The 57,671-nt window shown below is 40.2% G+C and carries 52 protein-coding genes and 1 tRNA gene (1 of these 53 running past the window's edge); 9 read left to right on the forward strand and 44 right to left on the reverse strand.

Features of this window, described 5'->3' with window-relative positions; translation table 11 throughout:
• Positions 1–111: 111 nt before the first annotated feature.
• The 10 genes from ffh to Q7P33_RS11630 form a co-directional block, all read right to left on the reverse strand.
• Entirely contained in the window at positions 112–1,449 is a 1,338-nt protein-coding gene (gene ffh / locus Q7P33_RS11585) for a signal recognition particle protein (protein ID WP_303870495.1), read from the reverse strand.
• Positions 1,450–1,458: 9 nt separating this feature from the next.
• Entirely contained in the window at positions 1,459–1,815 is a 357-nt protein-coding gene (ylxM, locus tag Q7P33_RS11590; protein WP_303870497.1) for a YlxM family DNA-binding protein, read from the reverse strand.
• 190 nt (positions 1,816–2,005) lie between these two features.
• Complete coding sequence (gene ftsY, locus Q7P33_RS11595; protein WP_303870499.1) at positions 2,006–2,908, reverse strand: signal recognition particle-docking protein FtsY; 903 nt, start codon at positions 2,906–2,908, stop codon at positions 2,006–2,008.
• A 91-nt stretch (positions 2,909–2,999) separates the two neighbouring features.
• Complete coding sequence (gene smc, locus Q7P33_RS11600; RefSeq protein WP_303870500.1) at positions 3,000–6,572, reverse strand: chromosome segregation protein SMC; 3,573 nt, start codon at positions 6,570–6,572, stop codon at positions 3,000–3,002.
• Between the two features lie 14 nt (positions 6,573–6,586).
• Positions 6,587–7,249, reverse strand: a complete 663-nt coding sequence (gene rnc / locus Q7P33_RS11605; RefSeq protein WP_303870502.1) for a ribonuclease III — start codon at positions 7,247–7,249, stop codon at positions 6,587–6,589.
• 142 nt (positions 7,250–7,391) lie between these two features.
• On the reverse strand, positions 7,392–7,616 hold the full coding sequence (gene acpP / locus Q7P33_RS11610; RefSeq protein ID WP_303870504.1) for an acyl carrier protein: 225 nt from the start codon (positions 7,614–7,616) through the stop codon (positions 7,392–7,394).
• A 3-nt stretch (positions 7,617–7,619) separates the two neighbouring features.
• A complete protein-coding gene (plsX, locus tag Q7P33_RS11615) occupies positions 7,620–8,615 on the reverse strand; it encodes a phosphate acyltransferase PlsX (RefSeq protein WP_303870506.1) in 996 nt (331 codons plus the stop codon).
• Positions 8,616–8,739: 124 nt separating this feature from the next.
• Complete coding sequence (gene rpmF / locus Q7P33_RS11620; protein ID WP_084504954.1) at positions 8,740–8,919, reverse strand: 50S ribosomal protein L32; 180 nt, start codon at positions 8,917–8,919, stop codon at positions 8,740–8,742.
• A gap of 33 nt (positions 8,920–8,952) precedes the next feature.
• The gene (locus Q7P33_RS11625; RefSeq protein ID WP_303870511.1) at positions 8,953–9,411 is read right to left on the reverse strand and encodes a DUF177 domain-containing protein; all 459 of its coding nucleotides are present in this window, start codon (positions 9,409–9,411) and stop codon (positions 8,953–8,955) included.
• A gap of 70 nt (positions 9,412–9,481) precedes the next feature.
• Positions 9,482–10,672 carry an acetate/propionate family kinase gene (locus Q7P33_RS11630; protein WP_303870512.1) on the reverse strand — a complete coding sequence of 397 codons (1,191 nt, stop codon included), beginning with the start codon at positions 10,670–10,672 and terminating at the stop codon, positions 9,482–9,484.
• A gap of 148 nt (positions 10,673–10,820) precedes the next feature.
• Here Q7P33_RS11630 and Q7P33_RS11635 point away from each other — a divergent pair, with 148 nt between their 5' ends.
• The 3 genes from Q7P33_RS11635 (at position 10,821) to Q7P33_RS11645 (ending at position 16,489) form a co-directional block, all read left to right on the forward strand.
• The gene (locus tag Q7P33_RS11635) at positions 10,821–12,092 is read left to right on the forward strand and encodes a nucleotidyltransferase (protein ID WP_303870514.1); all 1,272 of its coding nucleotides are present in this window, start codon (positions 10,821–10,823) and stop codon (positions 12,090–12,092) included.
• Positions 12,093–12,160: 68 nt separating this feature from the next.
• The gene (locus Q7P33_RS11640; RefSeq protein WP_303870515.1) at positions 12,161–13,717 is read left to right on the forward strand and encodes a carboxylesterase/lipase family protein; all 1,557 of its coding nucleotides are present in this window, start codon (positions 12,161–12,163) and stop codon (positions 13,715–13,717) included.
• A 201-nt stretch (positions 13,718–13,918) separates the two neighbouring features.
• Positions 13,919–16,489, forward strand: a complete 2,571-nt coding sequence (locus Q7P33_RS11645) for a chemotaxis protein CheW (RefSeq protein WP_303870517.1) — start codon at positions 13,919–13,921, stop codon at positions 16,487–16,489.
• A gap of 99 nt (positions 16,490–16,588) precedes the next feature.
• On the opposite strand, the gene Q7P33_RS11650 is transcribed toward Q7P33_RS11645, so the two are convergent.
• Complete coding sequence (locus Q7P33_RS11650; protein WP_303870518.1) at positions 16,589–16,924, reverse strand: Rieske 2Fe-2S domain-containing protein; 336 nt, start codon at positions 16,922–16,924, stop codon at positions 16,589–16,591.
• Between the two features lie 172 nt (positions 16,925–17,096).
• Between Q7P33_RS11650 and Q7P33_RS11655 the strand changes: the two genes are divergently transcribed.
• Positions 17,097–17,369: a DUF5661 family protein gene (locus Q7P33_RS11655; protein ID WP_026394762.1), complete on the forward strand. Its 273-nt coding sequence runs from the start codon at positions 17,097–17,099 to the stop codon at positions 17,367–17,369.
• Positions 17,370–17,637: 268 nt separating this feature from the next.
• On the opposite strand, the gene Q7P33_RS11660 is transcribed toward Q7P33_RS11655, so the two are convergent.
• The 6 genes from Q7P33_RS11660 to polA form a co-directional block, all read right to left on the reverse strand.
• Positions 17,638–18,288: an adenylate kinase gene (locus Q7P33_RS11660; protein WP_303870520.1), complete on the reverse strand. Its 651-nt coding sequence runs from the start codon at positions 18,286–18,288 to the stop codon at positions 17,638–17,640.
• A gap of 26 nt (positions 18,289–18,314) precedes the next feature.
• Positions 18,315–19,349: an HD-GYP domain-containing protein gene (locus Q7P33_RS11665; RefSeq protein WP_303870521.1), complete on the reverse strand. Its 1,035-nt coding sequence runs from the start codon at positions 19,347–19,349 to the stop codon at positions 18,315–18,317.
• Positions 19,350–19,633: 284 nt separating this feature from the next.
• Positions 19,634–20,461, reverse strand: coding sequence for a DUF1002 domain-containing protein (locus Q7P33_RS11670; protein ID WP_303870523.1), 828 nt, complete (start codon positions 20,459–20,461; stop codon positions 19,634–19,636).
• Between the two features lie 169 nt (positions 20,462–20,630).
• Positions 20,631–20,717 (reverse strand) — tRNA-Leu (locus Q7P33_RS11675).
• A 109-nt stretch (positions 20,718–20,826) separates the two neighbouring features.
• On the reverse strand, positions 20,827–21,432 hold the full coding sequence (gene coaE / locus Q7P33_RS11680) for a dephospho-CoA kinase (RefSeq protein WP_303870524.1): 606 nt from the start codon (positions 21,430–21,432) through the stop codon (positions 20,827–20,829).
• Between the two features lie 11 nt (positions 21,433–21,443).
• Entirely contained in the window at positions 21,444–24,086 is a 2,643-nt protein-coding gene (polA, locus tag Q7P33_RS11685; protein WP_303870526.1) for a DNA polymerase I, read from the reverse strand.
• Between the two features lie 208 nt (positions 24,087–24,294).
• Here polA and Q7P33_RS11690 point away from each other — a divergent pair, with 208 nt between their 5' ends.
• The 3 genes from Q7P33_RS11690 to Q7P33_RS11700 are packed head-to-tail and all read left to right on the forward strand — an operon-like array spanning position 24,295 to position 25,582.
• Positions 24,295–24,492, forward strand: a complete 198-nt coding sequence (locus tag Q7P33_RS11690) for a helix-turn-helix transcriptional regulator (RefSeq protein WP_369693303.1) — start codon at positions 24,295–24,297, stop codon at positions 24,490–24,492.
• 3 nt (positions 24,493–24,495) lie between these two features.
• Positions 24,496–25,239, forward strand: a complete 744-nt coding sequence (locus tag Q7P33_RS11695; RefSeq protein ID WP_303870530.1) for a DUF3169 family protein — start codon at positions 24,496–24,498, stop codon at positions 25,237–25,239.
• A gap of 40 nt (positions 25,240–25,279) precedes the next feature.
• Entirely contained in the window at positions 25,280–25,582 is a 303-nt protein-coding gene (locus Q7P33_RS11700; RefSeq protein ID WP_303870531.1) for a hypothetical protein, read from the forward strand.
• 165 nt (positions 25,583–25,747) lie between these two features.
• On the opposite strand, the gene Q7P33_RS11705 is transcribed toward Q7P33_RS11700, so the two are convergent.
• The 13 genes from Q7P33_RS11705 to Q7P33_RS11765 form a co-directional block, all read right to left on the reverse strand.
• On the reverse strand, positions 25,748–29,263 hold the full coding sequence (locus Q7P33_RS11705; RefSeq protein WP_303870532.1) for a molybdopterin-dependent oxidoreductase: 3,516 nt from the start codon (positions 29,261–29,263) through the stop codon (positions 25,748–25,750).
• 14 nt (positions 29,264–29,277) lie between these two features.
• Complete coding sequence (locus Q7P33_RS11710; RefSeq protein ID WP_303870534.1) at positions 29,278–31,029, reverse strand: NADH-quinone oxidoreductase subunit NuoF; 1,752 nt, start codon at positions 31,027–31,029, stop codon at positions 29,278–29,280.
• Complete coding sequence (nuoE, locus tag Q7P33_RS11715; RefSeq protein WP_303870536.1) at positions 31,026–31,583, reverse strand: NADH-quinone oxidoreductase subunit NuoE; 558 nt, start codon at positions 31,581–31,583, stop codon at positions 31,026–31,028. The genes Q7P33_RS11710 and nuoE overlap by 4 nt, the downstream gene beginning before the upstream one ends.
• Positions 31,584–31,794: 211 nt before the next feature.
• Positions 31,795–32,292: an acetolactate synthase small subunit gene (gene ilvN / locus Q7P33_RS11720; protein ID WP_070371223.1), complete on the reverse strand. Its 498-nt coding sequence runs from the start codon at positions 32,290–32,292 to the stop codon at positions 31,795–31,797.
• A gap of 11 nt (positions 32,293–32,303) precedes the next feature.
• Entirely contained in the window at positions 32,304–33,950 is a 1,647-nt protein-coding gene (gene ilvB / locus Q7P33_RS11725) for a biosynthetic-type acetolactate synthase large subunit (RefSeq protein WP_369693298.1), read from the reverse strand.
• 103 nt (positions 33,951–34,053) lie between these two features.
• Entirely contained in the window at positions 34,054–35,229 is a 1,176-nt protein-coding gene (locus Q7P33_RS11730) for a DUF362 domain-containing protein (RefSeq protein ID WP_303870538.1), read from the reverse strand.
• Entirely contained in the window at positions 35,219–36,058 is an 840-nt protein-coding gene (locus Q7P33_RS11735) for a S1 RNA-binding domain-containing protein (RefSeq protein ID WP_303870539.1), read from the reverse strand. The genes Q7P33_RS11730 and Q7P33_RS11735 overlap by 11 nt, the downstream gene beginning before the upstream one ends.
• 73 nt (positions 36,059–36,131) lie before the next feature.
• Entirely contained in the window at positions 36,132–36,578 is a 447-nt protein-coding gene (locus Q7P33_RS11740) for a hypothetical protein (protein ID WP_303870541.1), read from the reverse strand.
• The gene (coaD, locus tag Q7P33_RS11745; RefSeq protein WP_303870542.1) at positions 36,575–37,072 is read right to left on the reverse strand and encodes a pantetheine-phosphate adenylyltransferase; all 498 of its coding nucleotides are present in this window, start codon (positions 37,070–37,072) and stop codon (positions 36,575–36,577) included. Before coaD ends, Q7P33_RS11740 begins: the two co-directional genes overlap by 4 nt.
• A complete protein-coding gene (gene rsmD / locus Q7P33_RS11750; RefSeq protein ID WP_303870543.1) occupies positions 37,035–37,631 on the reverse strand; it encodes a 16S rRNA (guanine(966)-N(2))-methyltransferase RsmD in 597 nt (198 codons plus the stop codon). Before rsmD ends, coaD begins: the two co-directional genes overlap by 38 nt.
• A gap of 8 nt (positions 37,632–37,639) precedes the next feature.
• The gene (gene recG, locus Q7P33_RS11755; RefSeq protein WP_303870544.1) at positions 37,640–39,679 is read right to left on the reverse strand and encodes an ATP-dependent DNA helicase RecG; all 2,040 of its coding nucleotides are present in this window, start codon (positions 39,677–39,679) and stop codon (positions 37,640–37,642) included.
• Between the two features lie 42 nt (positions 39,680–39,721).
• Positions 39,722–41,335 (reverse strand): DAK2 domain-containing protein, encoded by a 1,614-nt coding sequence (locus Q7P33_RS11760; RefSeq protein WP_303870546.1) that lies wholly within the window; start codon positions 41,333–41,335, stop codon positions 39,722–39,724.
• A gap of 12 nt (positions 41,336–41,347) precedes the next feature.
• Complete coding sequence (locus tag Q7P33_RS11765) at positions 41,348–41,692, reverse strand: Asp23/Gls24 family envelope stress response protein (RefSeq protein ID WP_070371215.1); 345 nt, start codon at positions 41,690–41,692, stop codon at positions 41,348–41,350.
• A gap of 138 nt (positions 41,693–41,830) precedes the next feature.
• Here Q7P33_RS11765 and rpmB point away from each other — a divergent pair, with 138 nt between their 5' ends.
• A complete protein-coding gene (rpmB, locus tag Q7P33_RS11770) occupies positions 41,831–42,019 on the forward strand; it encodes a 50S ribosomal protein L28 (protein ID WP_084505041.1) in 189 nt (62 codons plus the stop codon).
• Positions 42,020–42,163: 144 nt separating this feature from the next.
• Here rpmB and Q7P33_RS11775 read toward each other — a convergent pair whose 3' ends face one another.
• The 13 genes from Q7P33_RS11775 to Q7P33_RS11835 all read right to left on the reverse strand — a co-directional run bounded on the left by Q7P33_RS11775 (position 42,164) and on the right by Q7P33_RS11835 (position 55,490).
• On the reverse strand, positions 42,164–42,799 hold the full coding sequence (locus tag Q7P33_RS11775) for a thiamine diphosphokinase (protein ID WP_303870550.1): 636 nt from the start codon (positions 42,797–42,799) through the stop codon (positions 42,164–42,166).
• Positions 42,796–43,686 carry a ribosome small subunit-dependent GTPase A gene (gene rsgA, locus Q7P33_RS11780; RefSeq protein ID WP_303870551.1) on the reverse strand — a complete coding sequence of 297 codons (891 nt, stop codon included), beginning with the start codon at positions 43,684–43,686 and terminating at the stop codon, positions 42,796–42,798. Before rsgA ends, Q7P33_RS11775 begins: the two co-directional genes overlap by 4 nt.
• 184 nt (positions 43,687–43,870) lie before the next feature.
• On the reverse strand, positions 43,871–45,784 hold the full coding sequence (gene pknB / locus Q7P33_RS11785) for a Stk1 family PASTA domain-containing Ser/Thr kinase (RefSeq protein WP_303870553.1): 1,914 nt from the start codon (positions 45,782–45,784) through the stop codon (positions 43,871–43,873).
• The gene (locus tag Q7P33_RS11790; RefSeq protein ID WP_303870554.1) at positions 45,774–46,520 is read right to left on the reverse strand and encodes a Stp1/IreP family PP2C-type Ser/Thr phosphatase; all 747 of its coding nucleotides are present in this window, start codon (positions 46,518–46,520) and stop codon (positions 45,774–45,776) included. The genes pknB and Q7P33_RS11790 overlap by 11 nt, the downstream gene beginning before the upstream one ends.
• Positions 46,517–47,548, reverse strand: a complete 1,032-nt coding sequence (gene rlmN / locus Q7P33_RS11795) for a 23S rRNA (adenine(2503)-C(2))-methyltransferase RlmN (protein WP_303870555.1) — start codon at positions 47,546–47,548, stop codon at positions 46,517–46,519. Before rlmN ends, Q7P33_RS11790 begins: the two co-directional genes overlap by 4 nt.
• Before the next feature lie 168 nt (positions 47,549–47,716).
• A complete protein-coding gene (rsmB, locus tag Q7P33_RS11800) occupies positions 47,717–49,057 on the reverse strand; it encodes a 16S rRNA (cytosine(967)-C(5))-methyltransferase RsmB (protein WP_303870557.1) in 1,341 nt (446 codons plus the stop codon).
• Entirely contained in the window at positions 49,054–49,755 is a 702-nt protein-coding gene (locus Q7P33_RS11805; protein WP_303870558.1) for a zinc metallopeptidase, read from the reverse strand. The genes rsmB and Q7P33_RS11805 overlap by 4 nt, the downstream gene beginning before the upstream one ends.
• A 57-nt stretch (positions 49,756–49,812) precedes the next feature.
• The gene (gene fmt / locus Q7P33_RS11810) at positions 49,813–50,754 is read right to left on the reverse strand and encodes a methionyl-tRNA formyltransferase (protein WP_303870559.1); all 942 of its coding nucleotides are present in this window, start codon (positions 50,752–50,754) and stop codon (positions 49,813–49,815) included.
• Positions 50,751–51,191, reverse strand: a complete 441-nt coding sequence (gene def / locus Q7P33_RS11815) for a peptide deformylase (RefSeq protein ID WP_303870561.1) — start codon at positions 51,189–51,191, stop codon at positions 50,751–50,753. Before def ends, fmt begins: the two co-directional genes overlap by 4 nt.
• Before the next feature lie 34 nt (positions 51,192–51,225).
• Complete coding sequence (gene priA, locus Q7P33_RS11820) at positions 51,226–53,616, reverse strand: primosomal protein N' (protein WP_303870563.1); 2,391 nt, start codon at positions 53,614–53,616, stop codon at positions 51,226–51,228.
• A 10-nt stretch (positions 53,617–53,626) separates the two neighbouring features.
• Positions 53,627–53,920 (reverse strand): DNA-directed RNA polymerase subunit omega, encoded by a 294-nt coding sequence (gene rpoZ, locus Q7P33_RS11825; protein ID WP_303870564.1) that lies wholly within the window; start codon positions 53,918–53,920, stop codon positions 53,627–53,629.
• 2 nt (positions 53,921–53,922) lie between these two features.
• Entirely contained in the window at positions 53,923–54,594 is a 672-nt protein-coding gene (gene gmk, locus Q7P33_RS11830) for a guanylate kinase (protein ID WP_303870565.1), read from the reverse strand.
• 17 nt (positions 54,595–54,611) lie between these two features.
• Entirely contained in the window at positions 54,612–55,490 is an 879-nt protein-coding gene (locus tag Q7P33_RS11835) for a YicC/YloC family endoribonuclease (protein ID WP_303870567.1), read from the reverse strand.
• Between the two features lie 337 nt (positions 55,491–55,827).
• Between Q7P33_RS11835 and Q7P33_RS11840 the strand changes: the two genes are divergently transcribed.
• The gene (locus Q7P33_RS11840) at positions 55,828–57,597 is read left to right on the forward strand and encodes an NFACT family protein (RefSeq protein WP_303870569.1); all 1,770 of its coding nucleotides are present in this window, start codon (positions 55,828–55,830) and stop codon (positions 57,595–57,597) included.
• On the opposite strand, the gene Q7P33_RS11845 is transcribed toward Q7P33_RS11840, so the two are convergent.
• Positions 57,594–57,671, reverse strand: the final stretch of a protein-coding gene (locus tag Q7P33_RS11845) for an RluA family pseudouridine synthase (protein ID WP_303870570.1). 846 nt of this gene lie beyond the right edge of the window; 78 of the gene's 924 nt are visible here — the last part of the coding sequence; its start codon lies beyond the right edge, outside the window — the gene reads right to left on this strand; the stop codon is at positions 57,594–57,596. The genes Q7P33_RS11840 and Q7P33_RS11845 overlap by 4 nt on opposite strands.

Raw genomic sequence — 57,671 nt, forward strand, 5'->3', positions numbered from 1 at the left:
TGAGGTATTTTTTATTGTCAATCTCTTGACCTATTTAAATTATACAGGAAGCTTTCATAACTTCTTTATCTAATGACATAAAGTCCTTGATAACACTAATCATATTCCAGTCTACATGAACGGTAGCTTCATCCGTCCTTTTTTGGCAATGTTTGGATTCGACATTTGTTTCATCATCTTTTTAGATTGTTCAAATCCTTTCAATAACCGGTTGACATCCGCAACCATGGTACCGCTCCCCAACGCAATTCGTCTTCGACGGCTGGCATTGATAATCCCCGGTTTATGGCGCTCTTCCTTAGTCATCGACAAGATGATGGCCTCGGTCTTCTTTGTATCAGCGCCAGATAAATCCACATTCTTCAATGCTTTTTTATTGGCCCCTGGCATCATTTCCAATAAGCTACTGATTGAGCCCATGCTTTCAATCTGCTTGATCTGATCGAGAAAGTCATTAAGATCAAAGTCCTGGTTTCTGAACTTTTCTTCCAGTTCTTTGGCCTTTTCTTCATCAATCATACTTTGGGCCTTATCAATAAAGGATAATACATCTCCCATTCCCAAAATTCGAGATGCCATCCGATCTGGATAAAAGAGTTCAATATCAGTCAGTTTTTCGCCAGTTCCGATATATTTGATAGCTTTTCCGATGGTGTAGGTAATCGACAGTGCGGCACCACCCCGGGTATCGCCGTCGAGTTTTGTCAAAATTACTCCTGAAATATCCAGTAGGCGGTTAAACTCATTGGCAACATTAACCGATTCCTGCCCAGTCATCCCATCGACTGTTAATAAAATCTCGGTAGGATTAATGGCTTCTTTGATGTTGACCAATTCATCCATTAGCGCTTCATCAATTTGCAAGCGTCCAGCGGTATCCATGATCACCAGATCATAATGACCTTCGATTGATTTTTGCAGTCCCCGTTTGGCGATCCCCACAGGATCTTTTACATCATGTTCGGAATAAACATCAATCTTTAATTCATCCCCGAGAATTTCCAGCTGTTTAATTGCTGCCGGACGATAGACATCACAGGCAACCAGCAGGGGCTTGAATTTTTTTTCTTTGCGCAACAGGTTGGCCAATTTGGCTGCAGTGGTTGTTTTACCAGCCCCTTGCAAACCGACCATCATGTACACGTTCTGGCGGCCCTGAACAAAGTCCATCCGCTCAATTTCGCCACCTAAAAGGGCTGTCATTTCGTCTTTGACAATTTTAATGAACTGTTGCCCAGGCGTCAAGCTACTTAGTACCTCTTGGCCGATTGCCCGTTCACCGATATTTTTGGTAAATTGTTTAACGACTTTGAAATTGACATCAGCTTCCAATAGGGCCATTTTAATTTCCCGATTAACTTCCTGGATGTCTTTTTCACTGAGTTTACCTTTACGCTTTAGTTGAGAAAATATATTTTGAAATTTTTCATTTAATCCTTCAAAGATCATCTGTCACCTCTAGTTTTCTTCACTGACATTTTTCAGTTTTTCAACCACCAGCATCAATTCGGATTTAAGCTGTTCATCTTTTTCCCGATCAACACAATCCAACAGTTCATTCTCAATTTCTTCCAAAAGAACTTGAGATTTCAAAAACTTGGCGATGAGTCCCAGTTTTTCTTCATAGGCTTCCATCATGGCTTTCGAGCGTTTAATCACATCAAAAATACCCTGTCGAGTAACCGCCATTACCTCGGCAATTTCCGCCAGACTATAGTCGTCATCGTAGTAATACTCTAAAATCTGCTTCTGCTTAGCAGTCAGCAGCTCACCATAAAAATCAAATAAATACTGTTCCCCTACTTTTTTTTCCATAAGCACCTTCAGTATCGTCGTAAAGGAAATTTACTTGACGACTTACCTATTGTAAGTCCTGGCGAAGAAAATGTCAAGCTTTTATTCCCGATTTTCAGGACATTTCTTCAATAATTTCAAGAAATTTTATTCTTAAAAATTTTAACGGCATCGCAACCTGTGGCGCCCGATTTCCCTATTAGTTAAAGCCTCATTCAAACAACAGATCAACAAATTTCTTTGGATCAAAATCAATGAGATCCTCCGATTTTTCCCCGATGCCAACGTATTCGATGGGGATCTGCATTTCATCAATAATCGAAATGGCAATACCGCCTTTAGCTGTACCATCCAGCTTCGTCAGGACGATACCCTTGATTTCCACACATTCATGAAAGACGTGGGCTTGATTAATGGCATTTTGACCCGTTGTGGCATCGAGAACCATTAAATTGTGGATCGAAAAGCCCTCCCCTTCCCGGTTAATCACCCGGCTGATCTTTTCGAGTTCTTTCATCAGATTGACCTTGTTATGGAGTCGTCCGGCGGTGTCGCAAATCAGAATATCAGCCTTTCGGGCCTTAGCTGCCCCAATGGCATCAAAAATTACCGAGCTGGGATCCGCGCCGGTAGCACTTTTGATAATATCCACACCAACCCGTTTAGCCCATTCGTCGAGTTGTTCCACCGCCGCAGCTCGAAAGGTATCTGCGGCAGCGATAACAACTTTTTTTCCTTCTTTTTTATAACGCTCGGAAAGCTTGGCAATGGTGGTTGTTTTGCCAACCCCATTGACCCCGACAATCAGCATAATCGTAGGAAGTTGGGGTTTTTCGGTCTCGACCTGAACCATCTCAACGAGGATTTCTTTTAAAAAACCGACTACTTCTTCCTTGCTTTTGGATCGGGTTTCTTTAATCTTTGCCCGTAGCGCTTCGGTGATTTTCACCGAAGTTTGCGCCCCTAAATCCGAAAGAATCAGGGTTTCCTCCAGTTCATCAAAGAAATCATCATCGAAACTTCCCATATACATGACATTTTCAATTTTCTCTTTAAAATTGTCAGCAGTTTTGATCAGTTTATTGCGCATCCGTTCATATAAACTTAATTCCATAATTGCCTCCTTCATTTTACTTCTTACTTCATCAATTCGAGTCAAAGCGAGTGTACCAGGCAAACACTTTAACATTATCCATAATATTATTTTAAGCGTAATCCGTCAATCGAACTGATACCAGTTGGGAAACCCCATCCTTGGACATCGATACCCCGTACAAATTGTCGCAGACTTCCAGCGTGGTACGGCGATGGGTAATTGTGATGAACTGATTATGTTCCGCTACTTTTTTCAGATACGAAATGTACCGGTAAATATTGTGATCATCCAGGGCGGCATCAACCTCATCAATTACACAAAATGGCGAGGGGTTTATTTCCAGAAAGGAAAAAAGCAGGGCAATGGCGACCATCGATTTTTCACCGCCAGAAAGCAACGAAATATGGCGTAGCCGTTTCCCCGGCGGTTGTGCTACCAGTTCAATTCCCCCTTCTAACACTCCGGATGGATCAGTAAACTCCAGATAAGCCCGTCCGCCTTCAAACAGAATGCTGAAGATCCGGGTGAAGTTTTCCTGAAGCTTGATAAAGTTAACCTTAAACTGCTCTGTCATGGCATCATATAGAGTACTGATAATATCAAGCAGTTCACTTTTCCCGGCTTTAAGATCATCCATCTGCACTTTCATAAAGTCATGACGAGCGAGGATTTCTTGATATTCTTCAATTGCGTTAAGATTCACATTACCCAGCGCATTAATTTTTTCTCGTAAATCACGTTGTCGATCTTCTGATAAATCAAGCTCATCCAGTTTGTTGTCTTTTGCGAGTTGGCAGTAAGCATCTTCGGCCATTAAATAATTGACTTCATAGCTCTTATAGATAGTATCTTCCCAATGGTTCATCTGCAATTGCAGACTGTTTACCTGGCTAGAAACAGTATTCTTGCTATCATTCTCAACAATCAACTGGTGATTGTCATTCTTAATTTCTTCCTGCAATGTTTCCAGCCGCTGAGCGTTTGCTTTCTGTCGTTCTGTCGCTTGTTTGTTTTTGTTACGATGGGCCTCAATCAGTTTCGATAGTCGCTGATAATCGGCTTCCAGATTCTGCTGAAGTTGAATCAAAGCTTTAGAATCGTTATGATAACATACTATTTCTTTTTCTAAGGCCGATTTTCTGGCAGTTTGGTGCGTCAATTGTTCCTGCATCAAGCTGATTTGTTGATCAAACCCGGCAATTTCACCTTTAATCTGAGTGATGATCATTTGACATTCAGAAATTTCTAACCGTAAATCATCCAACCGCTGCCGAATCTCCTGCGTTCGATCATCGGAATCCTGATCCTTCGTCGCTTCTTTCGCCTGATTATAGGCCACCTCTATTTTCATCAGCTCTTGATTGGATTGCTCGAGCGTCTGACATAGCTCTATATTCTTTTGCTTATGCACTTCAATTGAGCGGGTATTTTCAAGTTGCTTTTTAATTAAATCTTCTATCAGCTTATTTTTTTCCCATAAGCCCTGTTTGCAACGATTCTGTTCATTTTCAAGCTCTTTTAATTGCTTACTCAGCTGGGAGATTGACTCATTCGACAATAACTCCTGGTCTTTTGCAAGATCGAGGGCTTTTTTGTACGCTGCCATTTCATTTTCCAGATTTTGGATTTCAATTTTTTTTGACAACGGGGATTGTCGGTTATCTTTACTTTGACCGCCGACAATAGCACCGCCCGGATAAAATATTTCACCCTCCAACGTCACCACTGTAAACCTCGACGCCAATTTATTCTGGATGTCTCGCCCCGAGGCAAAATCACTGGCTACGATAATCCGTCCTAAAAGACTTTCGATCGCCGCCCAATAAGCAGCATCAGTTTCAACCAACTCACTGGCAATTCCTTCCACCCCGGGCATATTCTTAAGCGCTGTCCGAGTTCGCTCATCAATTGCATTGTATTTTAAATTATCCAGTGGTAAAAAGGTTGCCCGTCCTAAACGCTCTCTTTTCAGGAGATTGATGCAATCACTGGCAACCTTAACTGTGGCTACAACAATATTCTGGCTTTTTGCCCCCAATGCAATATCAATCGCCTGGAGATACCTGGGTTTTGTGGTAATCAGTTCGCCAACCGGTCCATACACCTCATGGATCACCGGGCCCAGCAGTTTTTCCGACGTCATCAGTTTTCGAATTGTTGGAAAATAATCCTGATAATTTTTTTGAATATTCTTTAAATACTCTACTTTAGAAGCATTGACCTTAAAATTATTGGAAATGTGGTGGGCGTGATGTTGAATTCTTTGCTGTTCTTCCAACCCTCGATTATACTGAGACTGCAACAGATTATAGAGATCGTTCTGTTGTTGCTTTTTTCCCCGGAGTTCGTTCTGTTCTTTTTTATGGTGTTCCAAATCTAAAGTGATTTGATTCTGGCTGTCCCTGGCTTCATCCAAGTGCTTTTTTATAAAAGATGACTCTGTTGTAGCTTCCTGGATCGCTGTTTTTATTTCAAACCGTTTTATTTCCAAGGTTTCACAACGAGATTGATGATTTTGAATCGCATCTTGATTTGCTTTGATTCGCTCTTTTTCCTGCTGTTCTTCAATCTGCAGACAATGAAGCGTATTATCCATTTCACGCCAGGCCATTTGATGGTTTCTGAGATTTTCGAGCACTATTTTTTTTTCACGTTCAAGACCATTAATCCGAGCTTCGGTTTCATCAATCTGAAAAGACAAATTCTCCTGCTCTTTAGCAAGCCGTTCCTGACTTATTTCATTGGCTTCCAGCTGACTTTTACAGCGGATTTCTTCCCTCTGAACCTGATCAAAATCGGATCTGAGGACACTAAGATTTTTCTTTTCATCATCCGCTAAAAGATCCAATTCGCGGTTTTCAATGGTCAATTTTTGATAGAGCTCATCTTTCTTTTGAATAGCCGCTTCAATTTGCTCGCATCTTTTTATTTGTGTTTTTAGATTCGCTTTTAAATCTTCAAGTTCTGTGACCGCACTGCTCATTTTTCGATAAAAGATTATCAGATCAACAGTCTTTAATTCCTCATGTAATACTAACCAATTTTGGGCCTTCCGGGACTGGTTTTTTAATGGACCCACCTGTTTTTCGATTTCGGTCATAATATCGCGAAGTCGATCCAAATGGCCCTGGGTTTGTTCCAATTTTTTTTCGGCCTCGTTTTTTTTTGTTTTATATGACACAATACCCACAGCTTCTTCAAAAATATTCCGAAGTTCCGTAGGGCTGCTGGCTAATATATTTTCGATACTGCCCTGACTGATTAACGAATAACCGTTTTTTCCTAAACCAGTATCCATAAAGAGACTGTGTATTTCTTTAAGTTTACAGCTCTTTTTATTGATGGCATAATCACTTTCACCTGATCTGAATAGTTTTCTGGAAATCGCAATTTCCTGGGGATAGTTTTCCAGTGCACCATCTTTATTGTCTAAAATCAAAACAACCTCGGCATAACCAGAGGCTGGTTTTTTTTCTGTTCCAGAGAAGATTACATCTTCCATTTTCTTTCCCCGCAGGGATTTTATGCTTTGCTCACCCAAAACCCATTTGATGGCGTCAGTGATATTACTTTTTCCGCTGCCATTAGGACCAACAATTGCAGAAATACCTTCTGAAAACTCAAGGCTCACAGGGTCTGCAAATGATTTAAACCCCGACAATCGCAATTTTTTTAAATACAAGCACTCACCTCAATTTACAATTTTCTGGTCTTATGCAAATAATTCTTTGCTGCGTCCTGTTCCCCTTCTTTTTTGCTTTTCCCGATGCCATGACTCACACACTCACCATTAAAAATCAAATTGATATAAAAGGTCTTATTGTGTTCTGGTCCTTCAGATCGCTCCAGAATATACTCAATCACATTGTCATTATTCTTTTGAATATACTCCTGAAGTTCCGTTTTATAGTCTTTAACCAGCGCCCCAGATAATGCCAATTGAATATTGTTTTCCAGTACTTTCAAAACAACTTTCCGTGTCGTTTCAAAATTACTGTCTAAAAAAACAGCCCCAATCAGGGCCTCAAATGCATTCGCAAGATTCGATTTTCGCTGTCGGCCACCGGTTACAATTTCTCCCTTACCCAAAAAGATATGATCTCCCAAATGGAGCTCGTAAGCTGCCTTGGAAAGAGACTCGGCACATACAATATTGGAACGGATTTTCGTCATTTTACCCTCAGATAACTTGTGAGCTAAAAATAAATACTCACTGATAATCAGTTCCAATACTGCATCCCCCAAGAATTCAAGTCGTTCATTATTGGTTGAATTTCCTGAATGTGAACTATGTGTTAATGCTACTTTCAATAAATCTTTCTTTTTGAAACGGTAATCGATTTTTTCTTCGATTGTCACGTAATATCCCCCCTTATCGATTACGAGATCCCGCCTGAGCGCTTCTCGATATTTTCAATCAAAAGACCAAACACCTGGTGTAAACGTCATAATCGTTTGAAAATGAGTGCCGATTACTTGTCTCGGCACTCATTTTATTTACTCAAGAAATTGCGTTGATAATATCTTCTACTGTTTGAATATTCTCTAATGCACCTTCATCAATTTTTGTACCAAACTCATCTTCGAATGCCATAATCAGTTCAACCACATCCAGTGAATCTGCCTCCAGATCATCAATGAGTGAGGTTTCGAGGGTAATTTTTTCAATATCAACATCAAGTTGTTCTGAAATAATTGCTGTGACTTTTAAAAATCGTTCATCCATGACTTAAGCCTCCATGTTTTTTACATTATCTGTTATTTTTTGCAACACATCATTTTCAATAAACTTCATGCTCTGCTTTATCGCATTTTTGATGGCAAAGGCATCACTGCTGCCATGCGCTTTAATGATTCCACCCTTGACCCCCAGAAAGGGGGCCCCACCATATTCGGCATAATCAAACTGCTTCTTAAAACTTCGTAAATTCTCTTTAATCAGCATTCCGCCAATTTTCCCTTTGGTGTTGCTCATGATTGATGTCTTCATTCCCTTAAGCAAATACGCCGCAATACCTTCGGTTAATTTCAAAACAATATTGCCTGTGAATCCATCACATACTAACACATCCGCCTCGGTTTCGGGAAGATCCCGCGCTTCCACATTGCCCAAAAAATTAAAATCACCAGCTTCCAAAAGCTCGTAGGCAGCTTTTACCAAACTGTTGCCTTTTTTTGCTTCAGCACCGATATTGATCAAACCGATCCCTGGATTCTTTTTACCTAAAACATTTTCTGAATAAATTTTTCCCAATTGGGCAAACTGTTCCAAATACTCTGGTTTACAATCTGCATTAGCACCGGTGTCAATGAGCACAAACACGCCATCGCTTTTGGGTAAAGTCGCCGCTAATGCTGGCCGTTTTATCCCCTTGATCCGACCGAGCTTTAATAAGCCGCCAGATAAAAGCGCCCCCGTGCTACCGGCCGAAATCAGCACTGCATTATCTCTTTTTTTCATCTCATCCAAGGCCACTACCAGTGAGGAATCCGGTTTTCGCCGAATCGCCATGGCCGGTTCTTCCGTATTCTCGATGACCGTTTCGGCGTGCAGAATTTCTATCTTGTCTTTCGGGTAATCGTATTTTGAAAGTTCTTCTTCAACGGCCTGCCTGTGACCCACCAGGGTCAGCTTGACATCATATTCTTTTACAGCATCAATGGCACCCTTGACGATTTCATAGGGTGCATAATCACCACCCATGGCATCTAAAAATATATTCAAAATCATACCCTCCTATATATCTGTCTATTATCCCAGAAAAAAGCTATTCAGTAAATACTATCGCTAAAAATTATCCGGGTCTGAAATAATCCCAGATAGAGAAAAAACAGAGTCTAAACTCTGTTTATTCGTTGAAGCTGATAACGCTAACGTCTTTGTATGTGCCACAAGACTTGCAAACTCGATGAGGTAATTTAATTTCACCACATTTTGGACAAGTACTCATTCCTGGAATATTTAATTTGTAATGTGTTCTTCTTTTGTCTCTTCTTGATTTTGAAGTTTTTCTCTTTGGTACAGCCATCACTCACACCTCCTAATAGTAAAGTCATTTCACTTACAATAAATCTTTCAACGCTTCAAATCGAGGATCATAATCACCAAATTTGTCACATTCACATTGCTCGTGATTTAAATTATTGCCGCATTTTGGACACAAACCCGCACAATCTTCACTGCACAGTACACGGAAAGGTTCATTAATATAAATGCATTCTTCAACGACGGGCAATAAATCAAGTATTGCTTCATCATCTTCAACCGTTACCGTATCCGTGTAGTCATAAAGACAATCGATTGGGGTTGGTTCTAGGCAACGCGCACAGGGAAAGATCATGGTCATCTCGATGGTGAAAGATACCAAAAAATTACCTTTCGATATTTTCTCAATGGTTCCACGCACTAAAGCTCCATGTTCATCCAGTTCTCCCTCTATATCATTTAAATCGGTATTTTTTACAACAAATTCAAAAGGGATTAATTTTTCCTGCAATAGCTTATTGATTTCAAAATTCATTTTATCACTCCAAACGGGCAATCATCATTATATAGACGATTGCCCGTTTTGTCAAGTGAAATACTTTACATTATTTAGCTAACGCCAGGGTGTCTCTCGCAATCATTAATTCTTCATTGGTTGGAATCACCATTACTGTTGTTTTAGAGTCCTTATCAGAGATAATCGTTGCTTCGCCGCGTTTGCTGTTGGCAACTGGATCTAAAGAGACTCCCAAGTATTTCAAGCCTCCACAAATGGCAGCCCGGGAAGTCGTTGAGTTCTCACCTAAACCTGCTGTAAAGATAATGCCGTCAACACCGTCCATTGCTGCAACATAAGCCCCAATAGTCGTACGGACGCGATAATGGAAGATATCCAGTGCTAATTGCGCACGTTTATTGCCATTATTAGCTGCGCCTTCAACATCACGGAAATCTGAACTGATTCCAGATACGCCAAGTACACCTGATTTTTTATTCATCAGTACATCAACTTCTTCAACGGTGTAGCCTTTGTTAACCAGGAAAGGAATAATAGCGGGGTCAATATCACCACAACGAGTTCCCATTTCCAAACCTGCTAGTGGTGTTAATCCCATTGATGTATCAACCGATTTGCCGTTTTTAATGGCACAGAGACTGGCACCATTGCCTAAATGACAGGAAATCAGTTTTAAGTTTTCCAGTTTTTTACCCATTAATTCAGCAGCAGCCTGACTTACAAATTTGTGAGAGGTTCCGTGGAAACCATACTTTCTGATCTTGAATTTTTCATATAATTCATAAGGGAGTGGATACATGAAAGCTTCACCAGGCAAAGTCTGATGGAAAGCGGTATCAAATACTGCTACCATTGGTACGTTTGGCAGTAATTCCCGACACGCGTTAATCCCAATCAGGTTGGCTGGATTATGAAGAGGCGCCAGTTCTGAACACTCTTCCAGGCTCTTAATAACCGCATCATCAATAACGACTGAATCAGAAAAGGTTTCAGCACCATGAACAGCCCGATGGCCAACAGCAGAAATTTCTTCTAAAGACTTCACGACCCCATGAGCAGGATCTACTAAAGCAGCCATAACAAGATTCAAAGCTTCTTTATGTGTCTTCATCGGTTGTTCTAATTTAACCTTGTCTTGACCTGGCGCTTCGTGAACCAAAACAGATCCTTCGATACCAATTCTTTCAACTAAACCTTTTGCCAAAACTTCTTCAGTGGTCATATCAAGCAATTGATATTTAAGTGAAGAACTGCCGCAGTTAATAACAAGTACATTCATTAATAATTACTCTCCTTTAGTTTTTTATTGATTACGTTTCATACGTTCTATATAATAACAGTAATAAGCAAATAATACCATTATTTTTTTGTCATATTTCGATAATAAATTAAAAAATTGCTATTTTTTTAACAAAAGAGAGGCCAATATGAAAATTCTTGGTATCATTGCCGAATATAATCCGTTTCACTTGGGTCATGCCTGGCAAATCGAAGCTTCGAAAAAGGAAAGTCAGTGCGATGCCGTGATGGTTCTTATGAGTGGCAGTCTAATGCAACGAGGCGAATTCGCTATTTTAAATAAGTGGGAACGTACCCGCCTGGCGCTTACCGCTGGCGTAGATTTGGTCTGTGAACTGCCTTTTGTTTACGCCTGCCAAAGTGCCGAAGCCTTTGCACATGGCGGAATTAAAATTTTTAATGCCACCGGAGTGATTGATATCCTCTCTTTTGGTTCCGAATTCGGACATCTCCGCCCATTGAACAATCTGGCTGAAATACTGGTTCAAGAACCAGTTGAATTTAAAAATTTTCTTAAACAGGGGTTGGCAACCGGAGTATCTTTTCCCCGTGCCAGAGAGCAGGCGGTTCGTTCCTACCTGGGTCATGAGGCAGGTAATCTTCTTAATACCCCAAACAACATCCTGGCTCTTGAATATCTCAAAGCGCTTCATAAAACCCAAAGTACCATCGATTCAATGACCGTTAAACGGCAAGGAGCCGACTATCACAGCTTGTTGCCCTCTAAATATCTCAGCGCCAGTGGCATTCGATCGATTTTAAAGGAGGCCCTTGTCCAGCCGGAAGCAGCATCTGCTATTTTAAAAAATTTGGATAACAAACTCCCTTATTTACCTGACATGCTGATTAATCCATTTAAAAAAAACTACAATCTCCAGGGTGATGATTTTTTTCTCAACGCCCTGAGACTGCAGATCCTTTCCCATGATGTGCATCACCTTAAAAATACCCCCTATGTAAATGAAGGACTCGAGCATAAAATCAGAGATTCATTTAAAATCGCTACCAGTCTGGATGAGTGCGTCAGTAAAATCATCTCAAAACGCACTCCTCAAACCCGGGTTCGTCGGATTCTGTGCAATCGGCTACTAGAACTTGACAAGGAAAGTTTAAACCTTTTTCAAGCCGAATCGTTTATCCCTTACCTTCGGGTACTGGGTTTTAATCAAACTGGCACCGCTATCCTGAAAGCAATAAAAAAACAGGGACAGTTACCAATTCTTACCAACTTGAAGAAAAGCCGTTTTAGCTTGACTCCCCTCCAAAAAAAAATGCTCTACTATGATTGTCGGGCCACTGACCTTCACAATCAGTTTTACGAAACCGTGTATCGCTATCATCGGGACTACACGCAGAGACCGGTTCAAGAATCGCCCAATACTTGGCCTTCCTTTCAATAATACGCAGCTGACCATAGTTAATAAAGTCCCTTATTCTGGGCTAATTTCACAGTTCAAAGGAGAATACGATGCTTTTCTTTAATAAAGAAAAAAACGATTTATCTAAAAAACCAGTCCTTTATCCCCCAGCCGGTCCAGTCCAGGGGCAATTTCGACGGGGCATTTCGAGTTATAAAGGGATTCCCTATGCGCTCCCTCCCATCTGTAGTCGTCGCTTTAAAGCCCCTGAAGCGATGCCACCTTGGGAGGATGTTCGTGATTGCTCAAAACATGGCAGCGCTGCGCTTCAAATGGGTGGTATAACCGTCGATTCCCCAGGCACTTACCATATGGATGGTAAAAGCGAAGATTGTCTATTTTTAAATATCTGGACTCCGGCTATTAAGGCAGATGAACGCTTGCCAGTGTATGTTTTTATTCATGGCGGCGCTTTTTCATCGGGCTCCGGCTCCGAAATAATTTATGATGGCGGCCGGATGGCTCAGGAAGGCGTCGTGGTTGTCACAATCAATTACCGGTTGGGTGCGCTGGGATTTCTGGCAACCCGAGGATTACTTGAAGAATCCGGTACCACTGGTAATTATGGTTTGCTCGATCAGATCCAGGCCCTTCATTGGCTTCATGCCAACATTGAAACCTTTGGTGGAGATCCTGCTCGAATCACGATTGGCGGCCAGTCTGCCGGTGCCTACAGTGTCACAGCTTTGTTGCTGTCGCCTCTGGCAAAAGGGCTTTTTCACCAGGCTGTAGTTGAAAGTGGATCGATTTTTTCAATTTCAGCCTTTTCAGTGCTCAATCGCGGTCAGCTAGAAAAAACCCTGGATAATGGAACACTACTGTGCGACTTGTATGGGATTGACGATTCAGCTGCTGGTCTGGAAAAGTTGCGAGCTCTTCCTGGTGATGTTTTCGCAGCACTTTCCATGGTTAAGTCTAACCAAGCAACGGTTCCAAACGCTTTTGGTTTTTGGCCAGTATATGATGGCGTAGTCTTACCAAAAGACCCTGTTCAGGCACTCAAAAATGGCGAACTCAACTCTGTAAAAATTCTTGCGGGCTATAATACCGATGAGTCGTCTCTATTTATAAAGAGTCACACGAATCTTGGTATCTATCAGATGCTTTGTTATCATATCTTTGGACCTCAAAATGCTCCAAAAGCTATGGAACATTTTTATGTCGATGCCGAACATTCGCCACTTAAGCGTACTCAGGAGATTTATACCTATTCTGCTTTTCTCATCGGGATGGTTATGATGGCTAAAAAATATGCCGAGTTGGGCGAAGATGTCTATTTTTACAATTTTGACTTTGATCCGACGATTCTAAAAATTGTTGGATTGAATACCGCCCATGGGATGGAACTGCCCTTTGTTTTTGGCAACGGCATTGGACAGCGCCGAGCTACCAAGATCAGTAATTTGTCCTGGATCATGCAGCAATCCTGGGTCAATTTTATAAAATACGGCAATCCTAATTTCAGAGTTGAGTATAAGGGGCAGATCATCTGGCCAAAATTTGATCCTGAAAATCAATACATCATGGTTTTTGACACGCAGCTTTCCAGCAAAATTCTACCCAATCAGGAGGATCTGGAATTTTTGGAAACGCTGATGTTTGGATAAATCACTAACCTTACGGGCCGAAATCTAATCAGTCAATACCCAATATAAAATGTACCTTTTAAATCCATTAATCTTTCCATATTATCTTGCAAAATTCCAAAAAAAATGCTACATTAACTAGAACAAAAATTATTGCAAAGATGCTTAAAATGGAGTATTTTTACCATTAAGCATCTTTTTTAATAACTAAGGAGATTGAAAATGATAATATACAAACAAAAGGATTTTTTAACCTATATGCCTGATGTGCAGGAGTGCAATAAAAGCATCTCTGATTTAAATGACCAGTGGGATAATATTAAACTGCTTTCTGAAATCAACTGTCCCATCCAATCAAAAAGTGTTCTTCCCAATATGACAAAAATTCAAAATGGTTTTATTGATTTGCAGGAAGAACTGATTGACACCCTCGTTTCTGAAAAACTTAAAAAAATGGAACAAAAGATTATTTCGAAAACCCAGGTAGCTATTGATATTCTCATCCGCAACCTGTTCGAGAGAACAGCAGACATTGGTTTTCTGGCTACTGATGACGATATTCGTCGCTTTGTTGAAAATCAGGATCGTACTGACAGTGACCGCAACTTGATTCTAAAACGTATGCGGGACTATGTTGCGAAATACTCCGTTTATGAAGATATTATCGTCCTCGATAATAATTACCGGGTATTGGCAAACCTTGACGAGCAAAATGAAATCCTGGGAAAACAAATCAAGGGACCCAATCTGATCAAGACAATGGATGGGGAACAAAATTTCGTCGAGTATTTTAAGAATTCAAAACTCCAGTATGGCGATAAAAATTCCCATGTTTTTTCCAGTCGAATCTGCCGGGAAGGGACTTCCCAGGCGATCGGTCTGATCTGTTTGTGTTTCCGCTTCGAAAATGAAATGTCTCAAATCTTTGAAAAATTAACTACCGATTATGACGGCTCAGTGATGACCATCATTGACGATGCCAACATGGTCATCGCCAGCAGTGATGAAAACCATGTCCCCACCGGTACCATTGTTGAACCCGTCGAATCTGGGGTTAATGGGGTTGTCTACTATCGAGGTTCCGATTATATCGCCAAAACCATTGCCACTCAAGGTTACCAGAAATACTATGGTCTGGGCTGGAAAGGCCATGTGATGCTACCTCTCCATCTGGCTTTCCGGGATAACCGAAATCTGAAAAGCATTGATTCATCGGTAACCACTGGTTTGATGCACCAGGCCGACTCATTTTCGTCAGAACTGAATGAAATTATCAATAAAACCCAAACCATTAACGGCTCACTCAAACGCATTGTCTACAACGGTCAGATCATTGCCAGAGATGATAGTATCGATGCCGAGTATTCACGCCTAAAACCAATCTTGAGAGCCATTGGACGGATCGGTACCAACACCAGCAGTCTTTTTCAAAGCTCCGTTTCCAATCTGTTTTCAACGGTTGTCTCAACCAGCCTCGTCGACACCAGTTTTTTAGCCTCGCTATCGGTGGACATCATGGATCGGAACCTTTATGAACGCGCTAATGATTGCCGTTGGTGGGCATTGGATTCGACGATCCGGCGTATTCTTGCGAAAGACGTACGAACAACTTCTGAAGAAAAACAGTTAACTGAGATTCTTACCTACATCAATGACCTTTACACCGTTTATAGCAATCTATTTATTTTTGATAAAACCGGAACCATCGTTGCCGTGTCAAACCCAAATCGAAGTGAAGACATTGGCAAAACGCTCTCAGACCCCTATATCAATGAAGTACTGGCTAATTCCAAACAGGAAAAGTATTTTGTTTCGCCCTTTGAGCAAACAGAATTGTATGATCATCGCCACACTTATATTTACGGGGCTTCCATCACCGACTTTAATAACCCTAACCGCGCTGTTGGTGGTATCGGCATCGTCTTTGACAGTGAAGATCAGTTTCGGACTATTTTAGAAGAGTCCCTCCATTCTGATAATAGTTCATTTGCAGTCTTTACCGATCGTAAAAAAATGATTCTATCAACAACGAACCAAGCGTATAAAGTCGGCGATGCACTGGATTTGCCCGATGAGATGTTCACTGTTGCCAATGGGAAAACCAGATCTGAAATTCTTGTTTATGAAAACAGTTATTATTCAATTGGCTGCGCCTGTTCTTGCTGTTATCGCGAATACAAAAATTCAGATGGATACCATAATGATGTCATTGCTTTTGTTTTCGAAAAAATGGCGGATTATGCAGAAATAACGATCAACAAATCCAATGACAAGGAAATCGAGCAATCCGATTTTGCCTTCTCAATGACCAATGAACATAAGAAGTTGGCTACCTTTGTTATAAACGGTCAGGTTTATGGTCTAGAACAATCCTATGTTATTGAAGCACTCGAAGCCAGCAAAACCATTTCAGTCCCAGGTACCAATGCAGTAATTCGTGGAGCTGTAGAATTTAATGATCACTATTATGCAGTGGTCGATGCTCTGGCCTTATTTGATAAAAATGATCCCAGCCGGAACACGTCACATCTGCTTTTGTTACAATTATCTGAAGATGAAATGATCGCCATTCAAGTTGAAAAATTGGTGAGTGTCCTGGAAATTAATTTAAATGATATCCAACCCGTAGAAATTTCATCAGCGATAACGGGCATTATCTGTCTGAGTGATGGTTCAGACAGAACCATTCTGGAAATGGATCCGCAAATTATTCTTGAAAAACTTGTTGAAAACCAGGTTGATGAAGATCTTGAAGCAGCACTTCCCCTACTTGAGTCGATCGAAACAAATTAAAGTTTACAATAATATAAATCGGAATATAACTACTGAAAAAAACCGGGTGCAGCAATAGCCTTCAATAATAGGCTTTCTGCGCCCGGTCTTTTATTATGTTTACTTCGCATCAACATCAATCAGTATCGCACCGTCTTCGACCTTTACCGGAAAACTCCGATCATTTTCCATTTTAAATTCTAAAAATAAAATTTTCGGTTTTCCTAAACCCTTACCAGTTTTTGCGTCATACTTTGCTCCATGTCTTGGACAGGTAATAACACCATCCCGCAAGGTACCTTTATACAAAGATCCTCCCATGTGGGGGCATTTATTTGAGATGGCGTAATAATCCCCATCCACCTTCGTCAGTAGTATTTTTTCGTTATCCAATTCAATCAGTTTTTTCTCAGTTTGTACAAACTCCTGTATTTCAGCAACTTTTTTAAACCCCATTTTTCCCTCCTATGAGCGTAATTTTAGTTGTTTTACCCTAAATATATAATCCCAAACAAAACACATTTACTCATTGATTGACAAATATATTGATTTTCCTTATAATAAAACTGAGCATTATTAAATTCAACCAGAATTGTCACATTTCAAAATTTTAAGAAGAGGTGATATTATGTCAGCAAAAAAAGTATTTACAACCGAGCAGGCAAAAGAAATTGGCAGAATGCTAGGAATCAGTTGGAGTAAATTTGACATTGAACAGTTTCGAATGGGCATGGATGTTGAGCTCGAGCATGGCACAGATAACTCGCGCACAAACGTAACCGGAGATGATCCTTTCGTCACCGGAAAAATTGCCCTAGCTCATTTAAATGAATTTCCCGACTATTATACCCGTCTGGAAAAAATGGAAAAAGAGGCCGAGGCTTTTTGGGAAGGCAAATAATTTTTAACGATAACCACAAGAGAATTCTTTGACCAAAGGATTCTCTTTTTTTATCTGTTCCATTTTGTCCTTCTCAGAGTCAAAACCGAAAAATTAACGACTGAGATATTTTTTTCTTTATACCCACTACTGCACAGAAAGACGCTCACCTTTATTATTTTACACAGCTGACAACAAATGAACTTTTGTAAGTTTAACTAAAAAAGATTCATGATCCACTTATATTCCGCTTTTCAAAGATTTTACGAGAAACCAACCTTTCCACAATTTACTTTTCGCCATCTAAAATCGTAATGATTTGTAAAAAAATATCTTGGATTCCACCATCTCCCTTGATTTTATGAAGGATTCCTTTGTTTTTGTAGAACTGGAGAATTGGCTCTGTTGTTCGATTATAAATAGCTAACCGATCTAAAATGATTTCTTCCTGATCATCGGCGCGGTGAATTAAAGGGGTTCCACACACATCACATTTTCCCACTACCTTCGGCGGGTTATATTTAATATGATAACTTTCACCACATTTTGGACAAACCCGTCGTCCCATAATGCGTTCAACAATGATCTCTTTTGGCACATCAATCAAAAAAACAAAATTAATCTGTTCATTCTTTGTCTTCATGATCTGGTCCAGTGCCTTAGCTTGCTTTTCGTCCCGGGGAAAGCCATCAAGCAAAAAGCCCTTCATGCTGTCACCTTTTTTTAAGCGTTCATCAACAAGCCCAATCGTGAGCCGATCAGGAACTAACTGACCTTTTTCCATATAAGCGCTTATTTCTTTGCCTTCAGTTGTGCCTTCTTTAATTTTTTTTCGAAAGATGTCCCCGGTCGAAATATGGGGAATGCCATAGTGTTCGCAAATCAATTTTGCCTGAGTGCCCTTCCCCCCTCCGGGGGTTCCTAATAAAATTATTCTCACAAATAATCCTCCAAAAATTTATTGTGTTACTTGGAATAGTCTACAACAGTGATATTTAGGGCGTGACGATCAGCCAAACAGATGTCAAAGGGTTTTATTTCATAATTGCCATGCTTAAATATTCGTATGTTCGGTCGCATACAAAAGCTTTCAAAATTATCTGTAACAATACCCGACAATCCATTGCTTAATTTTACGGTTGTCCCAACCGGGTAAGGAGCTATTTTTCTAACAAACACCCGTACCAGATCCGGGTCAAAGAGATTTCCGGTACCACCCATAATATATTCAATTGCTTCTGAGGGCAACAACCCTTTTCGGTATGGCCGATCCGAAGTCAGCGCATCATAAACATCGGCAATGGAGATAATTCGTCCATATAACGAAATTTTGTCACCTTTAGCATTGTTCGGGTATCCTCCACCCGAGAACTTCTCGTGATGATCCAGAATTCCAGCCTGGGCTCCCACACTGCCAACATATTCACTGGCCAGATATTCAAACCCCAAAAATGAATGCTTTTTCATTTCAGAAAACTCAACATCCGTCAAGGGACCTTTCTTATGAAGAATGTCTTTCGGCACAAATACCTTTCCTATATCATGAAGTAATGCACCAAATCCAAGGTTACATAAATCTGCTTTATCAAGGCCCATGGCTGTTCCAAGACCTATGGATAATACAGCAACATTCACTGAATGAAAATAAGTATAGTCATCGAAAACTTTCAGATCAACCATATTTAGCATCATTTCCTTGTTTTTCAGGATTACATCCACAATTGTTTCGACTTGATCTTCCATCTCAGTGAACTGTTCTTTTTGAACCGGCTGGTTATTCTCTTTACAAATAAAAATTTCTTTAATCCCGTTAACGGTTTTCGTTCTCAAGCTGCTGTCAATCGTTTTAATAATTGGAATGCTCTGGATCTGTTCTTCTTCTATAAAGAGACCATTGCACTTAAACTTATGAATTTTATGAATTAATTCAATATCTAAAACTGTTTTTCGCGGAAGTACCAGTTCACCCCGATCCCCAAACAGATCAGATGCAACAACCATTCCTTCTCGCAAACAAAATATCGGCACGAATCTCATAATCGTCCTTCCACACTAACCTCTGTCAACCCATGCTTCTTTGAATGGGTTATTAGTCATTTATTATGATACAGTAAGTTTTATCTGAAATAAAGTTTGTTTCTTTAAATACGATGATATCTGTTTACCTAATTTTTGTCAATAGTATTTTGCAAACGATTATTGACTTTTATAGCTGCTAAATAAAAAACGCTATTGTGATCAAATTGATCACAATAGCGTTTACAGTCGCATTCGCTTTCTGTCTCTTATTTTAAGCCACTAAAGAAGTTTCCAATCTCCTGGAAAAAGTTCTGTACCTGCTGGAAGAAACCCTGAGTTTGCTGGCCTGCCTCCATCAACTTAATAAATGTATCCGGATCCATATTCAGTTCATTGAACTTATTGACCAAAGTTAAAATTTCTTCAACTTGCTGGTCATCCAAGACGGTGTCATATTTTTCTGCCGTCGCGACGATCAGCTCTCGAATCTGATCATCATTCATAGTTTTTGTCTGGGCAATTTCGCCTTTTAAACTATTGATAATATTAACCGCATCATCTCCGATAGCATCCTGAAGTTCTCCAACGACCACGACTTCTTCAACAGCCGTTGTTTTAGCCGCTTCATCAAGGCTATCACCAGTTGCTGTTTCATAGGCTTTATAAATGCCTGTCAACGCACCAGTTCCGGATACTGGCGTATAGGCCGCAACAATCACCTTGGCATTCTTGATTCCCGCCGTTCCTAAAGCCGATTTATACATCTCGTCGGTGACCCAATCAATATTATGGGTTTCCAGATCAATTCCACCAGCGTTTTTTTCCTGAACATATACACTGGATAACGCCAAAGACCCTATTTTATCAAGAGATACAACACCTTCCAGATATTCCCGTTCATCCGCATTGGTTACCACAGTTTCCTCGACATCGCCCCGTTTAATATCAAAATAGCCATAAACCGTTTTGAGTTGGGCTTCTGTATTGTCTGCACCAATCGCTACACAGGCACTTTTCGAGTCCGCCAGAACCGGACTAACCATTGCCATCGATAGCACAATCGCTATAGCACCAGATAATATTTTCTTTTTCATTCTACACCTCACATAATCATTGTTGTTTAAATTAATATCAAATAATTGGCTCATCATAACAAGAAATCCTATTATTTTACTTAATTTCTAAACACGCAACGATCTAACAACTATCGTCATCCTAAGAAAAAAAGTCGACCGCAAAAGCAATCGACTTTTATTTTTAAATTGGTGCGAGAAAAGGGATTTGAACCCTCACTGCATTGCTGCAACAGATCCCTCAAACCTGCGTGTCTGCCAGTTCCACCATCCTCGCATAAAAAACAGGTGTTTTAACCCTGTTTTTTTATTATAACGGAATGGCTCAAAAATTTCAACTATTTTTTTTACTTATCGACATTTTTTTAATTTTCATTTTGGCAAGATTATCTCACCAATAACTTTCTTCTACTGAAGTAAGCATTGATTGTGATTAGGAGATCATTCATGCTACCATTATTTTCGATAATTGTATCAGCCAGAGCAATTTTTTCTTCGTCCGACATCTGCATCTCAATTCGTTTGATTGCCTGCCCTCTAGTCAGATTATCTCTTTCCATGATCCGCTCAACACGAATTTCTTTGTCTGCAACCACTAAAATCGTCTCATCGACGGTATTTTGCAGATTTGTTTCAAAAAGCAGCGGACAATCGTAAAAAACCGTCGGAATTCCCAATTTTCTATAAAAGGCGATTTGCTGATCATAGAGTTTTTTTATCTCCGGATGAATCGTCGCATTGAGTTTTTTCCTGGCTTGTTCATTGTTAGCAATAATCTCTCCCAGCATACCACGGTTTAATTCTCCCTTTTCATCAATAACCGTCTGTCCAAAAACCATTATAATTTTCTTTAGGCCAGGACTTCCTGGCTCAACCGCCTGGCGAGCTAATTGATCCGCATCAATGACGATGTAATTAAAGCGTTTCTTTATAATATCAGTGACAGTGGATTTGCCTGAAGCAATTCCACCCGTTATTCCAATGATTCTCATTACTACACCTGCTATTTCACATCATACCAGGACAACCCAGTGTTTACATCCACCGTTAATGGCACACTTAATTGAGCCGCCCCTTCCATTTCTTCTTTAATCAATACCTCCACCTGGGCGCGTTCATTTTTAGGGGTATCAATGATCAACTCATCGTGCACTTGCAGGATCAGTTTTGCTTTTAGATTCTCTGCATTTAAGCGTTCATAGACTTTAATCATGGCAAGCTTAATAATATCCGCTGCACTCCCCTGAATTGGGGTATTTAGGGCCATCCTTTCGCCCGCTTGAACCATCATGGCATTTCTTGAGTTCATCTCCGGAATGTAACGTCTTCTTCCCCAGATGGTGGTAACATACCCTTCTTCTTTAGCCTGGTGTTTGACATTCTCCATATAAGCCTGAACTTTGGGATAACGGGAAAAATAACGGTTGATATAATCTTGAGCCTCATTTCGGGAGATTCCCAGATCTTTCCCCAAACTAAAAGCCTGTTTACCATAGATCAGTCCAAAATTTATGGCTTTTGCCTGACCACGCTGGGTTCGGGTCACTGCATCCAGTGAAACCCCAAAAATTTCAGAGGCGGTGCGAGTGTGAATATCCTGTTCTTTTCTAAACGCATCAATCAAATTCTCATCCCCTGAAAGATGGGCTAAAACCCGAAGCTCAATCTGCGAATAATCGGCATCCACCAGAATACGATCACTCGTCGATGGTACAAAAACGCGTCGGATTGCTCGACCCATTTCTGTTTTTACCGGAATGTTCTGCAGATTTGGATTCGAACTGCTGAGCCTTCCAGTTGCCGCTACGGTCTGGTTAAAAGTCGAGTAAATCTTCTGGGTTTTAGGTTCAACAAACGCCATCAACCCCCGGCCATAGGTCGAATCCAATTTTGACAGCATCCGATACTCAATAATTTTTTCGATGATGGGATGGAAATGAATCAGTTGCTCCAGTACTTCGATATTGGTCGAATAACCAGTTTTTGTCTTTTTCACTACCGGCAGTTTTAGTTGCTCGAAAAGTACCTCTCCTAATTGTTTGGGTGAGTTAATGTTAAAGCTTTCCGTTTCGGCCAGTTCATAAATATCACTGGTGAGATTGGTAAGCTTATTCTCAAATTCGTCGGAAAGCACTTCAAGTTGGCTTAAGTCAATTTTAAACCCCAGTTCCTCCATCGATACCATCACTTCCAATAAAGGCATTTCGATGGTCTTAAATAAGGTCATCATTTCTGTTGTTTTAAGTTCTTTTTCCAGAACAGCTTTTAAATCTTTGATGGTTTCACAGTTTTTGATCATGTAATCAGCCAGTAGCTGCTCATCCAAGTCTTCTGCCCTGATCATTTTTTTGCCTTTTCCAAACATTTCCTCATCATCCAGAATCGTTCGATTGAGATACTGATAAGCGGCAGATTTTAAATCATAGCGCTGATCACCAGGACTCAATAGATAGGTGGCGATATAGGTATCAAAGGCTTCATTCACTTCGCAAATACCGTTTTTATGAAAAATATGAATCAGGTTCTTTAAATCCTGGCTAACCAGCCCTATGGTTTTCATATTGGGTAAATTTTTCAGTTTATCAAAAAATTCCACGTTCACAACCGCCGCGGAATTAAGGTAGTAATAGCTCGTTTCAATTCCAAGGGCAAAATAAATCTGGGTATCCTCTTGATGATAATATATGATCACTTCTGCGGCGTTTGCCATTTTATTAAACAATTCATCCATTTCAGCATCCGTTTTTATCCAACGAAAGTCAAGGGATTTTTCGATGGTTTCCACTGTATCTGTTGCATCTATTTTTGACAATAGTGTATTAAATTCCAACTCCTTGAGCAATGCAATGCTTTCAGAATTAAAAATATCGTGAAAACGTAGTTCTTCAAAGTCACCCTGCCAGGGAACATCCCGTTTTATGGTTCCCAGCATCCGACTCAAAAAAGCAGCATCTTTTCCAGCGATGATTTTTTCCTTTTGTTTACCTTTCTGCTCGTCTATATGATTATAAATCGTTTCCAGATCTCCATATTGCTGAATCAATTTAATCGCTGTTTTTTCGCCAATTCCGGCAATTCCTGGAATGTTGTCCGATTTATCCCCCATCAGCGCTTTTAAATCAATCAGATCCGTGGGTGACAAACCATACTGATTCTGTATCCAGGCTTCATCAACTTCTTCCAATTGAGATATTCCCTTTTTAGTATACAAGACCTTAATTTGCGGTCCCACTAACTGAAAGGCATCCCGATCGCCGGTAATAATTTCTGTCTCAATCCCATTTTCCGCTCCGATGGCAGCCAATGTACCAATAATATCATCAGCTTCATAACCCTCCAGCTCGACAATGGCAATGTTCATTTTTTTTAGCAGTTCTTTTAAAATTGAAAACTGTTCCGCCAGAAGTTCTGGCATATTGAGGCGTCCGCCTTTATAACTGTCATAGGCCAGATGTCTGAAGGTTGGCCCTTTAAGGTCGAAGGCAATCCCTAAATAATCCGGTTTATATTCATCTTGAATTTTAACTAATATATTCACAAAACCATAAATGGCATTTGTCGGCACGCCCTTGGAATTTGACATTTCCCGGATGGCATAAAAGGTTCGGTAAAAAAGACTGTTCCCATCGATTAAGATACTTTTCATTTGATCTCGCTTTCTCTTTCGTTACTGCTCAACAATACAAATATAGTTATTATACCAAAAGTATTGCGAATTGAACATTGAATAAATTGAAAAGCTTCACTTGACAATTATTGTTGTCAGAGTTATACTGTATTTGACAATATTGATTGTCATTATGACATTCATCATTGTCAAATCAATTATAGGCTCTGGAGGTGCCATTGTGGGATTGAAGAATCGCCTAAAGGAATATCGTGCACGCAATAATCTGAACCAGTCAGATTTGGGAAAACTGGTCGGTACATCCCGACAAACAATCAGCCTGATTGAACGGGGTGACTATTCCCCATCTGTTATTTTAGCTCTAAAAATTGCTAAAGTATTTGGAACAACCGTTGAAGAACTATTTTTATATGAAGAGGAGTAAACAATGAAATCACAAAAACAAACACTAAAATTTTTTATCGCCATCATCATCTCATCACTGATTGGCGGATTATTGGGTTGGTTCATTATTCATTTTGAAACCGAAATCTACCATGGTTTAATCAATGTTCAAAACTTAATCTTGCATAATAATTTATCCATTCAATTCTTTATCTTTGGACTATGCGCGTTGCTGATACTGATTCTTTTCTTCTCAGCCAAACATAAATTGAATCGACTCAATCCGAATGATGATGTTCTTTTTGATCAGATTGATCATCAGCTTGGTGTTTTACTTCCGCTAATTTCGGCCACCATGATCAGTGGATTTTGTTTCTTCGGAATCACCGTTAGCAATGCTCTGAATGAACCGGTGCTCATTGGTCTGATTCTCTTTTTATTCAATACATCGTTTGCCTTAATCATGATGGTTCTTACGATAAAATTAACAAAAGTTTTGTATCCCGAGAAAAAAGGCAACCCACTCGATTTTAACTTTGACAAAGAATGGATCAAAAGTTGTGATGAAGCTGAAAAATTTGTGATTTACAAGGCGTCCTATCGTTGCTACCAACTCATGAATTTTGTTTACTGCGGTGTTATGACGCTGTGTCTGCTCATTTCTATCGCCGTTAATATTGGCATTTTCCCTTATCTACTGATCGGATTTTTATGGATTACCCAAACCCTGATTTATTCTATTTCAGCCAATCGATTTCAACATGGTCAGTTGGATAATGTTCAGTAATTCTATTTCAATAATGAAAATTCATTAGGAGCTGCAAACAATGAAAATAATTATAGCTAAAGCCCAAAGTGAAGGATGGATCTGCCTCGAACAAGGACTTGTATGTGGCAATCGAATTGAGTTTGTCAACGGTGAAAAACGGATTAGCATCACCCTTAATCCGGCTTCCTACCAGTTGACAAATATGTCGCCGACGAAAATGAAAATTGTTATGGAAGCGGACACCTTGTATTCCCAAAATGATCCTATTGTAACCAAAATACGAAACCTATCCTTTGAAGATCAAACCAAACTGACTGGTGTCGCCCGAGAAATATTCTTGCTGATTTGCGACGAAGATTAACCTCACCGATATCCATAATATTACCATTTCAGTTTCAATAATTTTATCCAAAAAAGTACCGTTTTGATATTTATGCGATCAAAACGGTACTTTTTATATAATGCATTACAAGTTATAGTAATTGAAATAATTATTTAATTCTTCGATATATCAGCAAACGGGAATTTAATGATTGATGACCTTATTCAATTCACCCTGAATCTCATTCATTAGATAGTCCGTATAGGGAATCTCAGTGAAAAGACGTCCTTCGGTATAGGGTTTGAGCACAATCTCAACTGAATCAGCTTTCTGGCCATTGAGGATTTGGCCAACTTCGACACTTTTAAATGAATAATTGGTTTCCCCAATTGCATTTAATATCTGCCTTGGACAGGCAGGTCCCAGATCTGTTGAAAGAATATCTGCAATGGCTTGAGCTATTTTTAAATTATTAATTTCCAACGGGTTTTCCACTGCTTTTCTAACTTTTAGCAGCCGTCCTTCGGTATTCACAAAGGTGCCATTGACTTCCGGGAAGGCCAACGCCGGTAAAACCACGTCAGCTTTTTCGGCAGCCGTTGTCATATGCGTATCCTGTACCATCAGGAATTCATAGACACTTAGATCTGCATTGGGGTCTTCACCAAAGAGCAGCAAAGCTTTGGTATCGTTCAGAATTTCAGGGGAGTTTGTAACTCCAAGCGCATTTAATCCGACGCTGTTATTCTTGACAGCTACTCTAAAAATACCGCTGCGTTTGCTATCAGCTTTATCAAGCAGTCCAAGAACGTCGCCCACCAGTGCCGACGCCTCTGGTGTAATATACTTATCACCCATAACAACTACCAGATTTTTGGCATTGACCAGACCCTCACCAATGATCTGAGCTTCATCACAAATATCAAAGTCTGCCAGGGATGCTCTTAATTGATCCATATTCTTGAGGTCTGACTTTATTTTACCGTTTTCCAAGACATATTTGGTAATTTCACCCAGGAATTCCAGATCATCACATTCGGTAATAAACTCATCGGCGATATGATCATAACCACTTTCCAGATGGTTGATTACAAAGATATTGGCACCATTTTTGGATGCCTGAGTCAACTTGTATTTAACCACCGGATTGTTAACTGGCAGCATCCCAAGAACCAGAATGGTATCGGCAGTAACAATGGCATTCATATCGGTGATGCCTGAGTTATTAGTCAAAACTGCTGTTTCACCCTTGCTACTGTTGCTAAAACTGAAGGTTTCTGCCCGCAACACCCTGGCCAGACGGGTAAAGGTGTAGATTTCCTCGTTAGTATACTTCGGTGAGATTGCCATTTTCACGGCATCAGAACCGTAACGGGCGGAAATGCTTTGCGATTTCTTGGCAATCATCACAAATGCATCATACCAGGTTGCTTCTTCTAGTTCACCTTGTTTGTTTCTGATCAGCGGAGTGGTCAGTCGATCCCCCCACTGCACTAGGTTAGCGCCAAAGCGACCACGACCGCACATGACCCCCTGGTTAATATCCTGATAGTTTTTCTGGGGAATAGCTTTAATAATGGTATCACCTTTTGATTCGATAATGATCTGACAGCCAGCCGAGCAATAACCACATGTGGATTCCGTTTTTTCCGTGTCCAGAGGTATCTGCTTAATGCCAGTGAGGCCTTCTCTTAAGGCGCCAGTTGGACAAACTGAGATGCACATACCGCAGCTGACACAACCGGTGTCTTTCAGTGGTTGGCGCAAAGCTGGTTCTACGATCGTTTCAAAGCCCCGATCCACCAGACCAAGAGCCTGAACACCGACAATTTCATCGCAGACCCGAACACAGAGACCGCAAGTGATACACTTGCTGTTGTCCCGGATCACAAAGGGGTGATCGTCCTGGATTTTTGCTTCCGGATTTTTTCCCTTGAATCGTTCGGGCTTAACATCATATTCATTCGCATAAGCGACCAGCTTGCACTCAAAATAATCCTGACAGCCGCATTCAAGACACCGTTTGCTTTCTTCCACAGCCTGAAGCGGACTGTAACCATCCACAACTTCAAGGAAATTGTCGTTGCGATCATCAGGTGAAAGATGGGACATGGTCGGACGCTTATTTTTTTTAATACTTTCGAGGTAATCCTGATCCACACTTTCTCGGATGACGTAATAGGGTTCGCGGTAGGCAATGGTTTCGCCATTTAGGTAACCTTCGATAAAAGGCACCGCTTTTTTTGCATCACCAACGGCTTTAATAACAATGGAAGCGCCACTGTTGATACAATCACCCCCGGCAAAAACGCCATCCAGATTGGTCCGAAAGGTCTGTTCATCAGCTAAAACGGTGTTCCATTTGGTCAAACTCAGTCCATTTTCACCGCCGATACCATCCGGGTTGATACCCTGGCCGATCGCAAGAATCAAGGTATCGATATCAAGAAGCTCTTCCTCTCCCTCGATTGGGACCGGGCTTCGACGTCCGCTGGCATCGGGTTCGCCAAGGGCCATTTTCTGGAGTCGTATTTTCACAATCTGCCCGTCCTCCCCTTTTATCACTTCAATCGGGTTGGCCAAGTTTTTAAAGATAACGCCTTCTTCTTCGGCTTCGATAATTTCGATTTCTTCTGCCGGCATTTCAGCTTTTGTACGTCGATAGATGTTATAGACTTCTTTGGCCCCTAAACGGATGGCGGTTCGACAGGCATCCATGGCAGTGTTGCCGCCGCCGACAATAGCAACTTTTTCGCCGAGTACAATCGGTTCGTTATTAGCCACCTGCTGAAGCAATTCAATCCCACCAATGACGCCTTTAGCATCGATGCCCTCGCAGCGCAGGCCGGAACTTGTCCATGCACCTAACGCCACATAAACAGCATCATGTCTCTTGCGGACAGCTTCAAAGGAGATGTCAACCCCAACCCTGATGTTGTTTTTAAAGACGACGCCCATTTCTTCAATCAGCCCTGTTTCTTCGTCAACGAGACCTTTTGGTAAACGGTATTCAGGAATACCATAGCGGAGCATCCCGCCCATTTTAGGCATAGCATCATAGATAGTCACGTCATGGCCGGACTGGATCAGATAATAAGCGGCAGTGAGCCCGCCGGGGCCACCACCGATAATTCCAATGGATTTTCCTGTAGCTTTAGCTATCTCAGGTATAAACATCCCTTGGGTCATATCAAAGTCAGCAGCAAAACGTTTCAGCCAGGCAATGGCGATTGGTTCATCTACCTGGCCACGGCGACAGGCAGTTTCACAGGGATGGGGGCAGACCCGACCAATGGCAGCTGGCAAAGGCAGTTGTTCTTTAATCAGCTTTAAGGCTTCGGCGAATTCACCGTTGGCAATTAAGCCGACGTAGCCCTGGCAATCTGTGGTTCCGGGACAGGCCCGTTTACAGGGAGCAACACAATCTCCAATGTGTTTGGATAAGAGCAGCTCCAGATTTGTTTTTCGGGATTCAATGACCCGTGGAGTTCTGGTGTTGACCACCATGTTGTCGCTGATTTCAGTGGCACAGGCTTTTAAGATTTTTGGGACTCCCTGCACCTCCACCACACAGAGTCCGCAGGATCCGTAGATCTCCAGACGTTCGTCATAGCACAGGGTGGGAATCTCAATTGCATTTTCACGGGCAACTTCTAAAATAGTTTGGCCAGCAGTACCGGTTACTTCTTTTCCATCGATGTTCAGTTTAAATTTTTTCATTCTCCCACTCCTTTCTAGTCGATGATGACGGAATCAAATTTACAAACTGTAAAACATTTACCGCATTTGATACAGATATCCTGATTGATCTCGTGAACCTGTTTCTTTTCGCCGGTTATGGCATCTACTGGACAGTTCTTCTTGCAGGCACCACAGCCCACACATTTTTCGGCATCAATGGTATAGGTCAGTAGTGGCTTACAACTTTTAGCAGTACATTTATGATGATAGATATGATCTTCATATTCGTTTCGGAAATACTTGATGGTAGTCAGCACCGGATTTGGAGCAGTCTGACCGAGACCGCAAAGTGAACCATCTTTGATCTTGTAACAGAGTTCTTCGAGTAATTCGATGTCGCCGTCCTGGCCTTCGCCCTGGGTAATCCGATTAAGGATTTCTAACATCCGGGTGGTACCGACTCGACAATAGGTACACTTGCCGCAGGATTCTTTGCAGGTGAAGTCGAGAAAGAAGCGTGCCATATCGACCATACAGGTGGTTTCATCCATCACAACCATCCCACCGGAACCCATGATGGCACCGGTCTTGGTAATTTCGGCGTAATCGATCGGAGTATCCAGCAGACCAGCTGGTATACAGCCTCCTGACGGTCCTCCCATTTGGACAGCTTTAAAGGCTTTTTCCTGTTTGATCCCTCCACCAATATCGAAGATGACATCTTTTAATGTCAGTCCCATGGGAATCTCCACCAAGCCACCTTTTTTCACCTTACCAGTAAGAGCAAAAACTTTTGTACCTTTGCTCTCTTTAGTACCTAAAGCGGCATATGCTTCGCCACCATTTCTAAAAATCCAGGGGACATTGGCAAATGTTTCGACGTTGTTGATGTTGGTCGGCTTGTTCCAGTATCCTTTTTGGGCCGGGAAAGGTGGTTTTAATCGGGGCATCCCCCGTTCCCCTTCCAACGAGGCAATCAGAGCGGTTTCTTCTCCACAAACAAAGGCACCAGCACCAGCTTTGATTCTCAAATCAAAGTCAAATCCGGTACTAAAAATATCTTTACCCAAATAGCCCTTTTCCCGGGCCTGGTCTATAGCGTTCTGCAAACGTACAATTGCCAGGGGATATTCTGCTCTGACGTAGATAACCCCTTCATTGGCCCCAATGGCTTTAGCACCAATGAGCATTCCCTCAATTAATGCATGGGGATCACTTTCCAGGACTGACCGATCCATAAAGGCACCGGGGTCACCTTCATCTGCGTTGCATACCATATATTTAGTCTTTCCGGGCGATTTTTTTGCGGCATCCCATTTGAACCAAGTCGGAAAACCCGCGCCCCCCCGTCCTTTTAATCCAGCTACTTTGACGGTTTCAATGATTTCTTCTGGGGTCATCTCCAGCAAGCATTTCCGGGCGGCTACGTACCCGTCAACGGCCAGGTAGTCTTCAATCCGTTCGGGGTTGATGAGTCCAGAATTTCTCAAAACAATCCGTTTCTGCTTGCCGATCATCGTGATGTCATCCTGGGAAATCATCAAATCCAACAATTCTTTTTTGCCAACCACATGGTTTTCAATAATGCTTCGGGCATCTTCGGTCGTGACATTTACAAAGGTCACCTTGTTGCCATTATCATCAACCACGTCAACAATCGGTTCCAGATAACAGGTTCCGATACATCCGGTCTGTTCAACTGACAGCTCCAGCCCCTTTTCGGCGATGATGGTTTCAAAGGCTGCCTGAACTTTATGGGCACCGGCAGCAATACCACAACTTCCTGATCCAATTACAATTCTCATGCGGTCACCTCCTGTGTTGCTTGTAAAGGATCAGCCTTTTCCTTTAGTTCGGCTAAAATATGGGTCACTTTTTCTTTGGTGAGCTGTCCATACGTATCATCATTAATCATCATGACCGGAGACAAGCTGCAACAGCCCAAACATGCCACATTATTAAGGGTAAACAGTCCATCCGCAGTTGTTTCCCCTTCTTTGATGTCCAAATAATCCATTATTGCTTCTTCCACCATTTTGGATCCGTTCACATGACAAGCCGTACCCTGACACAACATGATCAGATATTTTCCCACCGGTTCGAAACGAAACTGGGTATAAAAGGTGGCAACCCCATAAACCTTGGCAATACTGGTGTGCGTTTCCAGGGCAATATGGCGCATTAGCTCCACCGATAAAAAACCATAAAGTTCCTGAGCTTTTTGCAGGATCGATATCAGACTTCCGGGAATATCAGCATAATGATCCAACACCGGGTTCAGTTCAGTAAAGGGATTTGTTTTTTCCCCATGACAACCACAACCACAACCATGATCATGCTCGTTTGTTTCATGACTCATATAATAAACTCCTTTCAAATTCGGCTAATGAATTATTTCAGTATTTAATAGTCTTCACCATTATACACTTTTTGACACGTAAAAAATTGTATATTTTTTCATAATTTAAGTAAAAAATCAAATAAACAAACGAACTAAAACGGTTACGAACCGCTGAAATTAATTCCAGCGGCTCGATAGTATGCTTTATTCATAATTATTTTGATTTTTATTAATGAGACAGTATTTTTCCACCTCGTTGTAAGCCGGTATCACCAGATCGGACAAATTCTAGAATTCCATAGGGCTCAACCATTTCAAAGAAACCTTCAATTTTATAGCGGGTACCAGTAATTTCAATAACAAGACTTTCTCTAGCTACATCAACGATATTAGCCCGAAACATATTAGCAATTTCCACAATCTGTGACCGGGTTGTATCATCAGCCTTCACCTTAATAAAAACCAACTCTCTGATAATGGCTTCATCCGGTTTCAACTCAATAACGGTAATTACATCAATAAGTTTGTTTAATTGCTTTTTGATTTGGGTTAAGATTTGATCATCTCCAGTCACCGTAATGGTAATCCGGGAAAGTTCAGCATTTTCGGTGGTTCCGACTGTCAAACTGTCGATATTATAACCTCGTCTCGCAAACAGACCCGAAATGCGACTTAAGACCCCAAAATTATTTTCTACCAATAATGATAAACAGGTTTTTTTCTCCATTGTCACTCTCCCTATATCCTTATGAAATCAGGATGAACCTGACATTGAATCAAGGTCGGACCCTGGTGCTTAATTGCTTCCGGGAGTACCTTGTTAAAATCAGCATTTTTATCAACCTTGAAACTTTTGATGCCATAAGCTTCGGCCAGTTTCATAAAATCAATATCGAAATTAATATCCGTTCCACTATAATGCCCTTTTCCGTAATTATCAAACTGCAACTGCCGCACCATTCCCAACTTGGTATTTGTAATCAGAATAATATTAACATTCAGCTGATGTTCGGCTATTACTCCCAGTTCACCCATGCTCATCTGGAAACTGCCATCACCGCAAACGATGAAAATTTCTTTTGGTTTATCCAAGGTTGCAAAAACTGCACCACACGCTGCCGGAATACTATAGCCCATTGTTCCCAATCCACCAGATGTATAGTATCTGCGATTTTTAATAATCCGATAATATAAAGCAGACCAGATTTGATTAAGTCCGACATCACCCACTACCGTAGCATTATCTGAAGTCATTTTAGACATATCTTTAAACAGAATCTTCGGGTTGATCAGATCACTACATGGCGGATCAGCATCGTAAACCAGCGGGTTTTCGCTGCGAATCGTTTCAATTTCAGCTAACCAAACAGCATGGTCACCAACAGTATCTTTTTGTACCAGTTCGGACAATACAGTTTTGGCATCCCCAACAATCGGGATATTTGTTTCCATGTTTTTTCCAATTTCTGCCGGATCAATATCAATATGAACAAAATCAGTATCTTTTTCAAATTTTGTCAACTGAGATGTCGCTCGATTCGACATTCGCGCTCCAATATTGATGATTAAATCGGCGCCATTCATTACCACATTGGAATACTTATAGCCGTGGCTACCAACGATCCCGCAATATAATGGATGATCTTCCGGAAACGCACCAATCCCCATTAGCGAAGTAATTACGGGCGTATTATTCTTTTCTGCAAAAGCAAGTAATTCCGCTTGCGCATTTCCCAGAACAATGCCCCCACCAGCATAGATAACCGGCTTTTTCGCTTCTTTTATCTTTTTGATTGCACGCTTAATTTGTCCACTATGTCCATTGAGATTCGGCTTATACCCCATAATGTCAATTTTATCATAGGTAAGTCCTGTTTTAACATTCTCCAGTTGGACATCCCGGGGGATATCAATTAAAACCGGACCTGGTCGGCCTGTTGAAGCAATATGAAAAGCCTCTCTAATGATTCTAGGGATATCCGCGGCATTTTGAACCAAATAACTATGTTTTGTAAAGGGAGCGGTTGCACCGGTGATATCAGCCTCCTGGAAGGCATCTGTTCCGATAAGGGCCCGATCCACTTGACCGGTAATGGCAACAATGGGAATTGAATCGAGGTAAGCGGTTGCAATACCGGTTACCAAATTAGTTGCCCCTGGTCCTGATGTTGCCAAACATACACCGACTCGCCCAGATTCTCTGGCATATCCACTCGCATAATGCGGTGCTGTCTGTTCGTTTCGCACTAAAATATGTTTGATTGGAGATGTTCTAAATGCTTCATAGAGAGGCAGTAGGGCACCTCCGGGATAACCAAACACATACTCAACATTTTCTCGTTCAAGACATTTTAAAATTAATTTTGATGCTAACAGTGGAATCACTCCCTTTTTAAGTATTTCCGATTATCTTATTAAAATTTAGGCATTTTGTCAATGTCTTTTTTCTCACATGGAGAAAATATTTTTGCATGAAAGTACCAATGTGTTAATTATTTTTATAAATGGTCATTTTTCCCAATAGCGGGGTTTTAACAGAAATAGCGCCTACCGGACACATTTCCTGACAGCAATAACAACGAATGCAACGATTATAAAAATATAATGGATATTTTCTGCGTTTCCGTGCCACAATCCGGATGGCCTTTTTGTCAACCGGACAACTCGCTTCGCAAATCCCACAACCGATACATTTTTCTTTATTAACGACTGGCTTTTGAATAATGAAATCCTGAATCGGCTTTAATATAGAAAGAGTCGAAGGCTCTCCTTCACTCACTGGAATCCGAACCACATCGAATTCAGGATTATAAAACTGTTCAAATGGTTCTCCCAAAATTTCAATGTTTTCTTCACTCCAATACCCCAGTTCCATTTCTTCTCCATAAGTAATGGTAGGTATATAGGACGGATCAAGATTAATCATTCTGGCAAAAGTCGCATCCAGTGCCACCGGGTCATCTGAGACCAGCAACACCTTCATTGGCACTGGATTACCTGACGCCGGTCCATTTCCCTCCATTGCAACAATTCCATCCATAACAAAAAGTCGCAATTTCGGAATCAGATACCGGTTTAAATCGACCAGCATTTTTGAAAAACTTCGGACATTCGGATAGTGTGCATGCGACATTCCTTTGTTTAAACCATATACGCAACCGAATTGATTTTTGATGGCTCCAGTAATCCGGGTTAATCCATGCGTTTTCATTTTTGGAAGGCTAATGATTGCGTCACTTTCAAGGACACCCTGCGCGATGTCAAATTTCTTCGTTCCGATTCCGAGTAAGAAATCCATTTGCTGTCCATGACTAAATTCTTTTAATGGTATTTCATAATTCTCTGCAACTGCAGCGAGACCGCTCTCTTTGGCTGCCCCGGAGGGAGCTCCAAAGCCAGGCGAATCCCCAAAGGAAATATGGTTGCAATTTGCTTCTTTGAGTAGTCGGATCATTGCTTCAAATACCGCCGGATGTGTGGTTACACCAGCATCTGGATTTTTTCCTCTTAGTAAGTTGGGTTTGAGCAATATCCGTTCTTGTTCGTTTACAAATTGTACGATTCCGCCGAGAAGTTCAATAGCAGCCTTCAGTTTTTCATAAACCAGTTCGTTATCATAGGATTCGCAACCCATAATAACGACCCGGGATTTATTATTTTCCATTTTTCTCAATGCCTCTTTCCGTTATTTTGATTTTTTTCTCTTTTAATAATTTACCCACTGCGCGTTTAAAAGAACTCTTACTCATATTAAATTCTCTTTTTATCAAATACGCATCGGTTTTATCATTATACGGCAAGAAACCTTGACTTTCGTTTAATTTTGTGAGTATGGCGACAGCATCTTTAGGAATTTCTTTATAGGCTTTTTTATTGGGACTCAAAACCAACTTTCCGTCATTTCGAATTTCAGAAACTCGAGCGTGAACTTTTTCCCCGCAATGAATGTCCGAGTTTGCATCTTTTATCAGTATCAGCCCATGATATAGATTATCAATGGCCACAAAAGCGCCAATTTCTGGATTGATTTGATAAACATAGCCTTCAATCCAATCACCTACCTTGTAGGGCGCATCAACTTTCAGTAGTGGATAAATCTTCATGGTTGCACATAAACGATCACTTTTATCGGTATACAGATTAACCAGGTAATCCCGACCTTTTTGAACCTTGACTGTTTGCTCATTGTAAGGTAACAGCAGATCTTTCTCCAGTCCCCAATCTAAAAAGGCACCAACCTTAGTAATATCTGCAACTTTCAGTGCTGCGAATTGACCCAGTTCAATTTTTGGCTTTCTAGTCGTCGAAATCAGCCGATCCTTTGAATCCCGGTAAATAAATACATCGATCTGATCCCCGATCCGGGCGTTTTTTTGTACTTCTTTTTCGGGCAGCAAGACGACATCCGTTGTATCAAATCCATCTGAAAGATATGCCCCAATGGTTGTTATCCGTTCGATGGTCAATGTTTGTACTTTTCCGATTTCTATCATTTTCTTTACCTCATTTATTTAATCGCCAGGCACAAAAAAGGCCGTGTTCATCACACAACCCTTGCCTTGCCAGTTATTTCATATTTTTTAATTCTCGTCGATTCTGTTCAATTTGATCGTTCATTTCTTTTAACTGTATCTGAAAACTATAGAGCAGTTTGTCGGCATAGTTTTGTGTTCCAGTTTTTAAAGCCTTTGCACTCATATTTGCATTTTTCATAATTTCATTGGCGTTAGCTGTCGCTGTTTTTGTGATTTCATTTGTATCAATCAATTCTCTCAATCTTTTTTCAGCCTCTGCTTTAATATGATCCGCTTCGCTTTGAGCTGCAAAAATAATCTTTTTACGCTCTGCTACGATTTTTTTTGCTTCTGCCAATTCTTCTGGCAATGAATCTCTTATTTCATCAATAATTTCTATTACTTCTTCAGGATTTACTAACGCTTTAGATGAAAAGGGAAGCGTGTTTCCTTTTTCCACGACTTCTTCTAATTCTGCTAATAAGTCAAGTACCCTCATTTCATACATCCTTCCTCATACTTCTTTTGTATCGCTTTTTCAACGTTTTGGGGGAGAAAATCAGACACATCTCCCTGATATTTAACAAGTTCTTTTACTAAAGTCGAGCTTAAATATGAATGCTTATTACTCGTTATCATAAAAAAAGTTTCAATCTCATTATCAAGATGCTTGTTGGTCAATGCCATTTGAAATTCATATTCAAAATCCAAAAAAGCCCGAAGCCCCTTGACAATAATATTGGTGTTTCGCATTCTGACATAATCGATCAGGAGCCCGTCGTAGAAGTCAACCTCGACGTTTTCGATCCCATCCAGACAATCTTTAATTAGCGACACCCGTTCCTCACAGTTAAAAAGATAGTTCTTGCTGCTGTTAATCATCACACAAACTATCACTTTATCAAATATTTTTGTAGCTCGTTCAATCATGTCAAGATGACCTTTGGTTATGGGATCAAAACTCCCGGGGTAAACTGCAATTTTTGTGCTCATAATTCTCCCTAGAATAATAACTAATTGTCGTGATACCGTATTTCTTCGACTTGTAACACGTTAACTTATTTTTTACTACTGGCATTATAACAGATTTTTCTGTTTCAATCACTAATTTTCCTTTTTCAGAAAGAATTTCTTTTTCAGAGATCATTTCCAATAATTTATAAATTTCATCAATCTGACAATATGGCGGATCCATAAAGATTATGTCGCACAGAATCTTATTCTGCGCCAGCATTTCCACCCCACTTTGTGCCGACTGGTTAAAGATCTGGGCACGCTTCTCATAACCCAGCAGCTGAATATTCTTTGTAGTTAGTTGTATGCTCTCACTGGAAAGATCAAAAAAATACGCCGTCTCCACACCCCGGCTCAGTGCTTCAAGGCCCATCGCCCCCGTGCCCGAAAACAAATCAATAAAAACCGCCGCTTCCCGAACCTCATTCTGAAGACTATTAAAAATTGCCCCTTTGATTTTATCAGCTGTTGGTCGGACTCTTTCCCCACTGATGGATATTAATTTCTTACCGCGTTTTTCGCCGGCAATTATTCGCATTTCGCCTCCTAAGTTAATGATATATCTGCTATATCAATGTAAAATGACTTCAGCACGTCGTTTTTAAATGCCATCATTTCCTGATTGTGGGATTCGAAAATGATCTCCGCAATTTCCTTGGTTCGCTTGATCAGGGCCAATTCTTCAGTGGGATTAAGTAAACCGAGTTTCGGCAAACCGTGCTGTTTAAATCCAAAATAATCACCTGGCCCTCTTAACTTGAAATCTTCATCCGCAATCTTTCGGCCGTTGCGATTATTGACAATCACCTTCATTCGAGCCAGTGTCTCTTCGCTTTTGGAATTGGTAACCAGAAAACAATACGACTGATGATTTCCGCGACCCACCCGACCCCGCAGCTGATGAAGTTGAGATAACCCAAAGCGCTCCGCGCTGAGAATCACCATTGTGCTGACATTAGGAACATCAATACCAACCTCGATAATACTGGTTGCCACCAGGCAATCAATCTTGCCCTGGTTAAATGCCCGGATGATTGAATCTTTGTCTTCGCTTTTGAGACGACCGTGGAGGCAAGCCATCCGATATTTGGGATCAATTTTTTGCAGTAATTCCAAATACACAGACTCTGTATCTCGAACCGATTCCAGTTCCTCTGAAGCCTCAATAAACGGACATATCACAAAAGACTGCCGACCTTTAGATATTTCGTCCTGAACAAAACCCAGGATCTTATGCAGGGATGCTTCATTATAACAGTATGTCTTGATTGGTTTCCGCCCTTTTGGAAGCTCATCGATATAGGATACCGATAAATCACCATAGAGAATCAGTGCCAATGTTCGAGGGATCGGCGTAGCACTCATTACCATGGTATGCGGTTGATTTCCCTTTGATGATAATTGACTCCGTTGTTTAACCCCAAAGCGATGTTGTTCATCCGTTATTACCAGCCCCAGATTGTAGTACGCCACCGATTGCTGAATTAGGGCATGGGTACCAATGATCACCGACACCTGACCCAGAGCAACCTGTTTTAGCATTTCTCGTCTATCTTTAGCTTTTAGACTACCGGTTATTACTGCCACAGTTACGCCGGTATTTTTTAACAATTCCTTAAAACTACGGCCATGCTGCTGCGCCAATATTTCGGTGGGTGCCATATAAGCCGTCTGATAACCATTTTGAGCCATCAAACAGGCAGCGATCACAGCAATTACTGTTTTTCCAGAACCAACGTCACCCTGAACCAGACGATTCATCACTTGACCACTCTTTAAATCGGCAATCATATCATCAATAACCAAACGTTGGCTGGCAGTCAGATCGTATGGCAAGCTGTTGACAAATGGCTCCAAGCCGGTAAACAAACTAATGTCAATATCTGAATATCTTTTTTCCCGGGCGCTGGACATAATCCCCATGTTTATCTTCAAAGCCTCATTGAATTTGAGTCGTTGAATTCCTAAAATGACATCTTCTGCCTTGTTAGGGAAATGTATTGCTTTTAAAGCGCTCTTCATATCAAGTAGATTCTCTCCAGAACGGATCACTTCCGGCATTGTATCGGGGATCACTAGGCTATCACAAAAGATCCCTTTTAGTACTTTTGGGATAAAACTCCCAGGAATACCCTGGATAGTTCGGTAAACTGGCGTCAGTTCAAAAAAAGTGCCGGGATTACTGGCCGTTACAAATTGAGGATTGATGATCCTCGCACCCCCATTACCTTTTTTGATCCTGCCATAAAAATAATAATCTTGATTTTCCCGGAAAGTATTTTTAAGATAGGGTTGGTTGAAAAATACCGCCGACAGTTTTTTATTCTCCCATAGCAATGGCACCGAGAAAATCGATAGATTTCCCCGAATCCGTTGAACTCGACCCGTGTGTATAACTGTCGCTTTGAGAGAAATTTCCTGATCTTCAAACAAGTGTTCCGGGTCGCCAAAAACGCTACGATCAATGTATTTTTTTGGGTAATATGATAACAAATCGCCCACCGTCTTGATTCCAACCTTCGCCAGCGCTTCGCTTCGCTTGGGCCCTACCCCTTTAACTTTATCCAGTGAATCTTCCCATTTCATGGTTTTTCCTCGTGATACTGTAAGAATAATTTCGAATTGGTGTTACTCCACCGAGACAATATAATAATAAAGTGGTTGCCCACCATAATGCATTTCCACATCACATTCCTCGAAACTGTCTGCCAGCTCACCAGCCAAGATATGGGCATCTTCTTCCGAAACATCCTTTCCATAGTAAATTGAGATCAGCTCACTCTCATTATCAACCATATCGCTTAGCAGTTCTTCAGTGACTTCTTTAATACTCTTTCCAGTAAACTTGATTTCCCCTCCGGTTATCCCGATTACATTTGATTTTTTAATTTTAAGACCATTAATTTTGGTATCTCTGACGGCGTATGTAACTTCTCCTGTCACCACATGATTAATCGCTTCCGACATGGTTGTTTCATTCTCCTCCGGACTTGTCTCTGGAGAAAATGCCAGCATAGCTGCGATGCATTGAGGAATATTTTTAGCTGCAATTACGTGAACCTGTTTATCAGAAATTTCACTGGCTTGCTTAGCCGCCATAATAATATTACTGTTGTTGGGGAAAATAAAAATAGTTTCCGCATTTAATTTATCCACTTCATTCAAAAAATCCTGAGTGCTGGGATTCATTGTCTGCCCCCCTGCAATTATCCGGGTTACACCAAGATCTTTGAATATTTTAGTTAATCCATCTCCCGGAGAAACAGCGATAAAACCATAGGGTATCTGTTCTTCATCCGGTTTAGCTCCTTTTGCGGCAAACTGCTCCCGCATGTTATCAATTTTAATTCGAATCAGGCTTCCAAGACTGCCAGCCCGTTCCAATGCCAGACCTGGATTATCGGTATGCAAATGAACCTTGATGATGGCCTCATCCTTAACCACTACTACACTATCCCCAAGTGTATTAAGATATTCTCTTAACTCGCTTTCATCAACTTCTGCAGCTCCCTGGATGATAAACTCGGTGCAATAACCGAATGTAATATCTTCCGGTTTCATGTGGGAGTCATCCACAAATTTATCCAGGTTGCTTGCTTTGATCTCCAGTTCCACACCCAATTCTTCGTTCAGAAGCGCCTTTAGAGCACCTTCGACAATACAAATAAGACCCTGTCCACCAGCATCAACCACGCCTGCTTCTTTTAAAACGGGAAGCATATCCGGAGTTTTTTCCAGAGTAACCCGACCATGGTGAATAACATCTGAGATAAAGCTTTCCAAATTGTCATAAGCTTCATACTTCGCTATGGCAAACTCACCCATTTCCCGAGCTACAGTGAGAATCGTCCCTTCCGTCGGTTTCATAACCGCCTTATAAGCCACATCAGCCGCCAACTTTAATGCCCCCGCTAATGAAACAATATCCAGATCCTCCTGGGTCTTGCACCCTTCCGCAAATCCTCTGAGCAATTGCGAGAGAATAACACCCGAATTTCCCCGAGCCCCAATTAAAGCGCCTGACGAAGCCGACTTGGCGACACTGTAGACATTCAGTTTCTCAATCTTGTCAAACTCTGAAACAGAATGATTAAAGGTAAGTGACATATTTGTTCCCGTATCGCCATCCGGCACTGGAAATACATTGAGTTCATCGACAATTCGTTTATTTATTTCAAGATTTTTCGCCCCATAACGAAACATCTTTATGAGCATTTCACCGTCTATTGTCTGGGTTTTCATTCTGTCCTCCATTTACACACGCACGCTTACAACATTTACAGAAATGCGTTTGACTTTTAAACCGGTTTCTTTTTCCACCCGGTATTTTACATTAGATATGATGTTTTCAGCAACAACTGAAATTTTAATGGCATACTCCACAATTACATAAAGATCAATCACTAATCGATCATCTTCAATGATCACGCCGACACCCTTATTCGCCTGGTCACCTGAAAGAATTTCTATCAGACCATCTTTTCCCCGTTTATGAGCCATCCCCACCAAACCATAGCATTCCATGGCTGCATTTCCAGCGATATCCGCAATTGCTTTTCGGGTAATATCAATATATCCTAACTCATTATTTATTTTCATCGAATTGCTCCTTCTATTATTATCTCTCTATTTTACATAATTATTCGACTTAAGTCAAAATTTCTATTGCATTATTTTTAATTTTTATGATATAATACACCTTGTTTTATAAAAGGTAAGCGTAAGGGAGGTTATGTCATGGCTAAAGAATGTTTTGTATGTAAAAAAACCGTTGTAAGTGGCAACCAGGTTAGTCATTCAAATAAACACAATAAACGAGTTTGGAAACCCAATTTGCAAAGAGTAAAAGTTGTAATTGAAGGTACACCACAACGAATTAGTGTTTGTACACGTTGTTTGAGATCCGGTAAAGTCGAAAGAGCCTAGTCTCTTATTTCTTCGGAACCATTGTTCTAGAGTCTTTTAATAGACTCTTTTTTCTTGTGTCTAAACAATACGCCAGACGGGCTTTGCCCGTTTGGCTGTTGTCCGATCCTCACCACAACTACATTCCACCGGTTGTTTCCTAAACTAGTCTTCTGCAACAATCACCATCAAAAGCCCCTTTTCAAAAGAAATTCGCTGAGAATTTTGATTCACAACATTACTGATACCATACGGTTTATCTACACTCATTTCCCCTATAGTAATCGGATACTCAAAACCGGTAATCGTCAATCCCGTAACATTTCCACCAATCGGCAAAATCGATACAGTCGTACCAATCGGAAAGTTCAATACAGTTGTTTTCCCAAGCAGTCTGATTTGATTATTTTCATTTACCATTTCCGCTTCGATGTTAACATCAGTGAAACGTTTCAGCAAATAGATATTCGCAATACTATGATCCATCCGGGATCCCAGACCACCCAGCACAATCACTTGTTCTGCGCTAAGTCCGATAGCATGCATAATAGCCAGTTCCGTGTCTGTTTCATCCTTTTTTTGGGGGTATGTCTCAAACTGTACCGTGTTGTAATAATCTCTAGTTTCGGCGGTAATTGAATCCATATCGCCGATAATAATATTTGGCTTTAGTTTTAGTTCTCTGGCAAAATTTGCACCGCCATCTGCACAAATCAGATAGTCTGCCTTTATTTTTTTTATATAAGTCTTATAAAAATCTTTATTCTTATACTCTCCGTTTGTTAAAATGATCACTTTCATCGATATTGATCCTTCTTAATTTCTTCCAGTAAACTTAAATAGTGCTCGTATCGAGTTGCGCTGATTATTCCTGATTCAACAGAATTTTTGATGTCGCAGCCTGGCTCATCCTTATGGAGACAACTTTTAAAGCGGCACTTCCCTTGCGAAAATTCCGGAAAATACTCCCGCAGTTCCTCTGGTTTGATCATTTCAGAAATTTGATAGGATGAAAACCCTGGAGTATCCAATAAATAACCCCCATTCTTGGTTTCAAGCAACTCGACATGTCGAGTTGTATGTTTTCCTCGTTTTAATTTTTGGCTCAATGCCCCAGTTTCCATCGTTTGATCAGCACATAAATAGTTTGCCATCGTCGACTTTCCAACACCTGAGGGACCGGCCATAAAAGCTGTATTTCCTCCAATTTCCCCAATAATCTTATCCAAGGTATCCGTATCGTTCTTACTGAAAAAAAACAACTCATAGGGGGTTTTCTCATAGATCTCCTTAATCGCTTTTTCCTCTTCAGTCGTTGTCAAATCTCGTTTTGTAAAACAGACCACCGGCTTTACATCCTGTATCTCTGAACTGATTAAAAGCATGTCAAGCAATAGGAGGTTCGGTTTTGGATTAGTCATTGAGAAAACAATAAGGCCAATATCAACATTAGCCACCGGCGGTCTTACAAAGATGTTTCTTCGGGGCTTTATCGCCTCAATCATCCATTCACCGGGATTATCTGATTGAATGATCACCTCATCGCCAACGGTGGGAATAATTTTCTGATGCCGTAATACACCTCTCGCCTTACACTCCAATATTTCATGGCTTTTATCAGTCTTAACAAAATAAAATCCTCCGATTCCCTTGATTATCTTGCCAGTTTTCTGTTCGCTAATTATCAATATCAACCCTCCATTTTCACACTTACCCTGTTATCATCACACATTTTTAAATTAAATACGGGTCTCTACAACCAATTGAAACATCGTTTTTGTCGAACCTTTCATTGAAATGTACGAATTGAATGCTTAATTGTTGTATAAACCCGTAAATATTATAAAACGCTTATTCAGCGGTCACATTAAATCAAAAGTCAATGTAGCCTGTACCAACGCTGGAGCCATCGATAAACACTTCATAAGTTTCTCGACCAACACCCTCAACATTAACTGAAAAAATATCGTCTGACATATTTGTCCCCTCGTAAATTACTGTCTCAGTTTTGTCTGCTGCGGTCAATACAACCTTAACCTTGACCGATTTTGCCGGCGTGGTTTGGATATATTCGCTTAAGTCAATCGTCAATTTTTGAGTAGAGACCTTACCGCTACTAACTACAATCGCTATTTCCGAGCCTTTCGAAACTTGATTTCCGTCAGTAGGAGACTGTTTCATAACCATTCCTTTCCCATAATCGGTACTGGTTTCATAGGTTATCGTTCCAACAGTCAGTCCTGCATTTGTAATGGTACTTTTGGCATCTGCTTCGGTTTGACCAACAACGCTGGGTACCGTAACCAGATCCTCCCCTTTGCTTACATATATTGTCACTTTAGTCCCTTCATTGGCAGTTGTATTACCATTGGGGTTCATTTGGAAGACAATTTCTGCATTATAGTTACTATTGTACTCACGCTTAATTTCTCCGACCACAAAATTAGCCGCTTCGATGGCTTTAACTGCTTCGGTTTCACTTAGTCCAATAACTGATGGGATCGTTCCGGTCTTTACTCCTTTGCTGACCGTAACCTTAACAGTCTTCCCGCTTTGCAATTCCTTACCGCTTTCCGGGTTTTGAGTAATGATTAGTCCTGCTTCGACATCGGCGTTATAGACTTCTTTTTCAACTTCCAAAACCAGATCCAATTTTTCCAGAGTTGTTCTTGCCTCGTCTGTTGTTTTACCTTTTATATTTGGAACCTCCACCGTCTTTCCTGAAAAGAAAGCAAAGGCCATAACAACCATAGCAATAACCGCTACTGCTGCAAAAACTGAAACCAAAATGATCTTCCGCTTTTTCTTTCTGGCAGCCGTTTCTTTCGGTGTTTCATAATAATAGTCATCATCATCTTCTTCAGGCTGAACCGTTGCATGGCTACCAGTGTTTTCAACATGAAAAAGCCCTTCACGGATAATGTGTGTATCATTACCGAGGTGGTTGCCATCGCCTGTTCCAAAACTCAAATTTTCCAATACCGACTCAAGATCTTCCATCAGTTCGTCAGTATTCTGATATCGTTCGTCGGGCTTCTTTTGAGTCAGTTTCACTACAATCTGATTGACTCGTTCGGGTATTTTGGGCTCTAATAATTTAGGTGGGACAATCTCTTCCTGGATGTGCTTGATAGCGATTGTCACCGTATTTTCTTCATCAAAGGGTAGCTTACCCGTTAATAATTCATAGTATAAAATACCTAGGGAATAGAGATCTGACCGTTCATCCACAAATCCGCCTTTGGCTTGTTCTGGGGATATATAATGAACTGAACCCATGGTTTGATTGGTCATCGTCACAGTTGAACTGGTAATCGCCCGGGCGATTCCAAAATCGGCAACCTTGGGAACCAGATCCCGAGTCAACAGAATATTATGAGGTTTGATGTCCCGATGGATTATTTTATTCTCATGAGCACAGCGCAATGCATTGGAAATATCCATTACGAACCGGGTTGCTTCCGTATAGTCCAAACGCCCTTTTCGCATTAAATATTGTTTTAGGGTGATCCCATCAACGTATTCCATAATGATGTAGTAAATATTATCTTGGACACCAACATCATAAACGCCAACAATATTAGGATGGGATAAACAGGCTACCGCCTGAGATTCCCGATCAAATTTTTTTATAAACTGTTCGTTTTCAGTATACTCTTCTCGAAGCACTTTTACTGCCACATAACGATTCAGTTTTAAATCCCGAGCTTTGTAAACATAGGCCATACCGCCACGGCCAATCAACTCCACAATTTCATAGCGTTTTCCTAAGGTTCTACTGAGCATTAGGTACTCCTTCCAGAGGCTTGAATAAAACGACAGTAATATTGTCTTTGCCTCCGTTTATGTTTGCCAGATCGATGAGTTTTTTTGCTGCATCTTCCAGACTATTATCCATAACCACAGTCTTAATATCCTGATCACACACCATGTTAAAAAGCCCGTCTGAACAAATCAGATATGTTGCTTGAGGGTTTATTTCATATCGATAAAAATCCACATTCACTGAGTTATCAGTTCCTAATGCTCGGGTAATAACATTTTTTTGAGGATGTATTTCAGCTTCCTCTTGAGTTATCTTCCCTTCGTCCACCAAAATCTGAACCAGCGAGTGATCTTTTGTTAAACGAATTATTTCGTCGGCTGTGATACTATAGGTTCGACTGTCACCAACATGACAAATACATAAATAATTCCCGTCAACGATACACATGGTTAGGGTGGTTGCCATGCCCAAACGTGCGGGTTCATCATCACCTATTTTTTTCAACTCCAGATTAATGGATTTTACAAAAGACATCATTTCTTCAGGGTCAAAATAATTTTTAATCCCAGAAAGATTGTTTTTAATAAAATCCACTGCTGTTTTGCTGGCTATTTCTCCGCTGCGATGGCCTCCCAGTCCGTCCGCAACTGCAAAAACATAAGAAATTCGATCAACGTTTTTTATGGTTGCTGCCAAGTAGGCATCTTGATTTACCTTTCTTAGTGATCCAACATTGGATCCGTAGGCACATTTCATACACTCACCTTATCCTCATATCTTTTTTTTCGAAGTTGACCACACGCAGCATCAATTTCTCTTCCCATTTTTCGTCGCATCGTAACATTAATCCCCTGTCGAGCCAGCTCCCCGAGAAAATAATTCATTCGGGTACTTTCTTTTAGAGAGGTTTCTTGAATCTCATTTAAACCAATTAAATTCAGGTGATTTTGACTTCCTTTTAATAATCTGATGAGCTCAACGATATCTTCATCACGGTCATTATAACCATCAATTAGTGCATACTCATAGGTTATCCGTCTTCCTGTCTTAGTAAAGTAAGCTTTACAGGCATCCATAAGTAGTTCAAAATCATAGCGTTTAGCAATGGGCATTAACGTCTTTCGACGGTCTGGAAAAACTGAATGAAGTGAAATGGCAAGATTTATCTGAAGATCTTCTTCTGCTAAAGCTTCAATTCCTGGAATAATCCCACAAGTAGAAAGACTGATTTTCCGTTGCCCAATTCCAAACCCAGAATTAGCAATTCGAATGAATTTAACTACCTCATGATAATTTTCAAGCGGCTCGCCAATTCCCATAATTACGACATTCGAAATTCGCAGTTTTTCTTTTTTTTCTACTAAATAAATCTGATCTAATATTTCACCAGCGCTTAAATCTCTGATTTTTCCACCTTTTGTTGAAGCACAGAATTTACATCCCATATTACATCCAACTTGTGTTGACACACATAACGAAGCACCATGTCCATAGTGCATTAACACAGCTTCAATGTATTGATGATCTTCCAACTCAATCAAATATTTCTTTGTACCATCATGTGGATCAGCTTGTGTGGTTTCAATTTTACTGTGAAATAAATCATACTGATCCGATAATTTTTTTCTCAAGCTACTGGAAAAGTTAGTCATCTCATTGAAATCTTCGCATTTTTTTTCATATATCCATTGAAATAACTGTTTCCCGCGATACCTGGCCTCACCGAAACGTACCATGAGCGCTTCACACTCATGAATGTCTCTGCCAAAAATATTTTCCTTCATGTTTTACTCCTATACTATTAGAGAGACATTACACTCAATGGGATGTTTTACATAGATTGATCTATTATATCAAAAGAACTGATCCAATTCAAATTTTTTCAATTCTCTTTTTTTCTCTATTTTGTTCAAATTGGACATCATTTCGAAATGTTACTCATTTGACCCCATCTATTCGTGAACATCCATTTTTTTTAGTAGACACATAAAAAAACAGTCACTACCTTCCTTCAACGGACTCGTATAGGTATAGTTACTTCCATGCTCATCGGGAATGATCTGTAATTGAGGAAATTTAATTAATAACTTTCCGATTTGGTTTTCATTTTCATCTTTATTAATCGTGCAGGTTGAATAGAGCAACGCTCCACCGGGTTTTAAATATCGAACAGCATTTTCAAGTAGAGTACTTTGAATTTTAACAAGTGCTTTACGTCCTTCCTTGGTACTACGATATTTTATCTCAGGTTTACGTCGGATAACCCCAAGGCCGGTGCAGGGAGCATCCAATAAGATTCTATCAAATGAAGCTTCGTCGATTGGTGAATATACACAACCGTCCTGTTCTTCTAGTCTGATATTGGAACAACCTAGCCGATTTGCACCTTGTTCAACCAGCTTCAATCGACTGTCATAAACATCGCGTCCAACAATTTCCCCAGTATTATTCATCATCTCGCTTAGATACGCCGTTTTGCCGCCAGGCGCCGCACACATGTCCAAAACCCGGTCACCCGGCTGTGGATTCAATCGTTCCACTGTCAACATCGCCGCCTGATCCTGAATCGAAAAATGACCATCTCTGAATAACCGGGAATTTTCAATGTTACTCTCAAAAATTCCCAGGTTCGTCAAATGAATGGCATTTAGCGAACAGCTTGCAATTGTCGCGTCAACACCGGCCTGCTGCAAATCTTGAATCAGTTGTTCCTTAGTTGTTTTCAATGTATTACAGCGAACGGTAAAGGGTGGTTTTTCATTCAGCATCGGAATAATCGCTTCAGCCTTTTCCATTCCATATGCTTCATAATACTTATGCACAATCCATAGCGGTACTGAATAGCGAATTGATAATGCTTCTTTTTCATTATCCCAATTTTCAAACTTAAATTCTCTTCCGTGTTCTCCGATTTTCCGCATGATGTTTCGCAACACTCCATTAATAAAACCTTTGGCCTGAGGTTGGATTTCAGCAGCTAAATTGACCGCTTCATTGACAATGGCATAATTCGGAATTTTATCCAAAAAATAAAGTTGATATATAGCGATCCTTAGTATCTCACTGACTTCTTTATGTAACTTTTTTACTGGTCGGTTACTTTGTTGAGTTATCAGATAATCCAAATAAATCTGATTCTGAAGACAGCCATACACAATACTAAGATATAGTCGACGATCATCATCTTTAATTGGGTAACGTTGCAAAGTTCTTTTTATTTCCAAGTTAGAATAAGCCCCATCGTAGTCAATTTTCAGTAGGGTTTCCAATGCCAGCTTTCGAATATTTTTCAATCTCTTGACCCTCTTAATATAATTAATCTAATTAGCGTTAATAAAGACATCAGCGCAGCTGCAACATAGGTAAGGGCTGCTGCTCGCAGAACTTTTTTCACCCCAACTTCTTCTCCCGGCTGCAGCAGATTATTTTCAACCAGTGCAGCAATAGCACGTTTACTGGCATTAAATTCGACTGGTAAGGTGATCACGGTAAACAAAAGGCTAAATGAAAAAAGCAGAATACCCAGATTCATAAACATCGTCCCCCAACCAGAAGCTTGACCAAAGAACAATCCAATAAAAAAAATAGGCCAGGCAATATTTGTTGCAAAACCGGTAACTGGCACAATAAAACCTCTAAACTTAAGCGGCCAGTAGCCTTCTTTGTCCTGAATGGCATGACCTGTTTCATGGGCAGCAATGCCAACTGCCGCCACACTGGCCTGTTGACCTACGCCAGCAGATAGACGCATGGTTTTATTCCGGGGATCATAGTGATCGGTTAAATTTCCAGCTACATTTTCAATTGCAATGGCATTCAAGCCATTAGCATTTAACAAGCGACGTGCTGCATCTGCCCCAGTCATCCCATTTTTAGTTGGCACCTTACTGTACGCCTTATAAGCGCTACTCACCTGATGCTGAGCATACGCTGCAAAAATAATTCCCGGTACAAGTATTAGCATCGTCCAATAATAGTCTAAAATAAACATTGCGTTTCCTCCTAATCTTTTTTAATACTAGCATAATTTCCTAAAGAACTGCTTAGACTAGTTTAAAATAGTTCCAATTACCATTTTTTTTCCACGCAAAAAAACAGTGGCTTCCAATCGCTTTTTTCCTGGCGCCTGAATTGATCCAATTCGTAATGCACCGTCTTGGGTTTTAATGACAAGACCCTCTCGATCGTCAGCAACAAGAATAGTACCAGGTTTTTCGCGACCTACCCAGTTTACAATCTCCGGAGAAAAACACTTGATTTTCTCATTATCATATACTGTATACGCTCCTGGCGCAGGATCAGTACCATTCATTAAATACACTATTTCACAGCTGGTTTTGCACCAGTTGATATAGCCAGTATCTTTAAGAATCTTATCGGCATAGGTAGCGGCTGAATTATCTTGCGGAACCGGTTTTAATGCTCCCGACAGAAACTTTTCCATAGTTTCAATTAATAAACGACCTCCCAAAAGTGATAAACTCCGATAAAGATCCGCAAAGATGGTTGATTTAGTAATCGGATATTCTGCTTTCGACAGCATATCACCCGTGTCCATCCCTTCACTCATCAGCATGATGGTGACACCCGTTTTTTTCTTTCCATCAATAATCGCACGTTGAATTGGTGCCGCACCCCGATATTCCGGCAAAAGAGAACCATGAATATTTAAAGCCCCGAAGCGCGGCAATTCTAAAATTTCTCTGGAAAGTATCTGTCCATATGCAGCAACGACGAAAATATCCGATTCAAAGCTCTTTAATACTTCGACAAATTGAGGATCCCTGATTTTTTCGGGCTGTAGAACGGTAATACCAAGCTCTAGTGCCTTGGCTTTCAAAGGTAATATCTCAACCTTTTTTCCCCTTTTATTTGGTCGATCCGGTTGGCAGACAACAGCTTGAACATCATACCCGGCAGCTACGAGGTTTTCCAGGGCTGGAACACCAAAATCTGTAGTGCCCATAAATATCACTTTGATAGTTTTCATTTTTCGACACGATCAGTAAATAAGATCCCATCAAGGTGATCGAGTTCATGGCAAACAGCCCGTGCCAGCAAATCCGAACAAAATAGCTGAAAAACTTTGCCATCCAAATCGGTCGCTTCCACGACCAGTGATTCCGGTCGTTTTACCAAGCCCGATTGTTCCGGAAGACTGAGACATGCCTCTTCGTCCTCTGCTACACCTTCAGTAGAAATGATGGTTGGATTGATAAATGTCATCGGTCCATCACCAACATCAACAATAAACAAACGTTTTAAAATGCCGACCTGAGGTGCAGCTAAACCAACCCCCTCTGCCTTATTCATGGTTTCCACCATGTCATCATTTAAAACTTTTATTTTTTCATCTATTTCCTCAATCACTCGAGATTTCTTTCTGAGAATTGGATCATCATCGATCCTGATTTGTCGAATTGCCATTTCTTCCTCCTGATACATGTTTTTACAATAATAATTAGTTAATCTGAATAGAAACTTTTGATTTAAGTGCTTCTATTATACCAAGTCTGATAATTTTTGACATTAAATTCTGAAATACACTTTGTTTAGTCGTTTTTATAACAATTTGGTAGGTGATGTTACCACCTCTAGTCACACCAATTCGCACCGGTTTATAGACAATATGTCCCATTCCAAATGCTTTTAATTCTTCCTTGATAGAAACATAGAGCCGAATTGAGTCATTCTCTGCCTCACTTTCCTTCTTATGAAAGACACTCAAACTGATCATATTAACAATCGGCGGATAATTCATTAATTTACGGTAACGAATCTCACTACGATAAAACTCCAGATAATTCTCATTTTTAATCGAATAAATAGCATCATTTTCTGGTTCGTTAGTCTGTATCACGCCTATTGTTGCGCTATCCATGGCTTTAGCAAAAAATCGACTATACATCTGGTAGACATTCTCCGAAGCCTGATAGTTCCCCTGATTAAGGTCTCGATCAATAAGAACGGCCGCTGCAACGCTTACATCGGATAAATTAAAATGTTTATTAATTACCTGGGTTCCGATTAATATATCATATTCACTACTGGCAATGTTCTTATTAATTCTTTTTATGTCAGATCGTTTCATATTTCCTTGTACGGTAGCAATACGGACACCTGAAAACACCTTTTTAAGATACTCTTCCAATTGATCGATGCCATAGCCCATATGTCTGATTTTGTCACTGCCACATTCCGGACATTGTATGGGAACAGCCTTTTTATAACCACAGTAATGACAAAAAAGAGAATGATCATGATTAAAATACTTTAGCGAAACACCACAATGAGGGCATTTTTCAACGTGACCGCATTCTCTGCATAGAATACTGTTTGCATAGCCTATATTATTGATAAACAGTACACTCATTCTTTTTTGTTCAATGCCCGACTGGAGATATTGAAGCAGCTTCCTGCTCAATATTCCCAGATTGCCCTGGCGCATTTCTTTTTGCATATCAATGATTTCAATGGCATGACGAAATTGTGGCTCTTCGCCAATTTCAATGACTGGCAGCTCATTTTTTTCAATGAGATACCACGTGGAGACCCTCGGGATGTTATCTGCAATAATATAAAATGCCCCCATTATTTCGCTGGCTTTTCTCACAATATCAGTGATATGAAATTGAGGCATTGAAATGCTATTATGGGACGAATCATGCTCATCGTCAATAATGATCAACCCGGGATTAACAAACGGCAAAAACAACGCTGAACGAACGCCAATTATCACCTTTATTTCCCCTGATCGAATCCGCAGATACAATTCATTTCGTTGCTTCGGGCTGAGCTGCCCGTGAAAAACGCCAACCTTGTTTCCAAAGTATTTGTAAAACATTTCCATTCTTTGAAATGTCATATTGATTTCTGGAAAGATGACAACCGATGATCGATTCGCTTTTAATTGGTCTTCGATTGCCTTGAAAAACAAACGATATTTACTTACTGCGTCAAAAATATGAAAAAAAACCCCGGAAGTTTGTTTTGTTAATCTCTGGTATTGGTTGTAATTGTTCTGTTCACTCTGTGTTAAGATAACTGACTGATTTTCATGTGATACATCACGCAGATTACACGGTTTCGTTTGTGACGAAATCTTATTAACATGAACAAATCCTTTCTTTATTAAAGGATCGAGACTTTTTTTATATTGGGCTGCAATTATTTTTAAATCCGCATCCATCATATCGCTACGGAGCAAGCACGCCATTAACTCGCGCTGCTTTTTTCCAATTCGTTTATCCTGCTTGAAAGCCTCCCGCCCCAGGACAGTAAGATGATAGCTTGATTGGATTGACGTTTCTTTGCTCTCTGGGTCAGTTATTAGTTTCCAACTTTTTTTTGCATACACAACCCTTTTTTTAAGCAATTCTGCTAAAATAATGCGATCTTCAGGCTTAACTTTCTTTAATGGGAGGACTTCATTCGCATCGTCAAAATAATGCTCAATAAACCAGTTTTGCTTCAAATCCAAGTCAAGTTTTTCATCATTCCGGTAGTAATTTATTTCTTGCTTGATCTGAACTGCCATCGTAAAATACGAAAGGGCCTCATAAAATAAAGAACAATAGACAGTCTTCATCCAAAGACACAATTCTATTTGTTCTCTATTTAATATTGGCTCCATGTCAATATTTTCTATAATTTCTTTGATTTTTCCGGAGTAATCTGTTGTTTCTTTGATTTTTGTGATAAAACCTTCAACCCGCCGATTTCCGATACCAAACTGAACAACCACCCGAATCCCTACCTGTGTAACTGATTCCATATGATCTGCAATACAATAGTCATAAGAATGATCGAGTCGTTTGTTTGTCTGATTTAAAAAAATTTCGGCTATTTTCACAGTTGGAATCCTATTCGATCATTGTTGGCATCTCTTCCGTTTCGCCACTTTTTAATAAAGTTGAATGTGCTTCGTTAGTCATCTCAAAATGTTGCATAGAATCAGGTTCGGCAATCTTATGTACACAGTGGATCATTTCTTCTGCAATTTCGTTTGTCGCAATTGTTACCGGATTATCAATTTTAATTTTTACCAGTGGTTCGTCTCCATCCACAATTTCTCTTGCTCTTTTTGCCGTTGCCAAAACCAGAGAATATTTATTTTCTGCCTTGCTAATCAAATCATTTAATGCTGGATATCGCATTGTTACCTCCCAAGTATATCTTCAATTTTATTTTTTAATCGTTCCGTTCGGCATTTTTCAGCCGTAATAATACTTTGCACCCGCTGAGCGGCGTCATTTAAATCATCATTTATGACAATATAACTATAGTCATCCGCATTTTTCATTTCTTCATATGCACAATTCAAACGCATTTCCATTTGTTCTTTGCTTTCTGTTCCCCGTTCTTCGATGCGACGTCTAAGTTCTTGCATGGATGGCGGTACGATAAAAATATAAATTCCTTCTTTATAGTTGGTTCGCACCTTTGCAGCACCCTGAATATCAATTTCCAGAATAACATCAAAGCCGGATTCCAATAAGTTTTCTACGTAGTCTTTTGGTGTTCCATAGTAGTTTTCATAAACTGTTGCATATTCAAGGTATTGTCCCTTTTTTATTCTTTCTTCAAAGCTTTCTTTGGAGATATAAAAGTACTCCCGCCCATGCTTCTCATTATTTCTGGGCTGACGCGTTGTTTCAGAAATTGACAGTCGAAGATCCGGGTTTTTTCGACAAATAATTTTACAAACACTTCCCTTGCCGGCACAGGATGGTCCTGATATAACAATGAGAATCCCTTTTTCTCGCTCGAAAAACGGCTCGTTTAATTGTTTTTCTTTTAATTCTTTGTTTATTACTGGACAATCACTCATAGATTTATTTAACACCCCTACTCAATATTTTGTATTTGTTCTCTTATTTTTTCAATCTCGCTCTTAACATCAACTACAATATTAGCAATGGCTAAGTCGCTGGCTTTTGAACCAATGGTATTGATTTCCCGATTTACTTCCTGAATCAAAAAATCCAGTTTTCTACCTACCGGTTCGGTTTCTTCAACCATTCCTTCTAATCGATCTAGATGGCTTTGCAGTCGGGTTAACTCCTCATCAATATTCAATTTATCCGTCATTAGAGCGACCTCAGTCAATAAACGTTTTTCATCTATTTCCACCGACTCAACATAGGCGGAAATTTTCTCTCGAAGTTCATTTTTATATCGTTCCAGCATATCCGGACTTTTTTCTCGAATACTTTCGACATAATTTCGAACAATACAGCAACGGTTGACTACATCGACTTTTAATGCATTCCCTTCACGTTTTCGGCTAGCTTCAACTTCTTCCAATGTTTTTGCTAAAACCGGTTGGATTTTTGCCCAGATACTTTCATAATCATCAATGTCTTCTTCAACCATAATGACATCCGGAAACTTTGAAATCAAAGACAAACTCAGATCATCCCCAATCATTGAATCAAGTCTGCGAATTTCATTAAGTACCGAAATATAGTTTTGGGCTAAATCGCGATTGAAAACGATCCGACGATTTTTTGTGCCCAATTCCGAATATTTTATAAATATCTCAATTCGCCCTCTTGCAATGCTTTGTGAAACAGTATTTCTGATTTTTTCTTCGATTGGATTGAGGGTTTTTGGAATTTTTATAAAAAAATCTCTAAAGCGATGGTTAATTGTTTTGATCTCTATTGAACAATCGATTTCCTCATCGCGATAATCTTTCCGCCCAAAGCCCGTCATACTTTTCATGATGTTTCTCCATTTCCATTTAATCCACCCGGCAAATTTCACATGACAGTTAATCGAAATGCCAGGCCACAACTTTTTGTAATTGGTTTTCATTTGATCCTGCAAGATTATTAGATACTATCACATTTTGGAGCACGACTCATAGTTACCTAATTTATACACTATATCGAATTTTGATAAAAAAGTCAACGAGTCCCTACTTATTAAACACTTTATTGATATTATTACTACTTATCTTAATAATTTCTTGGTCATAGTTTTTCAAAAACCTTTATCATCCTTGAAGAACATGATAAAATCATATTATATTGAACTGACGATTTGAAAGGAGCATTTTATGGCTTATGATGGCGTTACCCTATATCACTTAATCAAAGAATTTAAACCCCTCTTAATTGGAGGTCGTATACGAAAAATCTACCAACCCGAAATTGATGAAATTCGACTTTTAGTCAACCTGGGAAATCAAAAAAAACATCTCTTACTTTCTGCAAATGCGAGCAACCCGCGAGTATACATGACTGAAAAGATTAAAGAAAATCCAAGTGCAGCGCCCAGTTTCTGCATGGTATTAAGAAAATATCTTCTCAATGGGACGATTATTGATATAACACAACATGAAACTGACCGAATCATGGAAATTTCAGTCACATCAAAAAATGATTTTAATGAAATTGTTATTCGCAAACTTCTTGTTGAAATAATGGGACGAAACAGTAATATTATCCTGGTTGATGAATCGATGAAGATTCTGGATTCATTAAAAAAAGTCGGTTCAACTTCCAGTCGCTACCGCCAAATTCTTCCTGGTCGTGATTACGTTTCCCCTCCTGAAAATAACCGTCTCAACTTTTTTAATCTTGACGCAAACCATTTGATTGAATTGATGAGCAATTATAGTGATTCTTCAGTGGAAAAATTCTTTGTTCAGGCTTTACTTGGCATCAGCCCCAACATTAGTCGAGAAATTGCTTTCAGAAGCGGTATTGATCCTCAAGCCAGTGTGTCTGATCTCTCCAAAAAACAAAAGCAATTTCTGTGTGAAGCGTTCACTCAAATCATCAAGGAGATCGGACAAAAATCTGAATCAGTCATTATTTACCTTGGACGTAAAATGGTGGATTTTTCAACTGTTGACCTTCACTATCTACGATCTGAGCATCGCTACGAAGCATATCCGTCCATTTCAGAGATGCTCGAAGCATATTATTTTATGCGGGACAAAGCCCTCCGCTTTAAAACCCGGGCAGCCAATCTACGCCAGCAACTGGATATTCTGGTTAGAAAAAACATTAAAAAGCTTGACAACCTTCAACAAGATGTTGATGCATCTCATAAAAACGAAAAATTCAAACTATATGGCGATTTGATCACCGCCAATATTTATGCCATCGAAAAAGGCCAGGAAGTAGCATCCCTCGTCAACTACTACGATCCTGACTGTCAGACCATTGATATTCCCTTGAAAGTCAATCGTACACCCGCGCAGAATGCCCAACACTACTATAAAAAATACAATAAAAGTAAAACAGCACTTAAACATTTGGCCAGCTATATACTGGAAACAGAAGAAAAAATCTACTATTTAGAAAGCCTCGTTAACAGTTTGGATCAGTCTACTGAATTAGCTGAATTGGATGAAATCCGTCATGAATTTCTCCACTCTGAATTTAATAAGAAAGCGATCTCCAAAGAAGATAAAAAGAAACAGCTACCTTCTAAACCCTTACACTATCTTTCATCTGAAGGTTTCCATATTTTTGTCGGCAAGAATAATTATCAGAATGACTTCATATCCACTAAAATGGGGAAAAGTGAAGACTGCTGGCTCCATGTCAAAGATGCCCCTGGTTCCCATGTACTGATTGTTGCTGGTGGCCGCTTCATCACTGAGAAAACGTTACTTGAAGCTGGTAATTTGGCTGCCTGGTATAGTAAATCAAGAGGTTCAAGTAATGTTCCTGTTGATTATCTTGAATTTAAATACCTAAAAAAGCCCAGTAAGGCAAAACCGGGTATGGTTATTTTTACCAATCAAAATACCATGTATGTAACCCCCACTCAGGATGGCGTTGAGTCGATGGAAGTCATCACTGATGCCGATTAAACCTGTTTCAGCTTTTTTAGGATTTCTTTAAACGCTGGCGGAACTGGTGCACTGAAAACCAAGCGTTCATTCGT

Source organism: Acetobacterium wieringae (assembly GCF_026646375.1).
In the GTDB taxonomy this organism is placed as follows: Bacteria; Bacillota; Clostridia; order Eubacteriales; family Eubacteriaceae; genus Acetobacterium; species Acetobacterium wieringae_A.

What these genes read in the sequence shown, in the direction of transcription:
- ffh (WP_303870495.1), bottom strand. Translation starts at nt 1,449, where the DNA reads ATGATCTTTGAAGGATTAAATGAAAAATTTCAAAATATATTTTCTCAA.
- ylxM (WP_303870497.1), bottom strand. Translation starts at nt 1,815, where the DNA reads ATGGAAAAAAAAGTAGGGGAACAGTATTTATTTGATTTTTATGGTGAG.
- ftsY (WP_303870499.1), bottom strand. Translation starts at nt 2,908, where the DNA reads ATGGAATTAAGTTTATATGAACGGATGCGCAATAAACTGATCAAAACT.
- acpP (WP_303870504.1), bottom strand. Translation starts at nt 7,616, where the DNA reads ATGGATGAACGATTTTTAAAAGTCACAGCAATTATTTCAGAACAACTT.
- rpmF (WP_084504954.1), bottom strand. Translation starts at nt 8,919, where the DNA reads ATGGCTGTACCAAAGAGAAAAACTTCAAAATCAAGAAGAGACAAAAGA.
- Q7P33_RS11625 (WP_303870511.1), bottom strand. Translation starts at nt 9,411, where the DNA reads ATGAATTTTGAAATCAATAAGCTATTGCAGGAAAAATTAATCCCTTTT.
- Q7P33_RS11630 (WP_303870512.1), bottom strand. Translation starts at nt 10,672, where the DNA reads ATGAATGTACTTGTTATTAACTGCGGCAGTTCTTCACTTAAATATCAA.
- Q7P33_RS11635 (WP_303870514.1), top strand. Translation starts at nt 10,821, where the DNA reads ATGAAAATTCTTGGTATCATTGCCGAATATAATCCGTTTCACTTGGGT.
- Q7P33_RS11640 (WP_303870515.1), top strand. Translation starts at nt 12,161, where the DNA reads ATGCTTTTCTTTAATAAAGAAAAAAACGATTTATCTAAAAAACCAGTC.
- Q7P33_RS11645 (WP_303870517.1), top strand. Translation starts at nt 13,919, where the DNA reads ATGATAATATACAAACAAAAGGATTTTTTAACCTATATGCCTGATGTG.
- Q7P33_RS11650 (WP_303870518.1), bottom strand. Translation starts at nt 16,924, where the DNA reads ATGGGGTTTAAAAAAGTTGCTGAAATACAGGAGTTTGTACAAACTGAG.
- Q7P33_RS11655 (WP_026394762.1), top strand. Translation starts at nt 17,097, where the DNA reads ATGTCAGCAAAAAAAGTATTTACAACCGAGCAGGCAAAAGAAATTGGC.
- Q7P33_RS11665 (WP_303870521.1), bottom strand. Translation starts at nt 19,349, where the DNA reads ATGGTTGTTGCATCTGATCTGTTTGGGGATCGGGGTGAACTGGTACTT.
- Q7P33_RS11670 (WP_303870523.1), bottom strand. Translation starts at nt 20,461, where the DNA reads ATGAAAAAGAAAATATTATCTGGTGCTATAGCGATTGTGCTATCGATG.
- coaE (WP_303870524.1), bottom strand. Translation starts at nt 21,432, where the DNA reads ATGAGAATCATTGGAATAACGGGTGGAATTGCTTCAGGCAAATCCACT.
- polA (WP_303870526.1), bottom strand. Translation starts at nt 24,086, where the DNA reads ATGAAAAGTATCTTAATCGATGGGAACAGTCTTTTTTACCGAACCTTT.
- Q7P33_RS11695 (WP_303870530.1), top strand. Translation starts at nt 24,496, where the DNA reads ATGAAATCACAAAAACAAACACTAAAATTTTTTATCGCCATCATCATC.
- Q7P33_RS11700 (WP_303870531.1), top strand. Translation starts at nt 25,280, where the DNA reads ATGAAAATAATTATAGCTAAAGCCCAAAGTGAAGGATGGATCTGCCTC.
- Q7P33_RS11705 (WP_303870532.1), bottom strand. Translation starts at nt 29,263, where the DNA reads ATGAAAAAATTTAAACTGAACATCGATGGAAAAGAAGTAACCGGTACT.
- Q7P33_RS11710 (WP_303870534.1), bottom strand. Translation starts at nt 31,029, where the DNA reads ATGAGAATTGTAATTGGATCAGGAAGTTGTGGTATTGCTGCCGGTGCC.
- nuoE (WP_303870536.1), bottom strand. Translation starts at nt 31,583, where the DNA reads ATGAGTCATGAAACAAACGAGCATGATCATGGTTGTGGTTGTGGTTGT.
- ilvN (WP_070371223.1), bottom strand. Translation starts at nt 32,292, where the DNA reads ATGGAGAAAAAAACCTGTTTATCATTATTGGTAGAAAATAATTTTGGG.
- Q7P33_RS11730 (WP_303870538.1), bottom strand. Translation starts at nt 35,229, where the DNA reads ATGGAAAATAATAAATCCCGGGTCGTTATTATGGGTTGCGAATCCTAT.
- Q7P33_RS11735 (WP_303870539.1), bottom strand. Translation starts at nt 36,058, where the DNA reads ATGATAGAAATCGGAAAAGTACAAACATTGACCATCGAACGGATAACA.
- Q7P33_RS11740 (WP_303870541.1), bottom strand. Translation starts at nt 36,578, where the DNA reads ATGAGGGTACTTGACTTATTAGCAGAATTAGAAGAAGTCGTGGAAAAA.
- coaD (WP_303870542.1), bottom strand. Translation starts at nt 37,072, where the DNA reads ATGAGCACAAAAATTGCAGTTTACCCCGGGAGTTTTGATCCCATAACC.
- rsmD (WP_303870543.1), bottom strand. Translation starts at nt 37,631, where the DNA reads ATGCGAATAATTGCCGGCGAAAAACGCGGTAAGAAATTAATATCCATC.
- recG (WP_303870544.1), bottom strand. Translation starts at nt 39,679, where the DNA reads ATGAAATGGGAAGATTCACTGGATAAAGTTAAAGGGGTAGGGCCCAAG.
- Q7P33_RS11760 (WP_303870546.1), bottom strand. Translation starts at nt 41,335, where the DNA reads ATGAAAACCCAGACAATAGACGGTGAAATGCTCATAAAGATGTTTCGT.
- Q7P33_RS11765 (WP_070371215.1), bottom strand. Translation starts at nt 41,692, where the DNA reads ATGAAAATAAATAATGAGTTAGGATATATTGATATTACCCGAAAAGCA.
- rpmB (WP_084505041.1), top strand. Translation starts at nt 41,831, where the DNA reads ATGGCTAAAGAATGTTTTGTATGTAAAAAAACCGTTGTAAGTGGCAAC.
- Q7P33_RS11775 (WP_303870550.1), bottom strand. Translation starts at nt 42,799, where the DNA reads ATGAAAGTGATCATTTTAACAAACGGAGAGTATAAGAATAAAGATTTT.
- pknB (WP_303870553.1), bottom strand. Translation starts at nt 45,784, where the DNA reads ATGCTCAGTAGAACCTTAGGAAAACGCTATGAAATTGTGGAGTTGATT.
- Q7P33_RS11790 (WP_303870554.1), bottom strand. Translation starts at nt 46,520, where the DNA reads ATGAAATGTGCCTACGGATCCAATGTTGGATCACTAAGAAAGGTAAAT.
- rlmN (WP_303870555.1), bottom strand. Translation starts at nt 47,548, where the DNA reads ATGAAGGAAAATATTTTTGGCAGAGACATTCATGAGTGTGAAGCGCTC.
- Q7P33_RS11805 (WP_303870558.1), bottom strand. Translation starts at nt 49,755, where the DNA reads ATGTTTATTTTAGACTATTATTGGACGATGCTAATACTTGTACCGGGA.
- fmt (WP_303870559.1), bottom strand. Translation starts at nt 50,754, where the DNA reads ATGAAAACTATCAAAGTGATATTTATGGGCACTACAGATTTTGGTGTT.
- def (WP_303870561.1), bottom strand. Translation starts at nt 51,191, where the DNA reads ATGGCAATTCGACAAATCAGGATCGATGATGATCCAATTCTCAGAAAG.
- rpoZ (WP_303870564.1), bottom strand. Translation starts at nt 53,920, where the DNA reads ATGCGATATCCAGCATTAAATGATTTGATTAGCAAGGCAGAAAATAAA.
- gmk (WP_303870565.1), bottom strand. Translation starts at nt 54,594, where the DNA reads ATGAGTGATTGTCCAGTAATAAACAAAGAATTAAAAGAAAAACAATTA.
- Q7P33_RS11835 (WP_303870567.1), bottom strand. Translation starts at nt 55,490, where the DNA reads ATGAAAAGTATGACGGGCTTTGGGCGGAAAGATTATCGCGATGAGGAA.
- Q7P33_RS11840 (WP_303870569.1), top strand. Translation starts at nt 55,828, where the DNA reads ATGGCTTATGATGGCGTTACCCTATATCACTTAATCAAAGAATTTAAA.